Genomic DNA, 45,297 nt, shown 5'->3' with positions numbered 1-45,297 from the left:
CCCCATGTGAGAGTAGGTCATCGTCAAGCGCCTAACACCCAGCACCCCCGCTCAGTTCATTCTGGCGGGGGTGTTGTCTTTGGGGCGGGAAAAGTGTGGCCGGGCATCAGGGCGCTTGGGCGCTTGGAGCAGATAATCGGCTAGCGGGCGCCTGACGCTACGGAGCTGAGGTGGCCCTTACCCTAGCCCTCTCCCGGGGGGGGAGGGGGCCAGAAGCGGTGCGGCGGAGGGTTTGGCGCAGTGCCTGCCAGGCAGGTGCTGCCTGGAATCTGCAAGAGAACAAGAGCCTAAGAGCCACAACAGCCCGGCTGCGCCGGGCTGTTGTGTTTTGAGCGCAAGAGGCGTGATCGTCCGTGAGGACCAGGTCGTAGGTTGGCGCTGAGCGCAGCGAAGCCCAACGATGAGGTCCGCTGCAGGTATCGTGCGAACTGTGGAGGTACACTGGAGGGCCGGGGGTGGCTTGCGGATGTTGGGCTTCGCCAGGCTCCGCCCAGCCTACGACAGCGTTACGCGAGCAAGAAAAAGCCCGGCAGGTGCCGGGCTTTTTGCGTTCTAGAGAGGACTCAAGCGGGTTCGGGCAGGGCCAGGTCGCGTTTGGCGATGTACTTCCAGTCGGCCTCGTCGATGTAGATACCGCCGGGCCCGCTGCCGCCTTCGAGGTCGATGGCGACCTGGGCGCTGACCTGGGGTTTGACGCTGGCCAGGATGGGCACGAAGCCCAGTTGCTGGCTGGTTTCGATCAGCGCCTGCTGGTTGCGTTCGTCGATGTCGGCGGCTTCGTCTAGGTAGTAGGGCAGACGGATCTTGGCGGCCTGCTCCCGGTCCATCAGGTGCAGCAACAGGTACATGTTGGTGAGCGCCTTGATGGTCATGGTGGTGCCGTTGGAGGCGGCGCCGTCGATGTCGGTGTGCAGGATCGGCTGGCCACCCTGCTTGGTGATCTCGAAGGCCAGCTCGAAGAGGTCCTTGAGGCCGAGCTGGTTGCCGTTGGCGGCCACCAGGCGTGCCAGGTACTCCTTGGCGTCTTCGTTCCTCTGGTCCTGGCTGCTGTCCTGGGTGAGATCGAAGACCGACAGGGTTTCGCCTTCCTCGTACTGACCGGCGCTGTGGATGATCTGGTCGATGTGCTTGAGCGCTTCCTTGTTCGGCGCCAGGACGATGCGGAAGCTCTCCAGGTTGGAGACCTGCTTGCGATTGATCTCGCGGTTGAACAGCTGCAGCTGGTGTTCGAGGTTGTCGTAGTCGCTGCGGATGTTTCTTAGCGTCCGGGCGATGTCGGTGACGGCGGCGCGGCGGGCCTTGGCCAGGGTCAGGGCTTCGTCCTGGCGATGAGCGTAGGCATTCACCAGCAGTTGCAGACGGCGCTCGGGATCCTCCTCGTTGTCGAACTTGGCGACGCCCTTGAGGCGGACCTGGGCGTAGAGGGCTTCGATCTGGGTGTCGGCACGCTGCAGGGCCTGCCAGGTGTCCTGGTAGTCGTTGAGCAGCGGCAGCAGGTTTTCCAGGGAATCGTCCACCGCCTCCATGAAGGGCGTGCCCTGCGGCAGGTCGGTGGGCAGCAGCTGCCGGCGGCGCAGGGCATCGGCCAGGGTGCGGTCCTTGGCTTCCAGATCGGCCAGTTGGCGGCCGATCAGCTGCAGCTTGGCGGAGAGTTGCTGGACGCGCTCGGTGAAGGCATCGCCAGCGCGTCTCAGTTCGTCTTGGGCGGCTTCCAGCTGGGCCAGCTGTTCGAGCTTTTCGTTTTCCTCGGCACCGAGGGTCTGGCAGCGACGGAAGTCTTCCAGGGCCTTCTGGGCATCCAGCACCTGCTGGTAGAGCACCTCGGCCTGGGCCTTGCTGGCCTGGCGGTCGACGCTGACGCCCTGCTGGGCCTTGAGTTGCTTGAGCTCGCGCTCCAGACGGTCCTTCTGATCACGCAATGCGGCGCGATCGGCCAGCGCCTGCAGGGTAGGTGGCTCGATGCCCGAAAGGTCGAGGGACAGGCCGGGCAGTTCGAGGCGATCACCCTGGAAACGCGCCAGGATGCCTTCGAAGGTCTTTACCCAACTGCCGTCTTCCGCCAGCTCGACGCCCTTGGGGCCGAGCGGCAGGCTGAACAGCTGGCCGTTGAACAGGCGCATCAGGCGGTCGACGTCGGCCTGGCTGAATTCTTCGCGCAGACGGGCATAGCTATTGTTGTCGGCGTGGTCGAGTTGCTGGCGAATCCCCTTGAGGCGCTGTTCCAGTTCGCGGACGCGCTGGTCGAGGTCTTCGCTGCTGAACTGACTGGCCTGGGACAGGGCGCCGGCCAGTTCGTCGTGGGCGTCCTTGGCGGCCAGCAGCTGGGCTTCGAGGGGGGCGGTGGAGTCCACCAGGGCGAAGCGGTGCTTGAGCTGGACCAGCTCGGCGAGCCAGCGCTGCAGGCTGCTGATCTCGCGCTCGCGGCGCATCAGTTCGCTGGTGCCGTCGCGCTGGCTCTGCTGCAGACCGTCCTGTTCCTGGCGGTAGTGCTCGGTCTGGGCCAGAAGTTCGTCGCGGCGGTCGAGGGCATAGTGCTGCCAGGTGCCGAGCAGACTGTCGAGCAGGGGCGAGAGGCGATGCAGCTTGCCCCTCAGGCGATCGCGCTGTTCGACGCCATTGGCCAGGGCTTCCACCAGCGGGCCGGCGGCGACCAGCGACTGGTAGTCCTGCTCCATGCGGCGGACGTCGCGGAAGGCTTCCTCGCAGGCGGCGATGTAGTCGACGCTGCCGGATCTCAGGCTGTGCTCGAAGGCATCGAGAAACAGCTGCTTGAGCTTGGCCGCGGTGATCTCGCGCATGTGCAGCAGGTTGATGAACAGGGCGCGGAAGGTCTTGAGACTCTGTTCGCTGGTGGATCGCAGCGGAATCAGCGTCAGGTCCAGCGGGATGCTGGTATGGCCGCCGACCAGCAGGCGGCGCAATTCATCGGGCTTGACCTCATAGGCCTTGAGGCCGGCGCGCTCCAGGCTGGCGAACAGCTCGCGCTGGCGTAGGCAGGCGCCGTCGCGCTGGTAGTGGGCCAGGTCCAGTTCGCCGGCATAGGCGAAGAACTGGTGACCGAAGCCGCCCCCCGGGCCGCGACCGGCTACGCCGATGACGTGGGGGCCGTGGGCCAGGCGCAGCTCGATGAGGATGTAGCTGGTGTCGGTGGCGAAGTAGAACTTGCGCGACTGCTCGTTGCTGTACTTGCCGAAGCTCATGTCGGAGAGCCGCGCCAGGATGGGGAATTGCAGGGCGTTGATCGAGGCGCTCTTGCCCAGGTTGTTGGCGCCGTAGACCGACAGCGGCTGCTCCAGCGGAAAGAGGCCGAGGCTGTAGCCGGCGGTGTTGAGCAGGGCGAAGCGGCTGATGCCGTAGCGGATCATAGGTCGAACTCCCGTTCTGCGGCGATGGCGCGGGCCAGGGCGGCCTCTTCGTCATCCTCGTCGGCGCCTTCCTGCTCGCTGCCGTCTTCGTCGCTGGCGAGGGTCGGCGCCGGCAGCGGCAGATCGCTGGCATGCAGGCCGGCGGCCAGGTCGCGATCCTGTTGTACGGTCAGGCAGACATCGAGGAAGCGGTGCATGGGCGGCAGGAAGCGGTAGGTGCCGTTGCTGTCCAGGGCGAAGCCGAGCTGGGTCAGGCGGCGCAGGATCTTTTCCTCCAGCTCCTCCTGGGTGGTGACCTCGGCCTGCAGGAAGAGATCGCGGTACTTGTCCAGCAGCGCCGGCAACTCGTGCCGGCCCAGGGTGCCGCCATCGAGCACGGCCAGCGGATCGCGACCCTGGTCGGCAAGGTGCTCGACCAGGATGAAGGTGAACAGCGCCAGGCGCTGGGCGGTCTTGTTGACCTGGGCGCCCATCTGCTCGGGCACGAAGTAGTAGAAGCCGCGCGGATCGCAGACCAGCTCGAAGCCGAGGGCGCGGAACAGCGCGCGGTACTGGTCCTGCTGCTGGCTGAGCTGGGCGTAGCTCTCGGGCTCGCTGCGGGACAGGTGATAGCCCTTGAACAGCTCGCGGAAGATGGGCGCGAGCTGGGTCATTTCGGTGAGATCAAGTTGCATGGGCGTCGCTCGCGAGAGATCGGGCGGTCAGGGCGTAGGAGCACAGGCTGACGCGGTGTTCGAGGGTGTCGTAGTGGCGGCGGTCCAGGCGCTGGCGCTGGAAGCGCGCATCGCGGGACAGGCGCGAGAACCAGTAGAGCAGCTCGTCGGTGTCGCCGGCCGGCTCCTGCTCCAGCAGCCAGGCCATGAGGTCGGGCAGCGGCAGGGCGTCCTGACAGAGGTCGAGCATCTCGCGGGCGGTGCGGGGCGCCGCCGGGCGCTCGCTGTCGCGCGGCCGACTGGCCTGGCTGGGGAAGCGCGCCGGCTTGGGTTCGAAGCGGGCCAGGGCGTAGACATAGCTTTCCACCTGGGCGGTGGTGCCGAGAAAGACACTCTGCGGCCGGCTGAACAGGGGCAGGGCGGCCTGGGGCACGGCGTCGAGGCCCTTGCGGCGGATGGTGGCCAGGGCCAGGGCGGCGCCCCGGGTCACGGCATTGTGCCGGCGTGCTTCCTCGCGCAGCGGCAGCAGCAATTCGCGGGCGCGTCTGAGCGCCAGCTGGGCGGCGTTGTGCATTTCCAGGATGCGCGCCTGGGTACGCAGCAGCAGGTCGTCGTCGACCAGGTGGCCGAGGCGCTGCTGTTCGCCCAGCAGGTGCAGGAGGACCTGCTCGACGCGGTACACCCCGCGCTCGAAGGCGCCGTCGGCGGCCACCAGCTGGATCATCGGCTCGACGTATTCGTCCCAGGTGGCCAGCACCTCGGCATAGCGCTGGCGCAGGGGGATCTGGCGATCGCTGGTCTTGGCGCGCTCGGCGACGCCCTCCAGGGCATGGCCATCGTTGGCCAGCTTCTTGAGGACATCGCGCACGCGCATGTCGAGCAGGCGCAACTGGCGGACGAGGTCAGGGCCGTCGCGGTTGTCGAAGGCTTCGCGGATGTGGCCGGCGAGGCGTTCCAGGTGGCGCAGGTAGGCTTCGATCTCCAGGCACAGGCCCAGGCGGTGTTCGCGCCTGAGATAGCCGAGGAAGTCGTGGATCTGGCCATTGAGCTCGAAGCGATTGGGGCTCTTGGCCACCGGTACCAGGATGTCCAGGCGGATCCAGGTGTCGAGCAGGGCGGTGAGGTCGGCCGGCGTGCGCTCGGGCAGCTGCTCGGCCAGGCGGGCACGCAACTCGGCCAGGCCCAGGGTGCCGCTGTCGAAGTGGGCGCACAGGGGGTCGATGAGGTGCCAGTGTTCGGCGAGGGTACGCAGGACGCGTTTGGGGTCGATCATGGCGGGGACCGCACCAGACAAAAGCGCCATTGTACTCCAGACGCCAGAGCCTTCGATGTGACCGCGGTGGGACCGATGGGCAGGGCGGCCTTTCGATCCGCGACGATCCGCGCGACAATGCCGCCCCGAATTATCCCGCCGCGTGTCCGAAGGATCCGCCCATGTCCGACCCCGCCCCTTCCACCAGCCCCTCGCTTACCGCCGAGGCGCGTCGTCGCGCCTATCTGCAGGCGTTGCAGCTGGATGTCTGGGTGCCGCGCACGGTGTTGCCCTTCGCCGCGCCTTCGCGACCGGAAGCCCTGTGGGTCGAGGAGCCGGAAGAAGCGCCCGTCGTGGCTCGGGTGGTCCGCCCGGAGCCGGTGGCCAAGGCCGCGCCGGCCGCTGCCGTAGCCGAGGCGCCACCGGCGAATCGGCCACGTATCGAGATCCCGCGACCCGCGGCGCTGAAGCCGGCTGCGCCCCCTGTGGCCGAGCCGGAACCGGAGCGGGCGCCGCCGCCACCACGGGAGCCGGCGCCGCGCTTCGCCCTGCAACTGCTCCAGGCTGGGCGTTGCCTGCTGCTGCTGGAGTTGCCCACCGGCGACACCCTGGGTTCGCGCGATCCCGCCTATCTGCTGCTGCGGGATCTGCTGCGCGCTGCCGGCCTGCCGGACACGCCGCGGATCGTCAGTGACGAGCCCATTCGCTGGCCACTGCTCAACAGCGGTCAACTCGACCAGGGGCCGGCGGCGGCCGGTGAATTCGTGCAGAGCTTCGTCTCGGGGCACCAGGAACGCCTGGGCGAGGGTCTGGGACTCTGGCTAATCGGTGTGGCCGCGCGCCGCTGCAGCGGCGTCGAGGATGCGCAGCTCACGGGTGAGGAGCGGGACACCGCCCTGGGACCGGCCTGGCTGGTGCCGGGACTGGATATCTTGATGGAAGAGCCGGCCGCCAAGGCCGCGCTCTGGCAAGCCATGCGCCCGTTGCGGCGCCGCTGGATGGAACAGCAATGAACGATGCGGTGAGCTTTCGGCGGATGACCGAAGCCGATTTGAACACGGTATTGAAGATCGAATATCAGGCCTTCAGCCATCCCTGGACCCGCGGCATCTTCACCGATGCGCTCAGGTCCTACGACTGCTGGGTGATGACGGCTGGCGAGCAGCAGGTGGGACACGGGGTGATCAACGTCATTCTCGACGAGGCCCATCTGCTCAATATCACCATCAAGCCGGAAAGCCAGGGGCGGGGACTCGGCCTGCGGCTGCTGGAACACCTGCTGCAGGAAGCGCGCAAGGCCAAGGCCAACGAGTGCTTTCTGGAGGTGCGTGCCAGCAATCAGTCGGCCTACCGGCTGTATGAACGCTATGGCTTCAACGAGATCGGCCGCCGGCGGGACTATTATCCCGCGGTCAGCGGCCGAGAAGATGCACTGGTGATGGCCTGTACGCTGCTCGACTAGGCCGTCAGCGGTTTCAGTGATCGGCGCGTTTTTCGTCCAGATCCAGGCTGGTGTCACCGGCGAGGTCTTCGTCGTTCGCATCCAGATCGGCGTAGCGAGCGTCTCGCTGGGCCTCGGCTTCGTTGGGTTCGTCGGCTTCGCCGTCCCAGGCCTCGCCATCCAGCGGATGGCTGCGACCGAGTTCGGCTTCGTCCTGACCGGAGCCACCGCCGATGTCGCTGTCCTCGACGACGCTCAATTCCTTATCGTTCGGCCAGGCATCGCCGTAGTCGGTTGGCGAGCGGGCGCCCGTCTCGTCCAGCAGGGTCTCGGGGCTGGCGTCGTCCATCGTCGGCTGATGATCCAGGGTTTCGCCACCGGTCATGCCGGCCTGGCGCACGCGCTCTTCGGGAAATTGACCTTCGTAGTCGCGCTCGTCCATTTCGTCGCCGATGCGACCACCGCGCTCGTCCTTGCGATCGCTGAAGTCGAGTTCGCGCATGTCGCCCATGCGGTCCTGGATGTCGTCGATCTCTTCGGGGGTCTTGGTGATGTCGGGCTTGTTCATGGTGGTCTCCAAAGGCAGGGCTGCTAGAGCATCTCCCTGAATCCGACTGCGCGCCGGCAAGGGGAATTCCTCGGCACCGCCGGAAGATGTGAACGAACCATACGATGACCCGGCAGTCGTACCTTGCATGATCGACCTCGACAGCCTTACCTCATCGGGCCAGCCGCTGGCCTTCTTCTTCGATCTGGATGGCACCCTGGCAGAACTGCAGCCACGTCCGGAACAGGTTTTCATTCCCGCCGAAACCCTCGCGGCGCTCGACCAGCTGGCGCGACACCATGGCGTCGCCGTGGTCTCCGGGCGGCCGCTGGCGGAGATCGACGGATTCACCAGGCCGCTGCAACTGCCGGCGGCTGGCGTCCATGGCGCCGAATGGCGCGATCCCCGGGGCGAGATCCATCGGGTGACCCTGGACGCCGCGGTGCTGGCGCAGGTCGGCGCCCGCCTGGAAGCGGCTCTGGCGGAACATCCGGACCTGCTGCTGGAGCGCAAGAGCGTGGCCTTCGCCTTGCACTATCGCCAGGCGCCGGACAAGGAGGCCCTGGTACGCGAACTGGCCGAAGGCATCGCGGCCGACCATCCCGAATTCAAGTTGCAGCCGGGCAAGTGCGTCTTCGAACTCAAGCCCGCTGCGGCGAGCAAGGGCGAGGCCATCGCCCGTTTTCTCGAACTGGAACCCTTTGCCGGCTGCCTGCCGGTGTTTCTCGGTGACGATCGTACCGATGAAGAGGGGTTCACTGTCGTCAATGCGCGAGGCGGTCTGACCGTCAAGGTAGGAGAGGGGGAGACGGTCGCCAAGACCCGCCTGCCTTCGGTGGAAGCGGTAGCCCTCTGGCTGCAGCAGCTGAGCCGTGACCTCGCGCCACATTATAAGCAAGGAGATTAGGATGAGCCGTTTAGTGGTGGTATCGAATCGGGTGGCCCCGATCGAGGAAGGCAAGGCGACCGCGGGTGGTCTGGCAGTGGGTGTCCTGGATGCCCTGCGCAAGTCGGGTGGCATCTGGTTCGGCTGGAATGGCGAGACGGTCAAGGAAAACGGGCCGGCCAAGACCCAGACCAAGGACAACATCGACTACGTGACCTTCGGCCTGACCAAGCGCGACTACGACCACTACTACCGAGGCTTTTCCAATGCCACCCTCTGGCCGATCTTCCACTACCGGATCGATCTTGCGCGTTACAACCGTGAAGAGTACGACGGCTATCGGCGCGTCAACATGGCCATGGCCGAACGCCTGAAGCCACTGCTCAAGCCCGATGACATCATCTGGGTGCACGACTACCACCTGATCCCGTTCGCCGAAGCCTGCCGCATGCTGGGCATTCGCAACCGCATCGGCTTCTTCCTGCACATCCCCTTCCCGGCGCCGGAGATCCTCACCGCCATCCCGCCGCACAACGAATTGCTCAAGACCCTGTGCTTCTACGACCTGATTGGCTTCCAGACCGACACCGACCAGTTGGCCTTCCAGGACTACATCACCCGCGAGGTGCGCGGCGTGCTGGAGAAGGACGGCAGCCTGACCGCCTACGGGCATAACTTCCGCGTGGGCGTCTATCCCATCGGCGTGATGCCGGACGTCATCCAGAAGCAGGCCGAATCCTATCGCACGCGGCGCCAGTTCATCTCGCGCAGCATCGAGGGCGTGCCCTACAAGACCATCGTCAGCGTCGACCGCCTCGACTATTCCAAGGGGCTGGTGGAGCGCTTCCAGGCCTTCGAGAAACTGCTGGAGCATTTCCCCGAGCATCACCGGGCGGTGCAGTTCGTGCAGATCGCGCCTTCGTCGCGGGCGGACGTGGTCTCCTACCAGAACATCCGCCGTCAGCTGGAGAGCCATGCCGGCCATATCAACGGCCATTTCTCCGAGCTGGACTGGACACCGATCCGCTACCTGAACAAGAGCTACGACCGGCGCACGGTGATGGGGCTGTTCCGCTCCTCCGACGTTGGCCTGGTGACGCCGCTGCGCGATGGCATGAACCTGGTGGCCAAGGAATACGTGGCGGCCCAGGACCCGGAAAATCCGGGCGTGCTGGTGCTGTCGCGCTTCGCCGGTGCGGCGCGCGAACTCAATTCGGCGCTGATCGTGAATCCCTATGACCATGTCGGCATGGCCGAGGCGCTGGACCGGGCGCTGCGCATGCCGCTGGAAGAGCGCAAGTCGCGCTACGAAGACATGATGCGGGTGATCCGCCAGGCCGACCTGGCCTCCTGGCGCGACAACTTCCTGCGCGACCTGCGTGCCTTCAGCTCCAAGTCGCTGGTGCAGTCCATCGACACCCAGGACGCGGCGGCTGAAGAAGAGGTGGAGAGCAAGCAGAAGGTCGCGCTGTAAGCTTCTCGCGCGGTGATGGAGCCCGGCCTAGGCCGGGCTTTTTCATGGGCGAGGTTGAGGTTTGGCGTGAAGGGCCCCACACCCTGACCCTCTCCCGGGAGAGAGGGGACGAAGAGCGGTGCTATCGGCTGGACTTTTTCGTGGGCAATAAAAAAGGGTCAGCTTACGCTGACCCTTGGAAATAGGTGGTGGCTACGCAGGGACTTGAACCCCGGACCCCAGCATTATGAATGCTATGCTCTAACCAGCTGAGCTACGTAGCCATCCGAGGCGCGCATTATTGGCAAGGCGCCGGTGGCTGTCAAGCCTTCTGCTCAAGAAATTTCTGTTTGTCGATCAAGCGTTTGCGCAGCCCTGCCGGGGCTCGTCCGGCTGCTGTGTCCGGCCGCTGCCGGCTAGTCGTCCTCGTCCAGCGGCAGCTGGATCTCGTCCATCTTCAGCTCCAGGCGATAGCCCAGGGCCAGGAACAGCGCCTGGCACAGGCAGAGGGTGGCGCTCAGCGACCGGAAGGCGAAGGCACTGCCTTCGTTGACCAGCAGCAGGGCATCGGCGCGCTTGGCCAGCGGCGAAAGATTGCTGTCGGTGATGATCAGCGTCTTGGCCTTGTGGTGCTGGGCGATGCGCACGCACTGCTGACTTTCCTTGCCGTAGGGGCTGAAGCTGATGGCGATCAGCAGGTCGCCCTGGGCGATGCTGCGCATCTGCTCGCGATAGCCGCCGCCCAGGCCGGTGATGAGGTGGATGCGCTTGTTGGTGTGCTGCAGGTTGTAGACCAGGTAGTCGGCCACGGCGAAGGAGCGGCGCACCCCCACCACATAGATGTTCTCGGCGTTCACCAGCAGGTCGACGGCCTTGTCGAAGGCGACGTCGTCCAGTTCCTCGGCCAGTCGATCCAGGCCCGAGCGGGTGGCGTTGATGCATTCGCGGGCCAGATCGCCGCTGCTGGCGCGCTGGCTCTTGTTGGCGATCATGCTGCGGATGCGCTGCTGGTAGTTCTGCACCGGCGTGGTCTTGTGGGTGTAGGCCTCGCGAAACAGCGCCTGCATCTCGCTGAAGCCCTTGAAGCCGAAGCGCTGGGAGAAGCGCACGATGGCCGAGGGATGCACCTCGCACTGTCCGGCGATGTCGCTGATGCGATCGACCATGACCCTGTCGCTCTGCTGGCTGACATAGGCGGCCACCCGTTTCAGCTGGCGTGGCAGGGCCTCGTAGTCGCGGGCGATGCAGGCCAGCAACTGCTCGACGTTGCCGGGCGGATCGGCGAGCGGCGCGCTGCTGAGGGGGTCGTCGGCCGGGGAGTCGGAGGACATGGGCTATCTCGCGGTAGGGAGTCTTGTGCCGGCAACTTAACCCATTCGCCGGGCGGCGTCGAAGTGGGGCGGCAGGCGCAGTGTACGCCAGTTATGGAAATTAAATTCCATAAAATCTCATGTGGAAAATTTGTTGATTTGTCCGCGGCGTCGTTCTAGCCTGAGCTCACTCACACGTTCGGCCCCTCGGGTCCGCGCGGTTGGCCGATAACAATAAGCAGGAGCCACCCATGGGTGATCATTTCTTCGCCAGCGGGCGCCAGTTGGACGTCATCTGCCTGGGGCGACTGGGCGTCGACCTCTATGCGCAGCAGATCGGGGCGCCGCTGGAAGACGTCAGCAGCTTCGCCAAGTATCTGGGGGGATCCTCCGCCAACATCGCCTTCGGCACCGCGCGCCTGGGGCTGAAGTCGGCGATGCTGACCCGGGTCGGCGACGACCACATGGGCCGCTTCCTGACTCGGACGCTCGCGCAGGAAGGCTGCGACACCCGCGGCATCCAGGTGGATCGCGAGCGCCTCACTGCCCTGGTGTTGCTGGGCATCAAGGACCGCGAGACCTTTCCCCTGGTGTTCTATCGCGAGAATTGCGCCGACATGGCGCTGGGCGCGGACGACATCGACGAGGCCTTCATCGCCAGCGCCAAGGCGCTGTTGATCACCGGTACCCACTTCTCCACCGAGGGGGTGTTCCAGGCCAGCAGCCGGGCGCTGGACTATGCCGAGCGCAATGGCGTGAAGCGGGTGCTGGACATCGATTACCGCCCGGTGCTCTGGGGGCTGACCGGCAAGGCCGATGGCGAGACCCGCTTCATCGCCAGCGCCGAGGTCAGCGCCCATGTGCAGCGCATCCTGCCGCGCTTCGACCTGGTGGTGGGCACCGAGGAGGAATTCCAGATCGCCGGGGGTAGCGAAGACCTGCTCACCGCCCTGCGCCGGGTGCGCGAGGTGACCGCGGCGACGCTGGTGGTCAAGCTCGGCGCCCAGGGCTGCACGGTGATCCACGGCGCCATTCCGGCGCGTCTCGAGGAAGGCGAGATCCATCGCGGCATCCGCGTCGAGGTACTCAATGTGCTGGGCGCGGGCGATGCCTTCATGTCCGGCTTCCTGCGCGGCTGGCTGACCGGTGGCGACGATGCCGAATGCTGCCGGCTGGCCAATGCCTGCGGCGGGCTGGTGGTGTCGCGCCACGGCTGCGCCCCGGCCATGCCGACCCTGGCCGAGCTGGACTACCTCAACAACAGTCCGGTGCCCATTACCCGGCCGGACCTCGATCCCGTGCTCACTCGGCTGCACCGGGTCAGCGTCCGCCGCCGCACCTGGCAGCCGCTGTTCATCTTCGCCTTCGATCATCGCTACCAGCTGGTGGAAAGTGCCCAACAGGTGGGCGCCGACCCGGCGCGGATTCCGGCGCTCAAGCAGCTGTTCGTGCAGGCCATCGCCGAGGTCGAGCAGGCGCTGGCGGGTCAGGGCGTGGCGGCGGATGTCGGGCTGCTGGCCGACGAGCGCTTCGGCCAGGACGCCCTGAATGCCGCCAGCGGCCGTGGCTGGTGGATCGCCCGGCCGGTGGAGTTGCAGAATTCGCGGCCGCTGGCCTTCGAGCACGGCCGCTCGGTGGGCAGCACCCTGCTGAGCTGGCCGAGCGAGCAGATCATCAAGTGCCTGGTGCAATTCCACCCCGATGACGAGCCGCTGCTGCGGCTGGAGCAGGAAGCCCAGCTCAAGGGGCTGTACCAGGCGGCCCAGGCCAGTGGCCATGAGCTCCTGCTGGAGGTCATCCCACCCAAGAACCATGCCTCCAGCCGGCCGGACGTGCTCTATCGCGCCATCAAGCGGCTGTACAACCTGGGCATCTATCCCGAGTGGTGGAAGATCGAGGCGCAACCGGCCGCCGTCTGGCGGCAACTCGACCAGTTGATCGCCGAACGCGATCCCCATTGCCAGGGCGTGGTGCTGCTGGGCCTCAACGCCCCGGCCGAGGAGCTGGCCGAAGGCTTTCGGCAGGCCAGTGCCAGCCAGCGCTGCCAGGGCTTCGCCGTGGGCCGGACCATCTTCGCCCAGCCGAGTCGGGCCTGGCTGGCCGGCGAGATCGACGACCGCACGCTGGTCGCGCAGATCCGCAGCAACTTCGAATTCCTGATCCAGGCCTGGCGCGACGCCCGCGCCTGATCGCCTCCTGACGAGCAAGGCTGACATGACCGCACAACAACAACTCAAGATCGGCATCAATCCCATCTCCTGGGCCAACGACGACCTGCCGGCCCTGGGCGGCGACACCCCGCTGGAAACCATCCTGCGCGAGGGCAAGGAAATCGGCTTCCAGGGCTTTGAGCTGGGTGGCAAGTTCCCCAGCGAACCCAGGGCGCTGGGCGAGGTGCTCGGCGAGCACGACCTGGAACTGGTGTCCGGCTGGTATTCCAGCGGCCTGGCGCACCGTGAGGTCGAGGCCGAGATCGAGGCGATCCGGCCGCATTGCCGGCTGCTGGCCGAGAACGGCGCCAGGGTGCTGGTCTATGGCGAGGTGGCCGGTTCCATCCAGGGGCAGCGCCGGCCCCTGATCGAACGGCCGCGCTTCCACAGCGACGCCGCCTGGCAGGCCTATGCCGAGAAGCTCGATCGCCTGGCCGCCTTCACCCTCAGCCAGGGCCTGCGCCTGGCCTATCACCACCACATGGGCGCCTACGTCGAGTCGCCCGAAGACATCGCCCGCTTGATGGCGCTGACCTCCCCGGACGTTGGCCTGCTGTTCGATGCCGGCCATTGCTACATGGGCGGTGGCGATCCGCTGAGCGTGCTGCGGCAACATCTCGACCGGGTCTGCCACGTGCACTTCAAGGACGTGCGCAAGGCCGTGGTGCAGCTGGCGCGCAACAACCAGTGGAGCTTTCCGGACTGCATCCTCAACGGCACCTTCACCGTGCCGGGCGACGGCGACATCGATTTCTCGGCGCTGCTCAAGGTGCTGGTGGCCGCCGGCTACTCAGGCTGGCTGGTGGTGGAAGCCGAACAGGACCCGGCGGTGGCGCCGGCCTACGAATACGCCAAGAAGGGCTACGACCATCTGCGCCAACTGGTGGCGCAGGCCACTGCCTGAGGAGACTGCGATGAATCTGCTCGTCAAAGCCGACCGGAGCGCCCGCGACATCGTCAGCGTCCCGGCCGGTGCCCTGGACTACGTCGGCTTCGCCGCCCATCGCCTGCAACCGGGCGAGTCCCTGCCGGTGCTGGCGGGTGATCTGGAGGTCTGCATCGTGCTGCTCAGCGGCGGCGCCAATATCGAAGGCGGGCATCCGCAGCTGGGCGACTTCGCCTGGCGCGGGCTGGTTGGTCGCCAGAGCGTCTTCGAAGACGTCTCGCCCTATGCCGCCTACCTGCCGCCCGGCAGCGAAGCGCGGGTGACCGCCGACAGCATCGCCGAAATCGCCGTCTGCAGCTCGCCCGGCAATCCAGTGGTGGCAGACCGGCTGCCGCCGCGGCTGATCGAGCCGGCGAGCATGCAGAGATCCACTCGCGGCAAGGGCGCCAACACCCGCTATGTCTGCGACATCCTGCCGGACACCGCGGCCGCCCATTCGCTGCTGGTGGTGGAGGTGCGCACCCCGTCCGGGCATTCCTCCAGCTATCCGCCCCATCGCCATGACCGCGACAACCTGCCGGCGGAGAGTCTGCTGGAGGAGTCCTACTACCACCGCATCGATCCGGGGCAGGGCTTCGTCTTCCAGCGCGTCTACACCGACGAGCGTGACCTGGACCAGGCCATGGCGGTGGAGGACCACGACGTGGTGCTGGTGCCGCGCGGCTATCACCCGGTCAGCGTGCCCTATGGCTACGAGTCCTATTACCTCAACGTGATGGCCGGCCCCCGGCGCGTCTGGAAATTCCACAACGATCCGCAGCACGAGTGGCTGCTGACCCGCTAATCCCTTTCGCACGCGCCGCAGCGGCGACCCCAGGACACCAGGAGCCAGGACATGAGCGACACCCCCGTCATCGGGCACTACATTAACGGCGCGGTCTCGACCCAGGCCGAGCGCTTCAGCGACGTCTTCAACCCCGCCGAGGGGGTGGTTCAGGCGCGGGTCGCCCAGGCTACGGTGCAGACCGTGGAGCAGGCTGTCGCCGCGGCCAAGGCGGCCTTTCCCGACTGGGCCGAGCAATCGGCGCTGCGCCGGGCGCGCATCCTGTTCCGCTTCAAGGAGCTGCTCGACCAGCACCACAGGGAACTGGCGGCGCTGATCACCCGCGAGCACGGCAAGGTCTTGTCCGACGCCATGGGCGAGGTGACCCGCGGCATCGAGGTGGTGGAATTCGCCTGCGGCGCGCCGCACCTGGCCAAGACCAGCTACAGCGACAACATCGGCGGCGGCATCGACAACTGGAATCTGCGCCAGCCGCTGGGTGTCTGCGCCGGCATCACCCCCTTCAACTTCCCGGTGATGGTGCCGCTGTGGATGATTCCCATGGCGCTGGCGACCGGCAACACCTTCATCCTCAAGCCCTCCGAGCGCGATCCGTCCGCCAGCCTGCTGCTGGCCGAGTTGCTCAAGCAGGCCGGGCTGCCCGATGGCGTGTTCAACGTGGTCCAGGGTGACAAGGTGGCGGTGGACGCGCTCCTGCAGCATCCGGACGTGGAGGCCATCTCCTTTGTCGGCTCCACCCCCATCGCCGAATACATCCACCAGGAAGGTACCCGCCGCGGCAAGCGCGTCCAGGCCCTGGGCGGCGCCAAGAACCACATGATCGTGATGCCCGACGCCGACCTGGACCAGGCCGCCGACGCCCTGATCGGCGCCGGTTTCGGTTCGGCCGGCGAGCGCTGCATGGCCATTTCCATCGCCGTGGCGGTGGGCGAGGTAGGCGATGCCCTGATCGAGAAACTGCTGCCGCGCATCGACGCCCTGCGGGTGCGCAACGGCGTGGAAGCCGATGCCGACATGGGCCCGCTGGTGACCGGCCAGCACAAGGCCAAGGTCGAGGGCTACATCACCCGGGGGGTGGAGGAGGGCGCCAGGCTGCTGGTGGATGGCCGCAACTTCAAGGTGCCCGGCGCCGAGAACGGCTTCTTCGTTGGCGCCACCCTGTTCGACGGCGTGACCCCGGACATGACCATCTACAAAGAGGAAATCTTCGGCCCGGTGCTGGGCATCGTGCGGGCGCCGGACTTCGCCAGTGCGGTGGCGCTGATCAACGCCCACGAATTCGGCAACGGCGTCTCCTGCTTCACCAGCGATGGCGGCATCGCCCGCGCCTTCGCCCGCACCATCAAGGTGGGCATGGTCGGCATCAACGTGCCCATCCCGGTGCCCATGGCCTGGCATTCCTTCGGCGGCTGGAAGAGATCGCTGTTCGGCGATCACCACGCCTATGGCGAGGAAGGGCTGCGCTTCTACACCCGCTACAAGAGCGTGATGCAGCGCTGGCCCGACAGCATCGCCAAGGGCGCCGAATTCAGCATGCCCACCGCCAAGTGACCGGGGAGAAGCCATGAGCACCCAACGTCTGACCATGGCCCAGGCCCTGGTGAAATTTCTCGACAACCAGTACCTCAGCGTCGATGGCGTCGAGACCAAGTTCGTCGCCGGCGTCTTCACCATCTTCGGCCACGGCAACGTGCTCGGCCTCGGCCAGGCGCTGGAGCAGGAGGCCGGTGACCTGGTGGTGCACCAGGGGCGCAACGAACAGGGCATGGCCCATGCCGCCACCGGCTTCGCCAAGCAGAAGCTGCGTCGGCAGATCTATGCCTGCACCTCCTCGGTGGGTCCGGGCGCGGCCAACATGCTGACCGCCGCGGCCACCGCCACCGCCAACCGCATCCCGCTGCTGCTGTTGCCCGGCGACGTCTATGCCAGTCGCCAGCCCGATCCGGTGCTGCAGCAGATCGAGCAATTCCACGACCTGTCGATCAGCACCAACGATGCCTTCCGCGCGGTGAGCAAGTACTGGGATCGCATCAACCGCCCCGAGCAGCTGATGAGCGCGGCGATCAACGCCATGCGCGTGCTGACCGATCCGGCCGAGACCGGCGCCGTGACCCTGGCGCTGCCCCAGGATGTCCAGGGCGAGGCCTACGACTATCCCGACTACTTCTTCGCCAAGCGGGTGCATCGCCTGGATCGCCGGCCGCCGGTGGCCGCCGCCATCGAAGACGCGGTGCAGCTGCTCGGGCGCAAGCGCAAGCCGCTGCTGATCTGCGGTGGCGGGGTGAAGTATTCCGGTGCCGCCGAGGCTCTGCAGCGCTTCGCCGAACGCTTCGAGATTCCCTTCGCCGAGACCCAGGCCGGCAAGAGCGCCATCGTCTCCAGTCATGAACTCAATGTCGGCGGCCTTGGCGAGACCGGCTGCCTGGCCGCCAACCTGCTGGCCCGGGAAGCGGATCTGATCATCGGCGTGGGCACCCGCTACACCGATTTCACCACCTCCTCGAAGTGGCTCTACCAGCATCCCGAGGTGGAATTCCTCAATCTCAACGTGGCCGCCTTCGACGCCGGCAAGCTCGACGGCCTGGCCGTGGTGGCCGATGCCCGCGAAGCCATCCTGGCCCTGACCGAGGCGCTAGGAGCTACCGACTACCGCGCCGGCTGGGGCGGTCAGGTGGGCGAGGCGCGCGAGCGCTATCGCCAGGAGGTGGAGCGGGTCTATGCGGTCGGCTATACCGGCGCCGACTTCGTCCCGGAGATCGACGACGACCTGCCGCGGGCGGTGCTGGAGGAATTCGTCCGCCTGACCGGTTCGTCCCTGACCCAGAGCCAGGTGCTCGGCCGCCTCAACGCACGGCTGGACGACGACGCCATCATCGTCGCCGCCGCCGGCAGCCTGCCCGGTGACCTGCAGCGCGCCTGGCAGAGCAAGGGCGTCAACACCTACCACCTGGAATACGGCTATTCCTGCATGGGCTACGAGATCAACGCCGCCCTCGGCGTGAAGCTGGCCGAACCGGAGCGCGAGGTCTATGCGCTGGTCGGCGACGGCTCCTACCAGATGCTGCACTCGGAGCTGGCCACCTCCATTCAGGAACGGCGCAAGATCAACGTGGTGCTGCTCGACAACATGACCTTCGGTTGCATCAACAACCTGCAGGTCGGCCATGGCATGGGCAGCTTCGGCACCGAATTCCGCTACCGCAACCCGGAGACCGGTCGGCTCGACGGCGACTTCGTGCCGGTGGACTTCGCCATGAGCGCCGCCGCCTACGGCTGCAAGACCTATAGCGTGCGCACCTTGGAGGAGCTGGAAGCGGCCCTGGCCGATGCCCGGCGGCAAACGGTTTCCACGCTGATCGACATCAAGGTGCTGCCCAAGACCATGCTGCACGGCTACCTGTCCTGGTGGCGGGTCGGCGGCGCCGAGGTCTCCACCAGCGAAAAGATCGCCGCCGTCGCCCGGGTGCTCAGGGAAAAAGCCGCCCAGGCCCGCCAGTACTGAACGCCGCTCACTCCACAACAAGTCCAAATCGGAGAATGAAGTCATGACCTTGAACATCGGTGTCATCGGGACCGGCGCCATCGGCCGCGAACACATCCGCCGCCTGAGCCACACCCTGCTGGGCAGTCGCGTGGTGGCGGTGACCGACATCAACGCCGAACAGGCCGCCCGGGTGGTCCAGGAGCTGGGCATCACCGCGGAGGTCTATGCCGACGGCCATGCGCTGATCGCCGCGGCGGACGTCCAGGCGGTGCTGGTCGCCTCCTGGGGGCCGACCCACGAGGAATACGTGCTGGCCGCCATCGCCGCCGGCAAGCCGGTGTTTTGCGAAAAGCCCCTGGCGACCACCGCCGAGGGCTGCCGGCGCATCGTCGAAGCCGAGCAGGCCCAGGGCAAGCGACTGGTGCAGGTGGGCTTCATGCGACCCTACGACGCCGGCTATCGCCAGCTCAAGGCGGTGGTCGACGCCGATCGCATCGGCGCGCCGCTGATGATTCACGCGGCCCACCGCAACCCCACGGTGAGCGAGCACTACAGCACCGACATGGCCATCACCGACACCCTGATCCACGAGATCAACGTGCTGGCCTGGCTGCTGGACGATCACTATGTGTCCGCCCAGGTGGTCTTTCCGCGCAAGGCGCCGGCGGCGCGCGAGCATCTGCGCGATCCCCAGGTGGTGCTGCTGGAGACGGCCAAGGGCGTGCGCATCGACGTCGAGGTGTTCGTCAATTGCCAGTACGGCTACGACATCCAGTGCGAGATCGTCGGCGAGCGCGGCATCGCCCGCCTGCCGGAGCCGACCTCGGTGCAGCTGCGCAGCGAGGCGCGGCTGTCCAACGAGATCCTCATGGACTGGAAGGACAGATTCATCGCCGCCTACGACGTGGAACTGCAGGCCTTCATCGACGACCTCGCCGCCGGCCAGCTGACCGGGCCGTCGTCCTGGGACGGCTACATCGCCGCGGTCACCGCCGACGCCTGCATCAAGGCGCAGGACAGCGGTGCCATCGAGCCGGTGACCCTGCCCAGCCGACCGGCCTTCTACGACTAGGTCGCCCGCGGGGATGTGTCGCCTGCAGGGGAGGCCTCGGACGTGAGAATCGGACTGGTCGGCTACGACGGCCCTGGGCGCCTGCTGCAGGCGCCGCTGATCGCCAGCACCCCGGGCGCCCAGCTGGTGGGGGTGGTGACCGGCTCGCCGGCGCCAGGCGCCGAGCTGAGCAGGGCCTATCCCGGCGTCACCGGCCATCCCGACATGGCCGGGCTGATCGTCGCCGGGGTGGACAGCCTGGTGATCGTCACGCCTCTCGGCGAACGGGCGGCGCAGGTGCGGGAGGCCTTGCAACAGGGCCTGCCGGTGGTCTGCGCGGCGCCGCTGGCGAGGACCCTGGCAGAGGCCGAGGAGCTGCTGGCGCTGGCCGAACGACGCGGCGTCCCGCTCTGCGTCCATCAACCGCGCCGCTGGGATTCGGATCTGCTCACCCTGGCCCGGCTGCTGCGCGAGAAGCGCCTGGGCCGGGTACGCCTCTTCGAGTCGCGCCTGCAGCTGACGGACCTGGCCGCGGCGGGCCTGGGCACCGAGGCGGGCCTGCTCCTCGAACTGGGCAGCCATCTGGTGGACCAGGCGCTGCTGCTGTTCGGGCCGGTCGAACGGGTCTATGCCGAGGTGCAGTTCCCCCGTGGCGCTCCCGCGCGGGAGCGGGAATTCTTTCTGTCCCTGCGCCATCGCTCGGGGGTGGTCTCGCACCTCTCGGGCAGCGGCCTGCAGCGCTGTCCGCAGCGGCTGCGGGTGGTCGGCGAGTGGGGCGTCTACAGCGTCGATGGCCTGGATGGCCAGGCCGCGGCCCTGCGCCAGGGGCGTACCCCGCGCAGCGAAAAGGCCAGCTGGGGCGCCGAGGAGCATCAGCGCTGGGGCTGGCTGAGCGTGGGCGAGGAGCGCGCGCGGGTGCCCAGCGAACGGGGCCGCTGGGATCTGTTCTACGAGGGCTGGCTGGCGACCCTGACCCAGGGCGCGCCCTTGCCGGTCACGCCGCAGGAAACACTGGCCTGCCAGGCGATCCTGGAGGTGGCGCGGCAGAGTGCCCGTACGGGTGAAAGCCTGGCGGTAGAGGGCCTCGCAGCGGCGGCGGAGCGGTCGCGGGCAGGTACCCAGAGGCGAGCGCGGCGGTCATTCGTGCATGTCGAATGAAATTTCTATTTCGCTCTTGTTGTGGAATTAAATTTCCAATAGAGTCGAGAGCAGTTGCAGAAACGAGTCACCAGGGCCGTACGCCCCGACAACAATAATAGGTGCCGTCACATGAACCACTCCACGCATTCCTTCCGTCTCGTCCTCGCCACCGTGCACCGCCTCGAGGTGCAGCGTCCCTCCCGTCTGCTCGCCTTGCTCGGCCGGCTGTTCTGCCACGAGCGCAGCGGCGCCGTGCTCTGCGCCTCGCCCGGCGCCGCGGTGTTCTACCGCCCGCACTGATTCCCGAGTCTTTCCGGCGTCCGCCCAGGCTCCGCCCGGTTCACGACCGCGCGGCGCCCGAGGTGCGCCTGGACGTTGCGCTCGCCTGATCCCCTCGCTGATCGTCACCCCACGAATGGAGCCTGAACCATGCAGAAAAAAACTCGCTTTGCCACCCTGGCGCTGTCGCTGCTGCTGGGCAGCAGCGCGGCCCTGGCGGACCTCAAGGTCGGGGTGACCATGTCGTCGTTCGACGACAACTACCTCACCTATGTGCGCGAATACATGACCAAGAAGGCCAAGACCGACGGCGTGCAGCTGCAGTTCGAGGACGCCCGCAACGACGTGGTCAAGCAGCTCACTCAGGTGCAGAGTTTCATCAGCCAGAAGGTCGATGCGGTCATCGTCAATCCGGTGGACACCGCCGCGACCCGGACCCTGACCGAGGCCGCCACCAAGGCCGGCGTGCCCATCGTCTATATAAACCGCCGACCCGACGATCCCACCCTGCCGGCGGGCGTGGTAGCGGTGACCTCCGACGACAAGGAAGCCGGCCGCCTGCAGGCGCAGTACGTGGCGGACAAGCTCGGCGGCAAGGGCCAGGTGGCCATCCTGCTGGGTGACCTGGCCAACAACTCCACCCACAACCGCACCGCCGGGGTGAAGGAAGTCCTGGCCAAGTATCCGGGCATCAAGATCGTCGAGGAGCAGACCGCGGCCTGGCAGCGTGACAAGTCCATGGACCTGACCAGCAACTGGCTGCTGGCCGGAAAGGACCTCAACGCCATCTTCGCCAACAACGACGAGATGGCCATCGGCGCGGCCATGGCCCTGCGCCAGGCCGGCAAGAAGGACGTGCTGGTCACCGGCGTCGACGGTACGCCCGACGGCCTGGCCGCGATCAAGCGCGGCCTGGTGACGGTCTCGGTGTTCCAGGACGCCAAGGGCCAAGCGGAAGGCGCCCTCGATGCGGCGCTGAAGATGATCAACAAAACCCCGGGCGAGCAGAACGTGCTGATTCCCTTCCGCCTCATCACCCCGGAAAACGTCGCCGAATTCCAGGCCATGACCAAATGACCTGAGGCGCCTGCGCCGCCCTGGAAGAAGGGCGGGGCGCCGCGCCAGAACGGCTTTCCAGACCAAACGGGCAGTCCGGCAACGGACTGCCCGTTTCGTCTATCCGGGGCCTTTCCACCCGGTGTCGACCGGACCGAAGACCGGTGATCGTTATCACTTAAAAATTCCAAAAAGATGTTGACTGGAATTTATTTTCCAATAGAGTCGAGGGCAAGCCAAGACGTACAGCGGCACGCTTGCCCCGGCGAGTGCGCCCTTCAACAAGAATAAAAGGTGCCGTCATGCCATCCCGCTTCCTGTCCCTGCATGGGTCTCCGATCTCCTGTCCGCCGGGCACCTGCCCGCCCCTGGCGAACGCCGTCGCGGCCAGCCCGTCGCCCCGCACCCCTCACTGACCAGCGGCCCGCGCCGCTCGGTCGGCGCCCGCGAGGAGATCGTGATCATGCTCAGTCCCGCTACCCCTGCCGCTGCTCCCGCCACCGTGGCCACGGCCGCGCCCGGCGAATACCTGCTGGAAATCGTCGACGTCACCAAGGAGTTTCCCGGCGTCAAGGCGTTGTCCCACGTGCAGCTGCGGGTGCGTCCCGGCACCGTGCTGGCGCTGATGGGCGAGAATGGCGCGGGCAAGTCGACGCTGATGAAGATCATCGCCGGCATCTACCAGCCCGATGCCGGCGAGGTGCGGTTGCGCGGCGTGCCGGTGCGCTTCGAGACGCCGCTGCAGGCGCTGCAGTCGGGGATCGCCATGATCCACCAGGAACTCAACCTGATGCCCTTCATGACCATCGCCGAGAACATCTGGCTGGGTCGCGAACCGCTCAATGCCCTGCACCTGGTGGACCACGGCAAGATGCGTCGCCAGACCCAGGCGCTGCTGGACCGACTGCGCATCGCCCTGGACCCGGAAGACAGCGTGGGCAGCCTGTCCATCGCCGGGCGGCAGATGGTGGAGATCGCCAAGGCGGTGTCCTACGACAGCGACGTGCTGATCATGGACGAACCTACCTCGGCCATCACCGAGACCGAGGTGGCGCACCTGTTTTCGATCATCGCCGACCTCAAGGCCCAGGGTAAGGGCATCGTCTACATCACCCACAAGATGGACGAGGTGTTCCAGATCGCCGATGAGGTCGCGGTGTTCCGCGACGGCGAGTACATCGGCCTGCAGCGCGCCGACAGCATGAACGGCGACGGCCTGATCGCCATGATGGTGGGGCGCGAATTGACCCAGCTGTTCCCGGAACGCACGGCGCCGCGTGACGAGGTGCTGCTGTCGGTGCGCGACCTGGGGCTGGACGGGGTGTTCTCCGGCGTCTCCTTCGACCTGCGCGCCGGCGAGGTGCTGGGCATCGCCGGGCTGATGGGCTCGGGCCGCACCAACGTCGCCGAGACCCTGTTCGGGGTTACCCCGGCCACGGCGGGCGAGATCCGCATCGACGGCCGGCCGGTGCGCATGAGCGATCCTCACTTGGCGATCCAGAAAGGCCTGGCGCTGCTTACCGAGGACCGCAAGGACACCGGCATCTTTCCCTGCCTGTCGGTGGGGGAAAACATGGAGGTGGCGGTGCTGAACGGCTTCGCCAGCGGCGGCTTCGTGCAGCAGCAGCGCCTCGACCAGCTCTGCGAGGAGATGCGCCAGCAACTGCGGGTGAAGACCCCCTCGCTGGACCAGTGCATCGCCAACCTCTCCGGCGGCAACCAGCAGAAGGCGCTGATCGCCCGCTGGCTGATGACCCGCCCGCGCATCCTCATCCTCGACGAGCCCACCCGCGGCATCGACGTCGGCGCCAAGGCCGAGATCTACCGGCTGATCGCCAAGCTGGCCGCCGAGGGCCTGGCGGTGATCATGATTTCTTCCGAACTGCCCGAGGTCCTGGGCATGAGCGACCGGGTGATGGTGATGCACGAAGGCACCGTCACCGGCTTTCTCGATCGCGGCGAAGCCACCCAGGAGCGGGTCATGCACCTGGCCTCGGGCAATCCCGTACTGCACTAGCGCATCTTTCGCGCGGTGGGCCCGTACCCATCGCTCCCGGCATACAAGAGGTAGAACAAGATGAGTGCCCTCCTGGACAAGAAAACCGCCGAGCTACCCAGCGCGCGCCCGCGGCGCCGCATCCCCACCGAGCTGGGCATCCTGCTGGTGCTGCTGGGCATCGGCCTGGCCTTCGAAGCCTTTGGCTGGGTCTTGCGCGACCAGAGTTTCCTGATGAATTCCCAGCGCCTGGTGCTGATGATCCTGCAGGTCTCGATCATCGGCCTGCTGGCCATCGCCGTGACCCAGGTGATCATTACCACCGGCATCGACCTCTCCTCCGGCTCGGTGCTGGCGCTGTCGGCCATGGTGGCGGCGAGTCTGGCCCAGGGTTCGGACTTCGGCCGCGCGGTGTTTCCCTCGCTGACCGACCTGCCGGTGTGGGTACCGGTCATGGCCGGCCTCGGGGTGGGGCTGCTGGCCGGCGCCATCAACGGCAGCATCATCGCTGTCACCGGCATCCCGCCCTTCATCGCCACCCTCGGCATGATGGTCTCGGCCCGCGGCCTGGCGCGCTACTACACCGAAGGCCAGCCGATCAGCATGCTGTCCGACAACTACACCGCCATCGGCGCCGGGGCCATGCCGGTGATCATCTTCCTGGTGGTGGCGGTGATCTTCCACATCGCCCTGCGCTACACCAAGTACGGCAAGTACACCTATGCCATCGGCGGCAACATGCAGGCCGCGCGCATCTCCGGCATCAACGTCAAGAAGCACCTGATCATCGTCTACAGCATCGCCGGCCTGCTGGCCGGGCTGGCCGGCGTCGTGGCCTCGGCCCGCGCCGCCACCGGCCAGGCCGGCATGGGCATGTCCTACGAACTGGATGCCATCGCCGCGGCGGTGATCGGCGGCACCAGCCTGGCGGGTGGGGTAGGGCGCATCACCGGCACCGTGATCGGCGCCCTGATCCTCGGCACCATGGCCAGCGGCTTCACCTTCCTCGGGGTGGACGCCTACGTCCAGGACATCATCAAGGGCCTGATCATCGTGATCGCCGTGGTCATCGACCAGTACCGCAACAAGCGCAAGGCCAAGCGCTAGGGCTGGCGCTTTCCCTTTCCCTTTCCCTTTCCCTTTCCCTGGGAGAGGGTCGAGGGTGAGGACTGCGCCTGCACCTGACAGCTCTTCCCCCTCTCCCTTTGGGAGAGGGCCGGGGTGAGGGCCGAGCCTGCACCCACCCTCCCTTTTACCCGGTCGGCTACTGGCTTGGCCGGCCGGGTCTTTCTACAACCTCACGGAGAACGACATGCGCGACATCGGCATCGGTCTGATCGGCACCGGCTTCATGGGTCATGCCCACGCCCAGGCCTTCCATCACGCGGCGAGCAGCTTCGCGCTCCCGGTCCGTCCGCGCCTGGTGGCCCTGGCCGACGCCGATCCGGAGCGCGCCGCTCGCTGCGCCGATGCCTGGGGCTTCGCCCGCAGCTGCGACTGGGAGCGCCTGATCGCCGACCCCGCGGTCGAGCTGGTGGCCATCACCACGCCCAATCTGCTGCACGCACCCATGGCCCTGGCCGCCCTGGCGGCCGGCAAGGCGGTCTATTGCGAAAAACCCCTGGCGGTCAGCCTGGAGGAGGCGACGCGGATGCGCGACGCCGCGCGCCAGGCCGGGGTGGTCAACCGGGTCGGCTACAACTACCTGCAGAATCCCATGCTCAAGCAGGCGCGCGAGTTGATCCAGAGCGGCGAGCTGGGCGAGATCGTCAGCTTCAGTGGCGAATTCAGCGAAGACTTCATGGGCGATCCCCAGGGGCCCTTCACCTGGCGCTGCGAGACCCGCCAGGCCGGCGGCGCCCTGGCCGACCTGGGCAGCCATATCCTGTCGCTGGCGCGCTTCCTGCTCGGCCCGGTCGCGGCGCTCTGCGCCGATCTGCACACCGCCCACGGCCAGCGGCCCCACCAGGGCGGCACCCGCGCGGTGGAGATCGACGACCAGGCCCATCTGCTGCTGCGCTTCGCCAATGGCGCCCGCGGCACCCTGACCACCAGCTGGCTCAAGCACGGGCGCAAGAATCGCCTGGCCTTCGAGGTCTGCGGTACCCGCGGCACCCTTGGCTTCGACCAGGAGCGCCTCAACGAACTGCGTCTCTACCAGGTCGGCGACCGTCCGGGCCTGGGCGGCTTCCGTACCCTGCTGGCCGGTCCGCACCTGCCGGACTACGCCGCCTTTTGCCCGGCACCCGGTCACCAGCTCGGCTACAACGAACTCAAGACCCTGGAGGTCCGCTCGCTGCTGGAGGCCCTGGGCGGCAACCCCGGCCACACCGGCGTCGACTTCCAGGAGGCCTGGGAAGTGGAGCGCCTGGCCCAGGCCGCGCGGCAATCGGCCCAGGAGGAGCGCTGGGTCAGGCTGGATCAGAAGATAGGCGGGTAGTACTAATCTCGTTCCTTAACTGTCTGTCAGGGGATGAGGTATCCAAGGAAGCGATGTAATTAATAAGACTATTCGTCCTGCCTCGCGAACCGTTTGGCGTAAAGTGCTCTGTTTGATAGTCCAGGGGATGCACCCTAGGAGCTCGTTCTTCGAATACTGCTTAAGCTGCAAGTCCTGCAGTGTTTCGAGAGCTAGCTTTGGGTTATCAAGGACGTCCTCATGACATGGCCTGTCACGTTACTGCTAGATCCCACCCTCTATTCGCTGAGCAGCGTCCAACGGGCAATTTATAGCCTCGCAGATCGCCTAGTCATTCAACTCAAGACTAGTGAAGGCGAATGGTGCATTGAGGCGTTACCCGCACCTCAAGACTGCATTTCGCTGCAGCCCTCTCCCGATGTTGCGCGGGCTTTGCTTTTGCAGCAGTTGAACGATTTCGTACTGCGCGAACGTATCCAACAGGAAACAGTCGGTTTGCGCGAGCTGCTGGTAAAGGCGGCGCTGAATGGGTGCGTTCGCTAGATGACCCATCTCATCGCTATGCAGGGTGGTTACCGACTGCTGCCTTTCCGTTTCATGCGACTGGGCGGGCAGTCGTCGCGAGAGATTCTGGTTACGACAGATACTGGGGAATACATCTTTCTTTCCGAAGAGCAGTTGCGAGCCTTGGTAGATCGCCAACTCCGGCCAGGTACGGCGCTGTACAAGGATTTGCTGGCTCGTCATTTCATCTACGAACCCGACGGGCATGATCCTTTGCCAGAGATGGCCGCCCAGTATCTGAGTCGCAAAGATTTCTTGAAGCAGGGGCCTGCTCTGCACCTCTTTGTTACCACGTTGCGTTGCAATCACACGTGTCAGTATTGCCAGGTGTCCCGCGCTCCTTTAGATGGAGCTGGGCATGACATGAGCGAAATGGATGCACGCCATGCGGTATCTAGAATGTTCGAATCCTCTTCGGATGTTTTGACTGTCGAATTTCAAGGAGGTGAGCCGTTACTGGCATTTCCCAGGATTCGACAGATCGTTGAAGAGGTGGTGGAGCGCAACAGCAGCGAAAAGCGCAACGTTCAGTTTGTTATCACCAGCACCCTGCATCATCTGGACGAGTCCATTTTGGACTTCGCTGCCACGCATCGTATTCAGTTCTCAACCTCTCTGGATGGGCCGGCTGCTCTGCACAACGCCAACCGGCCTACACCGACACGGGATGCCTACGAGCGAACCGTGGAGGGTATCCATAGGGTTCGCGCGCGGCTTGGTGCTGATGCGGTGTCCGCCTTGACTACCCTTACTGCCAGAAGTCTCGAGCAACCCGAAGCCATCATTGACGAATACGTTCGCCAAGGTTTATCCAGTATTTCGCTACGGCCCCTTAGTCCGTATGGCTTCGCTACAAAAGGTGCGCAGAGGCTGGCCTATCCCATGGGCCGTTACTTGTCCTTTTACCATCGTGCACTGGACTACCTACTCGCGTTGAATAGCCAGGGCACCTATCTGGTCGAAAGCTACACAGCATTGCTGTTGAACAACGTGCTGACACCCTTCTCCAGTGGCTATGTCGATCTGCGCTCACCTTTAGGCGCCGGCCTGGGCGCCCTAGTCTATAACTACGATGGCGATGTCTATCCGTCCGACGAAGCTAGGATGCTGGTTGAAATGGGCGAGAAGGGGCTGCGTCTAGGGAATGTTCGGCAGCCCTTGCACGAATTATTGGCTTCTCCAGCGATGCAATTACTGCTGGCGTCGGGAATCGCGGAAACCCTTCCAGGCTGCACTGACTGCGCCTTGGTTCCCTACTGCGGCAGCGACCCTATAGAGCATTACGCTCGTCAGGGCGACCCCGTAGGACATCGAGCCTTCAGTGCCTTCTGCCAGAAGAACATGGAGCTGTTGCGACATCTGTTCGTTTTGTTACGAGACGGTAGCGAAGAGACTCAGCGCATCTTGTTGTCTTGGTTCAGTAAACGGTCTCTCGCAGACGTCAGCCTGCCTGGTTACAGGGGGTAATGAGATGCTAGCGAAGGAAACGCAATTCCTCATTCGCAATCTTCATGAGCCCCGTCTGCTGAAGGTGATCACCGCAGCGGAGTTCGTCGAGCATGGCCTCGCCAGATGCGCGGGGCAGGTCGAACTGGCGGATGTACTGCTGTATCTCGACGATAGCGCTGGTCCTCTACATCAAGGGCTGTTGCAGATACCGGTTGCCGGATTCATGTGTGATTCGGTGTTCGACGGCGACATTCCATCAGGCCGCATTCTTTTGAGTGAGTGTAGGAGCCCGGGCGTGGTGCGCTCTGGAGATGTTGTGGCCCTTTCTCCCGCTTCCAATCTGGTAAGGGTGCTTTATCGCCGTGGCGCGAACAGCAACCTGTTGTTCATGACTGATCGTTGTAACAGCCTTTGCCTCATGTGTTCGCAGCCACCCAAGGACATAGATGATCGCTGGCATATCGAGGAAAATCTGCGTCTGCTCGATCTGATGGATGCGGGCGAAGAACATCTTGGAATAAGTGGTGGCGAGCCGACGCTTTATAGAGAGGGCCTGTTGGCTGTCTTAAATAAGGCTAAAAGCGTCATGCCCGACAAGGCCCTGCACCTTCTCAGCAATGGTCGGTTGCTACAGGACCCAACCTGGATTGGCGACCTGCGCGCGCTCGATCATCCCAAACTGAGTTGGGGCATACCCCTCTATGCAGACAATGCTGGCGATCACGATCAGGTGGTACAGGCGCCGGGGGCTTTCAGCGAAACGCTTCGCGGGCTCTACAACTTGGCACGAGCCAATCAGATTGTGGAGATTCGGGTTGTTCTCAACCGACTGACTACTCCACGGCTGCCGCAACTGGCTCTCTTCCTGTTTCGTAATCTGCCTTTTGTCCGCCACGTTGCATTCATGGGAATCGAAAGCACAGGATTGGCGAGGAAGCATCACACTGAGCTTTGGATCGATCCTCTGGATTATCAGCAGGAGTTGAGCGAGGCAGTGTTCTTCCTGCATAACCGTGGAATCCCCGTATCGCTCTACAACCTACCGCTTTGCCTGGTAGCCCCACCCCTGAGGCCTTTTGCCCGGCAGAGTATTTCGGATTGGAAAAATCTCTTCATCGACGCCTGCCAGGACTGTGCAGCGGTCAATCGATGTTCCGGCTTTTTCAAGTCCCACAACGAGCGTTGGCAGAGCCGGGGTATCCGTCCTCTGGCTGTCGAGGCTCTATTGTCTTCGCAAGGAGCGCGTCATGAGTCTGCTTGATCGTTGGAAAATGCTTATCGGTCATGTCACCCTATTGCCGGTCGCCGGAAGTGCTCTGGCCCAGGCCGACCAGATGCCTTTGGCCGATATGACGTGGAGCGCCACTCCAGGGAATCAGGTACCGGTGTTCAGTAATCCACTCAATGCCCTCGATGCGACCAATCTCTATGCTGCTCATCGCTCGCATAGCTCTCATCGATCCCACAGCTCTCATAGTTCGCACTACAGTGGGTCCGGGGGCTACAGCAGTCCGCGCTCCTATACTGCACCGAGCTCATCTGATAGCTATTATCGTGCCCCCAGTAGTGGTGGTAGCGGGGCGTCCGGTTACAGTGGTAGCTCAGGACTTTATGCTCCCTCGAAAAGCAGTGGCACTACCACGACCGAGCCGAACACGACATCTGGCAAAGCACAGCCGACTGGCGAGGCGCTATCCAGCTTGGTCATGCGAGTGCAAACGGCGCTGACACTCAAACAGTACTACCACGGCGCTATCGATGGCGTTCTGGGTAAAAGTACCCGAGGTGCCTTGATGTCCTTCCAAATGGATACCGGTCTGACGATCAATGGGCGTATGGATACCCCAACCTTGAACGCTTTAGGTATCCGCATTCCTTGAGGAACCGGTGAAGGTGCGTGTCTACACGTAGCCTGAAAACGCAATATGTTCGAAGGCACGGCTTGACGCGAGTAAAGAAGAGCGTGCGCTAGGATGGGGTTGGGTTAGTACTACGAACGCGCGTAAGAAACTACGCCCGGGTGCCGTTTTCTACTCAATCACCCCGCTCGACGCAAAAGGACCGTCCCATCGTTATGCCCTCATCTCCTCCCGACGGCCTCACCCTGGTCCGGCGCATGAAGCTCATCGCGCTGCTGCTGCTGTTCCTGGCGGCGGCGCTCTACTGCCTGGCCACCGCCCTCGAAGCCCGCCATCCGGCCTGGGGCTACGCCGCCGCCTTCGCCGAGGCGGCCATGGTCGGGGCCATCGCCGACTGGTTCGCGGTGACCGCGCTGTTCCGCCATCCGCTGGGCCTGCCGATTCCCCACACCGCCATCATCCCGCGCAACAAGGCCGGGGTCGGGCGCAAGCTGTCGGACTTCATCTGCCTGCACTTCCTCGCCACGCCCCAGGTGCTGGCCAAGCTGGAGGAACTGGATGCCGCCGGGCGCCTGGCCGGCTGGTTGCGCCAGCCGGACAACGCCGCCGCGGTAGCCAGCCAGGCCACCGGCGTCGCCCGCTATTCCCTGGAAGCCCTGCGCGAGGTGCGGGTGCAGGCCTTCATCCGCCGGGTGGCGGTGGAGCGGCTGCAGCGCCTGGACGTGGCGGCGCTGTCCGGCGAACTGCTCGACATGCTGACCGCCGACGGCCGCCACCAGGCGGTGCTCGACGAGGTGCTGCAGGAGATCGATCGCCTGCTGCAGGACGAAGACACCCAGGCGCTGATCGCCCGCACCATCGGCGGCGAGCTGCGCACCCTCAAGTATCTGGGGCTGGACGAGCGGGTCGGGCGCTGGTCGGCGATCAAGGTGGTGCAGGCGGTGTCGCGGCTGATCGGCGAGATCAGCCATGACCGCGAGCACGAGTTGCGCCGGCATTTCGATGGCTATCTGGTCGGCTTCATCGAGCGCCTCAAGGAGGACCCGGCCTTTCGCCTGCGCGGCGAACAGTTGCGCGACCGGCTTTTGGAGCACCCGGCGCTGGCGGGTTATCTGCAGGAGTTGTGGGACGAACTGGTGAACTGGCTGCAGGCGGATCTCGCCGCGCCGGATTCGCGCATCCGCCGGCGCCTGGGCCGCCTGCTGGCCGAGCTGGGCGAGACCCTGAGCCGCGACGAAGCCATGCGCCGCTGGATCAACGAGCAGCTGATGGCGGTGGCGCCGCCCTTCATCGATCGCAACCGCCAGCGTATCGGCGACTACATCGCCGCCCGCGTGGCCGCCTGGGACACCGACGAGCTGGTCCAGCAACTGGAGCAGAGCGTCGGCAAGGACCTGCAGTTCATCCGCATCAACGGCACCCTGGTGGGCGGCCTGGTGGGGCTGGTGCTGCATGCCCTGACGGTGTGGTTCGGACCGGGGTAGGAGGCTTGGGCGCAGCGCGGCCATGGCGGCGATAGACCGTAGGTTGGGTTGAGACGGCTCCATCGTCGAAGCGCAACATTGGCGGCCCCAGAGGCGATGTTGGGCTTCGCTGCGCTCAACCCAACCTACGGTGGCCTGGAGGAGCGGCCGCATCGGCGGACCGCCATGGCTGCGATAGCCCTGAGCACCCATAGCCAACCCCCCCTTGCCAGACCACCCCCTCTCCCCCTGGGAGAGGGCCGGGGTGAGGGCGAACCCGGACGCCAAACGCTAAGTCCCCTCCACCCATCACCCCACCCGCACCCAACCGGCGCCGCGCGGACTAATCCCTATAGTCCCTGTCCCGAGCGTCCCATGTATCGAATCGGCTTTGCCTGCATGTACCGTCACCCCGAGCGCAGTCTGACGCTCAAGGCACTGGAGCAGGTCGAGCGGGCCTTCAACACCCGCACCACCACCCTGCGCTGGCTGGGCAGCGTCGAGCGCGCCGCCGCCGAGGCCAAGCTGCTGGACGTCGTTACCCACAACCTCGATGCCCAGCTGAGATTCGTCGAGCACGTCGCCGACCTGCCGGACAATCTGCGCATGCTGCGCCTGAGCAGCGACCTGCTGCCCTTCTACAGCCACGCCGAATTCGCCTACTTCTATCGCTCCCAGGAATTGCAGGCGCTGCTGGAGGATCGCTTCGGGCGGCTGGGCGAGCTGGCGCGCCGCCGCGATGTGCGGCTGTCGCTGCACCCCGGGCAATTCTGCGTGCTGGGCTCGGATCGCCCGGAGGTGGTGGAGAACAGCCTGAAGGAGTTCGAGTACCACGCCGACATGATCCGCCTGATGGGCTACGGCCAGAAATTCCAGGACTTCAAGTGCAATGTGCACATCGCCGGTCGCCTGGGCGTGCCGGGCATCCGCGCGGTCTGGCCACGTCTTTCCAGCGAAGCGCGCAACTGCATCACCTTCGAGAACGATGAAAAGACCTATGGCGTCGACGACTGCCTGCAACTGGCCGACCTCGCCCCGGTGGTGCTGGACATCCACCACTGCTGGATCCACGAGGAGGCCTACATCGATCCCTGGGAGCCGCGGGTGGCGCGCATCATCGACAGCTGGCGCGGGGTGCGCCCGGCCATGCACTACTCCCAGCCGCCGGAGGCCCTGATGGAAATGGGCGTCTCGCCTACTGAGCGCATCGACATCAAGTTCCTGCTGCAGGAGATCAGCAAGCGGCTGCTCTATGCCCACAGCGACATGATGTGGAACGACTGGTGCAACCGCTATGCCGGCCAGTTCCTCGACCGCTTCGACATCATGTTCGAAGCCAAGCACAAGAACGTCACGGTGCGGGATTTCTACGACCGCTACCTGGGCGGCGACGGCACTCTGCCGCCGGCGGATCACGACATCCTTGCGGGCCAGGGTGCCGCCAATCTGTAGCGTGGAAAACCGCGCAGCGTTTTCCACAGGTGTGCGCTAATGCCATTAGTGGACAAGGCTACGCCGTTGTCCACGCTACGGGAGCTAGCCACGTAGGTTGGGCCGATACGGCTTCATCGTCGAAGCCCAACAGGAATGTTCGACCCTAGGACATTGTTGGGCTTCGCTGCGCTCAGCGCCAACCTACGGCCTCGTCACGTAGGTTGGGTTGAGACGGCTGCATCGTCGAAGCCCAACGGGGATGTCGATGTTGGGCTTCGCTGCGCTCAGCCCAACCTACGAGAGCGCCGCAACATGCCGCAATGAGCCCGCTGGGCGATCGGCTGGAAGAACCGCTTAACTCAAGGGTCATCCTTCTGAATCCGATCGTCGCGAGGCCCGCCATGCCGACCCGTCGCCGTTTCCTGCAGACCACCACCGCCCTGGCCGCCGCGGTCACCGCCGCGCCCTGGTTGTGGCAGAGCGCCCAGGCCGCCGAGCCGTTGCTGACCCGCAAGATCCCGCGCAGCGGCGAAGCCCTGCCGGTCATCGGCCTGGGCACCTCGGGCAATCTCGATGTCGACCTGAACGACGCCGCGCTGGCGCCGCTGCAGGAGGTGCTCAAGGCGCTGCTCGACGGCGGCGGCACCCTCATCGACACCGCGCCCAGCTATGGCAACTCCGAACGGGTGGCCGGCGAGCTGGTCAGGCGGGCCCAGGCCCGCGACAAGGTCTTTCTCGCCACCAAGATTTCCTCCACCGGGCGCGAGCGTGGCGCGGCGCAACTGGCCGCCAGCTTCAGGGCCCTGCAGACCGAGCGCCTGGATCTGGTCCAGGTGCACAACCTGCAGGACACCGCCAGCCAGCTGGCCCTGCTGCGCGAACAGCAGCAGGCCGGCAAGGTGCGCTACGTGGGCGTCACCCACTATCGCGAAGCGGCGCTGGACGATCTGCTGGCCACGCTGCAACAGGAGAAGGTCGACTTCGTGCAGTTCAACTACTCGGTGGGCGAGCGCGAAGCCGAAAAACGCCTGCTGCCCTATTGCCGCGACCAGGGTATCGCCGTGCTGATCAATCGGCCGTTCCAGCGTGGCAATCTGCTCTCCGGCACCCGCGGCAAGCCTCTGCCATCCCTGGCCGCCGAACTGGGCGCGACCAGCTGGGCGCAACTGCTGCTCAAGTTCATCCTCGCCGATCCGGCGGTGACCGCGGTGATCCCCGCCACCAGCAATCCGCGCTACATGGTCGACAATCTCCAGGCCGGTCGCGGGCGGCTACCCGATGCGCGCCAGCGCGAGGCCATCGCCGGGCTGTTCGCCTAGATGAAGGACTGGCTCGGTCGCGTCCTCGACGCCCGCGCCGGCGAGTCGTCCGCGGCCCTGGCGGGTTTCGCGCTGTTTCTCTGCCTGTTCGCCGGCTACTTCATGCTGCGGCCGATCCGCGAGGCCATGGGCATCGCTGGCGGGGTGGAGAATCTGCAGTGGCTGTTCACCGGCACCTTCGTGGTGATGCTGCTCGCCGTGCCGCTGTTCGCCTGGCTCAATTCGCGGGTGGCGCGGATCCGCTTCGTCGACTGGGTCTACGGCTTCTTCGCCCTCAATCTGCTGGCCTTCGCCGCCTGCTTCGCCAGCCTGGGTGACAGCGTCTGGCTGGCGCGTACCTTCTATGTCTGGATCTCGGTCTACAACCTCTTCGTGGTCTCGGTGGCCTGGAGCCTGATGGCCGATGTCTTCGACGGCGCCCAGGCGCGGCGGCTGTTCGCCTTCATCGCCGCCGGAGCCAGTGTCGGTGGCCTGCTCGGGCCGGTACTGGCCGCCGCCCTGGCGCCCCGGGTCGGCGAGGCGGGTCTGGCGCTGCTGGCCGCCACGCTGCTGCTCCTGGCGCTCAGGCTCAAGGCCTATCTGATGGGCTGGCGCGAGACCTGGGGCGCCGGGCGCCCGGGTGCGCCGCCGACCGAAAGTCCGCGCCGCCCGGTGGCCGGCAATCCTTTCAGCGGCCTGACCCGGGTACTGGCCTCGCCCTATCTGCTGGCGGTGAGCGCCTTCGTCATCCTGCTGGCCACGGTCAGCACCTTTCTCTACTTCGAGCAGGCGCGCCTGGTGGCCGAGCTGTTTCCCGACCGCGCCCGCCAGGTGCAGGTGTTCGGCCTGCTGGACTTCGTGGTCCAGGCCGGCGCCCTGGCCAGCCAGGTGCTGATCACCGGCCGCCTCGCTCAGCGCCTCGGGGTGCGGGTGCTCTTGGCCGGGGTGCCGCTGCTGATGTGTATCGGCTTCCTGGGCCTCGCGCTGCTGCCCACCTTCGCCATGCTGGCGGGGCTGATGATCGTCAGACGGATCGGCGAATACGCCTTCATCCGCCCCGGCCGCGAGATGCTCTTCGCGCCGCTGGACGCCGAGACCCAGTACAAGGCCAAGAACTTCATCGACACCGTGGTCTATCGCGCCGGCGACGCCGCCAGCGGCTGGGCCAAGAGTCTGCTGGACCTGCTCGGCCACGGCGCCTGGCTGCCGGCGCTGGTGGGTGCCGGTTGCGCGGCGCTCTGGGCCTGGCTCGGCTTCTACCTGGGCCGGCGGGCAGACCAGGCGGCCCAGGCCGACGAGGCGGGGCAGCGCTGAATACCGGCTGAATCGTTGTAGCCGGAAACAACCCGGGGCTCCGAGAGGCGCCCTGCAGGGTGCTAAGGTAAGGCCTTCTCCCTGCCTCAAGGCCCTCCATGTTCCGCTCCCGCGCCATGATGTACCTGGTCCTGTTCGCCCTGCACCTGTTCATCGGCCTCAGCGTCATCGGTGACCTCGGGCTGTCGCCGGCCGCCCAGCTGCCGTTCTGGGCCCTGCTGCTGCTGTCCTTCGTCCTGGTGCCCCTGGGCTTTCGCTCGCGGGACATGCATTCGCGCCTGCTGGCCTGGGCGGCACTGATCGCCATGGGCGTGTTTTCCAGCCTGGCGGTGTTCAGCCTGCTGCGCGGTCTGGTGGTGGCCCTGGCCAGCCTGGTTGGCCACCCGCTGGACACCGCCTGGCGATCCGGTAGCGCCTGGGCGGTGCTCGGCCTGGTGCTGCTGGTGGCGTTGCGCAGCGTCTACAACGCCCGGCGCACGGCCAAGGTCAAGGAAGTGGAGCTGGCCCTTCCGACGCTCCCCGCCGGCCTGGACGGGCTGCTCGTCGTCCAGCTCAGTGACCTGCACATCGGCCCGACCATCAAGGCCGGTTATCTGCAGCGCATCGTCGAGCGGGTCAACGGCCTGGACGCCGATCTGGTGGCCATCACCGGTGACCTGGTGGATGGCAGCGTGGCCGAACTACAGCACGAATTCCTGCCGCTGCAGCAACTCAAGGCGCGCCTGGGTACCTACGCCATCACCGGCAATCACGAATACTATTCCGGCGCCGAAGCCTGGGTACGCACCTGGCGCGAGCAGGGCCTGACCGTGCTGCTCGACGAGCATCGGGTGCTGCAGCACCAGGGCACTCCCTTCGTGCTGGCCGGCATCACCGACTACTCGGCGCCGCTCTATGTGCCCAGCCATCGCAGCGACGCCAACGCCGCCTTCGCCAACGCCCCGGAAGGCTTGTTCCGCCTGCTGCTGGCCCACCAGCCACGCTCGGCACCCAAGGCCGAGGCCGCCGGCGCCGACCTGCAACTCTCCGGCCACACCCACGGCGGCCAGTTCTGGCCCTGGATGCACTTCGTGCGCCTGCAGCAACCCTGGGTGGCCGGCATCCACCGCCTGGACCGGTTGACCGTCTACATCAGCCGCGGCACCGGCTACTGGGGCCCGCCACTGCGTTTCGGCGCTCCGAGCGAAATCACCCTGATCAGGTTGCGGCGGGGGTAGCCCAGGCGAAGCGGCAGTATCCGCATCCGGCACGCCAAGACCACCGATCCAGAGCCCCTGGCTTCATCGAGTCCTGATCTCGCGCAGCAAAAGGCTGATGGATGGCCTTTTGCCACTGCTTGTCCTCGGGGGACAGATCCTTATCCTCGTCCCTACCTTCACCCGGACGCTCCAGCGTTCAAGGACAAACTGCTACACGGATAAGGATGTATCGCCATGACGAGGACAGTGGCTTTCTTGCTGGTCCCCGAGGTGCTGATGCTGGATTTCGCCGGGCCGGTGGAGGTGTTTTCCATTGCCAATCGCTATCTGCCCGCGGTCGACCACTATCGCATCGTGACCATCGCCGCCGGACGGCGGCGGACCCTGCGTTGTTCCAATGGCCTGACGATACGCACGGAGCTCACCACCCAGCAGCCGCCCGCGGCCTATGACCTGCTGCTGGTGCCCGGCGGGCCGGGCGCCTATCTGGAGCCCCATCCGGACGTCGCGGCCTGGCTGCGGCAGGTGCCCGCGCAGTGCGCACGCTACGGGGCGGTCTGCACCGGGACCTTTCTGCTCGGCAGCGCCGGTCTGCTCGATGGGCGGCGGGTGACCACCCACTGGAATTACCGCGAGCGCCTGGCGCGGCGCTATCCCCGCGCCCTGGTGACCGCCGATGACATCTACCTGAGCGATGGCCCGCTGCTGAGTTCGGCCGGGGTCACCGCCGGCATCGACCTGGCGCTGGCGCTGGTGGCCGAGGACCACGGCAAGGCCATCGCCCGGGAGGTGGCCAAGGTGCTGGTGGTGGTGACCCAGCGGCAGGGCAAGCAGGCCCAGTTCAGTCCGCTGTTCGACGAACCTGAGGCGACCACCGCCATCACCCGGGTGCAGCACCACATCGTGGCGAACATCGACCAGGCCTATTCGATCAGCCGGCTCGCCGAACTCGCGACCATGGGCACCCGCAACTTCGCCCGGGTGTTCAAGCGCGACACCGGCATGACGCCGCTGGAGTTCGTCCTGCGGGCGCGCATCGATCACGCCCGTGGATTGCTGGAGACCTCCGAGCTGCCGCTAAAGACCGTGGCCTTTCGCAGCGGCTTCGCCAGCGACCGCTGCATGCGCGCCGCCTTCCAGAGCCATCTGGGGCTGACCCCGGCGCAGTACCGCTATCAATTCAGCTGAAAGCGGCCGCCGATGGCGGTATCACGCCCATCGATGGCAGCTTCTGGCCGTAGATCGTCATACGACCTGCCTGGGTAGCGGCCAGAATGGTATGACCTATCGGCGAAGGAGAGGCGCAGACGCCCGAGGGCGCCGGGACGGAGTACCCCGGACGACCCGTAGCGGCGTGGCGCGGCATGGTCATGCAAGAGCTCAAGTCCCTGGAAGACGCCAGTGCCTTCCGCTTCTGCGGCCTGGTCCTGGATGCGCGACGGCGCCTGTTGCTGGATGGCGAGCGCGCGCTGCCCCTGAGCGGGCGGGCGCTGGACATCCTGCGGGTGCTGCTGGAACACCCTGGTGAGCTGGTCGCCAAGCAGACCCTGATGACGAGGGTCTGGCCCGGGAGCGTCGTCGAGGATATCAATCTGCGGGTGCACATCTCGGCCCTGCGCCGCGTGCTGCGCCCATACAGCGGCGACGATCCCATCCTCAGCGTCCGCCAGCGCGGCTACGGCTTCGCGCCGCCGGTGGAGCGGCTGGGCGAAGGCGATCTCCTGCCGCTGGTCGAGACGCCCCAGCCGCTGACGCCCCTGGAGGGGCGCGCGGCGAGCCTGGCCGAATTGCGCCGGTTGCTCGCCCAGCGGCGGCTGGTGTCGGTGGTCGGTCCGGGCGGCATCGGCAAGTCGCTGTTGGCCCAGCATCTGCTGCCGGCGCTGGCCGAGCGCTTTGCCGACGGCGTGCAGGTCGTCGACCTGGCCGCCCTCGGCCACGTCATGGCACTGGTCGAACGACTCGCGAGCGAGCTGGGGCTGGCCAGTGGCAGCGGTCTGCCGGCACTGCAGGAGGCCCTGGCCAATCGCCGCATGTTGCTGGTGCTGGACAATACCGAGCGTCTGGTCGAGCCCTGCGCCTGGCTGGTGGAGCGCCTGCTGCAAGGCTGTCCGCAGCTCAGGGTGCTGGTCACCAGTCGCGAAGCGCTGCGGGTGGAAGGCGAGGCGGTGTTGCGCCTGGCGCCCCTGGCCGTGGCCGCTCAGCCTGAGCGGCGCCTGCGCGAGGCCATGCGCGAACCGGCCTTTCGCCTGTTCGTCCGCCGGGCGCGGGCGCGCCTGCCGGGATTGCAACTGCGGCCGGCCGACGTGCAGCTGGTCGGCGAGATCTGTCGGCGCAGCGAAGGCGTGCCCCTGGCGCTGGAGATCCTGGCCGAGCAGGTGGCGGCCCAGGGCCTGAACGGGGTGCTGGCGCAACTCGAAGGCGGCTATTACCTCAGCGTCCAGGGCCGGCGGACCGCGGCGCAGCGGCAGCGCAGCCTCGGCGCCATGCTGGACTGGAGTCTGCACAGCCTGAGCGAGTCGGAATTCGCGGTGCTGGCGACCCTGGCCGAGGCCGGCGAATGCTTCAGTCGCAGCGAGGCCCTGGCGCTGGCGGCGCAGCGCGGGCTGGAGGAGGCGCACTTCATCCCCCTGCTGGGGCAACTGGTGGAGAAGTCGCTGATCCTGGTGGAAGGCAGCGGGGCGACCCTAGGCTACCGCCTGCTGGCCATGCTGCGGCTGCATCTGCGGCAATTCCGCCAGCAGCCGTCGCTCCAGGGCCTGCTGCTGCCAGGCCAGTGGCGGCAGGCCGAGGCTGCGGGCGAAGACGCGGCTCAGGTGCGCCTGGTCGAAGAAGCCGCATTCCAGGGCGATCGTCGCCAGGGGTAGCGCCCGCTCGGCCAGCAACCGCTGGGCACGCAGGATGCGCTCCTGGCGCAGCCACTCCAGCGGGGCGAGTCCGGTGCCGAGCTTGAACTGGCGGGTGAAGTGGCTGCGCGACAGGCCGCAGACCGCGGCCACCCGGCTGACGCTGATGCCGCGCTCCAGATGCTGCAGCATCACTTCTTTGGCCAGCCGCTCCTGCCAGGCGGCGAGGCCCTGCAGGCGGGTATCCGTTGGGGTGGCGCGGGTGTTCTGGCAATCGACGATCGTGGACATGGCGCTCTCCCTGACAGGCCGTCGACGCGGCAAGACACCCGGCGCGTCGGTCTGGATGAGAATGATTCCGTGCAGTTGTCTGACGTGCGAGTTGCCTATCGTTAATTAGCGTTAAGGCGGCAACGGCCTAGGCGCAATACTGTCGCGACGGACTGGGTCGAGCGTGCCGGCGGGCCAGCAGGTGCCAGCCCAGCAGGGCGAGGCCGAGCAGTCCGGCGAGCAGCAGGGGCGCTGGGCCATAGGCCTGGAGTCTGTCGAGCAGGGCCAGGATGTGCGCCTCGAACAGTCGGCCCAGGGCCAGGCCGGAGCCGATCCACAGGGTGGCGCCGCCCAGGTCGTAGGCCAGGAAGCGCCGCAGGGGCATGGCGCTGGCCCCGGCGCTGAGGGTGGCGAGGGCCGCGGCGCCGGGGACGAACTTGGCCACCAGCAGCAGGCCGGGCAGGCGGGTGGCGGCCGGGACGTGGCCCGGCAGGTGGCGCAGCAGCCAGGCACCATGCCGGCGGCCGGCCCAGTACCAGAGCAGATCGGCCACGCCGGTGACCGTGACGGTAGCCAGCAACGCCAGGAGCAATTCGGCTTCATCGGCCGCGGCGCCCATCACCACCAGCGACGGATAGGCCGGTACCGGCAGGCCCAGCTGTTCGCCAAAGACGTTCAGCGTCAGCCAGAGGGTGGCGTTACCGGCCACCAGGGAGGTCAGGGCTTGGGTGCTCATGGCGCGTTCTCGGCAAGGGGAGGCCGTGGGAGCGGCCTCCTAGCGCAAACGGGGCCTACGATTTCGCGAGCAAATCGTAGTCAGGGCATTTGCGGCAGTTCGTTGGGCCGCAGATCAAACACCAGCACCTCGGCGTCGGTGCCGTGGGCCAGCTGCAACTCGCGCTCGCCGCGCAGCCTGGCGCCGTCACCGGCCTGCAGCAGGACACCGTTCAGCTCCAGGCTGCCGCGGGCGACGTGCACATAGGCATGGCGCTCGGGGGCCAGTTGCAGACTGGCGCTTTCGCTGCCGTCGAACAGACCGGCATAGACCCGGGCGTCCTGGCGCACTTCCAGCGAACCTTCGCTGCCGTCCGGCGAGATGATCAGGGCCAGGCGACCACGCTTGGCCGCGGCGCTGAAGTGCTGCTGCTGGTAGCGCGGTTCGGCGCGGCGCACATTGGGCACGATCCAGATCTGCAGGAAGTGCACGCTCTCGCTTTCGGAGTGGTTGTACTCGCTGTGGCTGACGCCGCTGCCGGCGCTCATCAGCTGGACGTCACCGGGGCGGATCACCGAGCCGGTACCTAGGCTGTCCTGGTGCTCCAGGGCGCCTTCGAGCACATAGGAGAAGATCTCCATGTCGCGGTGCGGGTGCTCGCCAAAGCCCTGGCCCCCGGTCACGGTGTCGTCGTTGATCACCAGCAGGTCGGAGAAGCCCTGTTCCGCCGGATTGCGATAGCTGGCGAAGGAAAAGGTGTGGAAGGACTTGAGCCAGCCGTGATTGGCGGCGCCGCGATCGGAAGCTTTACGAATGGCCAGCATGATGAGGCTCCTTGTCTGAAGGGGGCGCGGTCTGTTCCGACGCCATGGAAGTCATCCTACTGTGGCGCCCGGCTTTGATTAACGAGCTGGAAGGAGAATGGTCGTCCTGTTCTGGTTGACGATGCCCCTAGCTGGCCGGTGTCACCTCTTGGTCCGCGATCATTGAAGCCGGCGCGGACGGGCCGGCCAGAGCCGTACGCTCAGCGCCAGCAGGGCGGTCGCCAGCGCCAGGCCGGCGACGCCGCTCCAGCCCAGCCGGGCCAGCAGCAGGCTGCCCAGGGCGGCGCCGCTGGCCATGCCGATGAACATGCCGGTGAAGAGCACCGCGTTGAGCCGGCTGCGCGCCTCGGGTTCCAGGCCGTAGACCTGGGCCTGGTGGGCGATCAGGGTGGCCTGGACGCCCAGGTCGAAGACCACCGTCGCCAGCGCCAGCAGTACCAGGCCGGTCACGCCCGGCAGCCAGGGCAGCAGAAGCAGGCTGGCGAAGGCCAGGGCCGCCAGGCCGATGCCCAGGCGTGTCACCCACTCCGAGCCGTGGCGATCCGCCAGGCGGCCGGCCCAGGGCGCGGCCAGGGCACCGGCGGCACCGGCCAGGCCGAAGGCGCCGGCGGCGGCGCTGCCCAGCTGGAAGGGCCCGGCGTGCAGATAGAGGGCGAGGGTCGACCAGAAGGCGCTGAAGCCGACCGACAGCAGTCCTTGCGCCAGGGTCGCCCGGCGCAGCGCGGCATGCCGGCGCCAGAGCGCGCCCAGGGAGCCGAGCAGGGCCGGATAGCTGAGCCGGGTGGTGGCGGCGAAGGCGGGCAGGCCGCGCCACACCGCCACGCCGATGGCGGCGATGCTCAGGGCGGCGAACAGATAAACCGCCCGCCAGCCGAACCACTCGCCTACCAGGCCGCTGACCACCCGGGACAGCAGGATGCCCAGCAGCAGGCCGGTCATCACCGTGCCGACGATGCGCCCGCGCTCGGCCGGCGGCGCCAGGGTCGCGGCGGCCGGCACCAGGTCCTGGGCCACGGTGGCGGCCAGCCCGGTGACCAGGCTGGCCGCCAGCAACCCGTGCAGCCCCGGCGCCAGGCTGGCGCCCAGCAGCGCCAGCAGCAGTACGGCCAGCTTGGCCAGGATGATGCGGCGGCGGTCGAAGCGATCACCCAGGGGCGCCAGCAGCAGCAGGCCCAGGGCATAGCCGAGCTGGGTGAGGGTGGGGATCAGTCCCACGTCGGCAGCGGGCGCGGACAGGGCACTTGCCAGGATGCCCAGCAGCGGCTGGCTGTAATAGAGGTTGGCCACGCTGAGGCCGGCGCCGGTGGCCAGCAGGCCGAGCAGGGCAGGGGACAGGCGGGTGCTGTGAGGTGAGGTCTGGCTATGCGGGAGTGGAATGTCGGTCATGGCGGTTCATCCGGTGGGAAGACGATGAGCGCATTCTTCACCAGAGCCGTCGCCACCTGTAGCCGAGCGCCCGGTACAGGGGGTATACGTAGGCCGTATGAACATCACCTTTACCCATGACCGTCTCGATCTGCTCGAGACCTTCGTCCGTATCGTCGAGGCTGGCAGCCTGTCGGCGGCTGCGCGCCAGCTTGGCACCACCCAGCCCACCGTCAGCCGGCGCCTGCAGGCATTGGAGGCCGCGCTGCAGGTACGTCTGGTGCAGCGCTCGACCCACGCCCTGCGCCTGACCGAGGACGGCCAGCGCTGCTATCGCCAGGCCCAGCAACTGCTCGGCGACTGGCAGGCCTTCGCCGCCGCCCTGCACGGCGCCCATGCCGAGCCCGAGGGACGGCTGCGGGTGGTGATGCCCCATGCCTTCGGCCAGGAGCAGTTGCTCGATCCACTGGAGACCTATCTGCGGCGCTATCCGGGGATGCAGGTGGACTGGGTGCTCAGCGACCGGGCGCCGAATTTCGTCGCCGATGGCGTCGACTGCGCCATCCGGGTGGGGGTGGTGGAGGATCCGGACACCGTGGCGGTACGCCTGGGCGACGTCCAGCGCATCCTGGTGGCGGCGCCGGAGCTGGCGAGCAGGCTGCAGGCACCCGAGGAGCTGACGGCGCTGCCCTGGATCGCCATGACCCAGTTCTACCAGACCGAACTGCGCCTGCAGCTGGGCGCCACGGGCGAAAGCCGGCTGGTCTCCTTGCGGCCGCGGCTGGCCACTGAGAGTCTCTTCGTCGCCCGGCATGCCGCGGTGCGCGGCCTGGGTTGCGCGGCGCTGTCGCACTGGATGGTGCGCGAGGACGTCGCCGCGGGGCGACTGGTGCACCTACTGCCGGAGTGGCAGGCGGCGCCCCTGCCGATCTATCTCATCTATCCCTACGCCCGGGTCTACCCGGCGCGGCTGCGCCTGTTCCTGGAGCTGGTGCGCGAGGCCTGCGCCAGGATGCTGGATGTGACGGCGCCCGCCTGAACTCGAGGATCGGGCGGGCGCTACGAGCGAGAGCGATCAGGCGAGGCGTGCCGATCGCGCCGGCCGCCGGCCATCCACGCTCAGGGCTCCGGCGCCGAAGGCCGCCACCTGCAGCAGGCCCCCGGCGATGGCGACGTTCTTGAGGAAGTGGATCAGCTGGTTCTGGTCGGCGAAGTGGCTGTGGAACACCAGGGCGGTGACCAGGGTGAAGGCGGCCATGGCCAGGGCCACCGGCCGGGTGCGATAGCCGATCAGCAGCAGGCTGGCGAGTCCCAGTTCCACCACCAGGGCGCCCAGGTAGGCGAGGTCCGGAAAGGGCAGGCCCATGGCGGCGATGTAGCCCTTGGTGGCCGCCGGGGCGAGCAGTTTGCCCACGCCGCTGAACAGGAAGAGGCTGGCGAGCAGCAGGCGGCCGGTGGTGGCGGTGAGGGCTTGGGTGTTCATCGTTGACTGTCCTTCGTGAGGTCCGGCATCCGGCGTGGATGCGATGGGGTCAGATTACTGTCCACTTTCGATTCGATTAAGTAGCCGCGCGGCGTTTAATAGTCCCTCAGGAGTTGACCATTCCCCACATGCTGACCTGGACTGTGACCTGAATCCTTTCAGCCACACGCCACAGCACAGGCGTACAAAAATCAGCACAGACGTCCAAGGCCGCCCACCGTCGTCCGGGTGAAAGTCCGCCCATCGACGGCGCGGGGTCCTTCTCGCAGCCGACTCTTTCAGCAGGAGGATGGGCCATGCGCGAGGCGCGGTTGGATCTGGGACTCTTGTTCCTGCGCCTGGGTGGCGCCGGGCTGCTCCTGGCGGTGCACGGCCTGCCCAAGGCGCTGCATTTCCGCCAGCAACTCGGCCTGATTGAGGACCCGTTGCACCTGGGCGCCTGGCCGACCCTGGGTTTCGCCGTCTTCGCCGAGGTGCTCTGCCCGCTGCTGATCGCCCTGGGCTGGGCGACGCGCCTGGCCTGCCTGCCGATCCTCGGCGTGCTGCTGATCGCGCTGCTGGTGGTGCATCCGCAGTGGTCCCTGGAAGAGGGGCAGTTCGGCTGGCTGCTGCTGGTGCTGTTCGGCACCCTGGCGCTCACCGGGCCGGGTCGCTATTCGCTGGAGGCGCGGCTGGCCAGGCGTCACGCCACTCAGGGCGGTTTCGCCAGGGCGCTGTCATGAGCGCCGTACGCGGACAGGACCTGCAGCAGGCGCACGGCCGCATCGTCACCCTGGTGATCCGCCACCAGCCCCTGGCCGGTCAGCAGGCTGCCTACCAGCGCTGGCTGGAGCGCGCCGTCACCGCCGCCCGCGCGGCCTGCGGCCACCTGGGCGTGGATGTCATCCCGCCGGCCGAGGAGGGCGCCGCCTTTACCACCCTGGTGCGCTTCGCCGACGTCGACCA

The 45,297-nt window shown here is 66.5% G+C and carries 38 protein-coding genes, 1 tRNA gene and 2 pseudogenes (1 of these 41 cut by a window edge); 30 read left to right on the top strand and 11 right to left on the bottom strand.

The window, feature by feature from the left end; translation table 11 throughout:
• Positions 1 to 563: 563 nt before the first annotated feature.
• The 3 genes from mksF to mksB are packed head-to-tail and all read right to left on the bottom strand — an operon-like array spanning position 564 to position 5,291.
• The gene (gene mksF, locus FHR73_RS21035; protein ID WP_183633835.1) at positions 564 to 3,365 is read right to left on the bottom strand and encodes an Mks condensin complex protein MksF; all 2,802 of its coding nucleotides are present in this window, start codon (positions 3,363 to 3,365) and stop codon (positions 564 to 566) included.
• The gene (gene mksE, locus FHR73_RS21030) at positions 3,362 to 4,039 is read right to left on the bottom strand and encodes an Mks condensin complex protein MksE (protein WP_183633834.1); all 678 of its coding nucleotides are present in this window, start codon (positions 4,037 to 4,039) and stop codon (positions 3,362 to 3,364) included. The genes mksF and mksE overlap by 4 nt, the downstream gene beginning before the upstream one ends.
• On the bottom strand, positions 4,029 to 5,291 hold the full coding sequence (gene mksB, locus FHR73_RS21025; RefSeq protein ID WP_183633833.1) for an Mks condensin complex protein MksB: 1,263 nt from the start codon (positions 5,289 to 5,291) through the stop codon (positions 4,029 to 4,031). Before mksB ends, mksE begins: the two co-directional genes overlap by 11 nt.
• 161 nt (positions 5,292 to 5,452) lie before the next feature.
• Between mksB and FHR73_RS21020 the strand changes: the two genes are divergently transcribed.
• Both FHR73_RS21020 and rimI read left to right on the top strand, forming a co-directional pair.
• Positions 5,453 to 6,283, top strand: a complete 831-nt coding sequence (locus tag FHR73_RS21020) for an energy transducer TonB (protein WP_183633832.1) — start codon at positions 5,453 to 5,455, stop codon at positions 6,281 to 6,283.
• Positions 6,280 to 6,732 (top strand): ribosomal protein S18-alanine N-acetyltransferase, encoded by a 453-nt coding sequence (gene rimI / locus FHR73_RS21015; RefSeq protein WP_183633831.1) that lies wholly within the window; start codon positions 6,280 to 6,282, stop codon positions 6,730 to 6,732. The genes FHR73_RS21020 and rimI overlap by 4 nt, the downstream gene beginning before the upstream one ends.
• Positions 6,733 to 6,745: 13 nt before the next feature.
• On the opposite strand, the gene FHR73_RS21010 is transcribed toward rimI, so the two are convergent.
• Entirely contained in the window at positions 6,746 to 7,279 is a 534-nt protein-coding gene (locus FHR73_RS21010; protein ID WP_183633830.1) for a hypothetical protein, read from the bottom strand.
• 127 nt (positions 7,280 to 7,406) lie between these two features.
• On the opposite strand from FHR73_RS21010, the gene otsB reads away from it, so the two are divergent.
• Positions 7,407 to 8,165, top strand: coding sequence for a trehalose-phosphatase (gene otsB, locus FHR73_RS21005; RefSeq protein ID WP_183633829.1), 759 nt, complete (start codon positions 7,407 to 7,409; stop codon positions 8,163 to 8,165).
• Position 8,166: 1 nt separating this feature from the next.
• Complete coding sequence (gene otsA / locus FHR73_RS21000) at positions 8,167 to 9,618, top strand: alpha,alpha-trehalose-phosphate synthase (UDP-forming) (protein WP_173150364.1); 1,452 nt, start codon at positions 8,167 to 8,169, stop codon at positions 9,616 to 9,618.
• Between the two features lie 186 nt (positions 9,619 to 9,804).
• Here the strand turns inward: otsA and FHR73_RS20995 are convergent.
• Together FHR73_RS20995 and FHR73_RS20990 are read right to left on the bottom strand one after the other, a co-directional pair.
• A tRNA-Met gene (locus FHR73_RS20995) sits at positions 9,805 to 9,881 on the bottom strand.
• Positions 9,882 to 10,013: 132 nt separating this feature from the next.
• Positions 10,014 to 10,928, bottom strand: a complete 915-nt coding sequence (locus FHR73_RS20990; RefSeq protein ID WP_183633828.1) for a MurR/RpiR family transcriptional regulator — start codon at positions 10,926 to 10,928, stop codon at positions 10,014 to 10,016.
• A 230-nt stretch (positions 10,929 to 11,158) separates the two neighbouring features.
• On the opposite strand from FHR73_RS20990, the gene iolC reads away from it, so the two are divergent.
• From iolC to FHR73_RS20875, 23 genes and pseudogenes are all read left to right on the top strand, one after another.
• The gene (iolC, locus tag FHR73_RS20985; protein WP_183633827.1) at positions 11,159 to 13,096 is read left to right on the top strand and encodes a bifunctional 5-dehydro-2-deoxygluconokinase/5-dehydro-2-deoxyphosphogluconate aldolase; all 1,938 of its coding nucleotides are present in this window, start codon (positions 11,159 to 11,161) and stop codon (positions 13,094 to 13,096) included.
• A 25-nt stretch (positions 13,097 to 13,121) separates the two neighbouring features.
• The gene (gene iolE, locus FHR73_RS20980; protein WP_183633826.1) at positions 13,122 to 14,021 is read left to right on the top strand and encodes a myo-inosose-2 dehydratase; all 900 of its coding nucleotides are present in this window, start codon (positions 13,122 to 13,124) and stop codon (positions 14,019 to 14,021) included.
• A 10-nt stretch (positions 14,022 to 14,031) separates the two neighbouring features.
• Positions 14,032 to 14,847: a 5-deoxy-glucuronate isomerase gene (gene iolB / locus FHR73_RS20975; protein ID WP_183633825.1), complete on the top strand. Its 816-nt coding sequence runs from the start codon at positions 14,032 to 14,034 to the stop codon at positions 14,845 to 14,847.
• Positions 14,848 to 14,898: 51 nt separating this feature from the next.
• Positions 14,899 to 16,398, top strand: a complete 1,500-nt coding sequence (locus FHR73_RS20970; protein ID WP_183633824.1) for a CoA-acylating methylmalonate-semialdehyde dehydrogenase — start codon at positions 14,899 to 14,901, stop codon at positions 16,396 to 16,398.
• 13 nt (positions 16,399 to 16,411) lie between these two features.
• Positions 16,412 to 18,349, top strand: coding sequence for a 3D-(3,5/4)-trihydroxycyclohexane-1,2-dione acylhydrolase (decyclizing) (gene iolD / locus FHR73_RS20965; RefSeq protein WP_183633823.1), 1,938 nt, complete (start codon positions 16,412 to 16,414; stop codon positions 18,347 to 18,349).
• A gap of 43 nt (positions 18,350 to 18,392) precedes the next feature.
• Entirely contained in the window at positions 18,393 to 19,403 is a 1,011-nt protein-coding gene (locus FHR73_RS20960; RefSeq protein ID WP_183633822.1) for a Gfo/Idh/MocA family protein, read from the top strand.
• Positions 19,404 to 19,445: 42 nt separating this feature from the next.
• The gene (locus tag FHR73_RS20955; protein ID WP_183633821.1) at positions 19,446 to 20,540 is read left to right on the top strand and encodes a Gfo/Idh/MocA family protein; all 1,095 of its coding nucleotides are present in this window, start codon (positions 19,446 to 19,448) and stop codon (positions 20,538 to 20,540) included.
• Positions 20,541 to 20,651: 111 nt separating this feature from the next.
• On the top strand, positions 20,652 to 20,822 hold the full coding sequence (locus FHR73_RS20950; protein ID WP_156930152.1) for a hypothetical protein: 171 nt from the start codon (positions 20,652 to 20,654) through the stop codon (positions 20,820 to 20,822).
• Between the two features lie 129 nt (positions 20,823 to 20,951).
• Positions 20,952 to 21,878 (top strand): sugar ABC transporter substrate-binding protein, encoded by a 927-nt coding sequence (locus FHR73_RS20945; protein WP_183633820.1) that lies wholly within the window; start codon positions 20,952 to 20,954, stop codon positions 21,876 to 21,878.
• Positions 21,879 to 22,320: 442 nt separating this feature from the next.
• Positions 22,321 to 23,874 (top strand): sugar ABC transporter ATP-binding protein, encoded by a 1,554-nt coding sequence (locus tag FHR73_RS20940; RefSeq protein WP_183633819.1) that lies wholly within the window; start codon positions 22,321 to 22,323, stop codon positions 23,872 to 23,874.
• Between the two features lie 60 nt (positions 23,875 to 23,934).
• A complete protein-coding gene (locus FHR73_RS20935) occupies positions 23,935 to 24,960 on the top strand; it encodes an ABC transporter permease (RefSeq protein ID WP_183633818.1) in 1,026 nt (341 codons plus the stop codon).
• A 205-nt stretch (positions 24,961 to 25,165) separates the two neighbouring features.
• Positions 25,166 to 26,293, top strand: a complete 1,128-nt coding sequence (locus FHR73_RS20930; protein ID WP_183633817.1) for a Gfo/Idh/MocA family protein — start codon at positions 25,166 to 25,168, stop codon at positions 26,291 to 26,293.
• A 219-nt stretch (positions 26,294 to 26,512) separates the two neighbouring features.
• Positions 26,513 to 26,815 (top strand): His-Xaa-Ser system protein HxsD, encoded by a 303-nt coding sequence (gene hxsD, locus FHR73_RS20925; RefSeq protein ID WP_183633816.1) that lies wholly within the window; start codon positions 26,513 to 26,515, stop codon positions 26,813 to 26,815.
• Positions 26,816 to 28,303, top strand: a complete 1,488-nt coding sequence (hxsB, locus tag FHR73_RS20920; protein ID WP_183633815.1) for a His-Xaa-Ser system radical SAM maturase HxsB — start codon at positions 26,816 to 26,818, stop codon at positions 28,301 to 28,303. It abuts the gene before it with no gap.
• A gap of 4 nt (positions 28,304 to 28,307) precedes the next feature.
• Positions 28,308 to 29,536, top strand: a pseudogene (hxsC, locus tag FHR73_RS20915) (His-Xaa-Ser system radical SAM maturase HxsC).
• Positions 29,533 to 30,165 carry a His-Xaa-Ser repeat protein HxsA gene (gene hxsA / locus FHR73_RS20910; protein WP_183633813.1) on the top strand — a complete coding sequence of 211 codons (633 nt, stop codon included), beginning with the start codon at positions 29,533 to 29,535 and terminating at the stop codon, positions 30,163 to 30,165. The pseudogene hxsC and the gene hxsA overlap by 4 nt, the downstream one beginning before the upstream one ends.
• Positions 30,166 to 30,359: 194 nt before the next feature.
• On the top strand, positions 30,360 to 31,628 hold the full coding sequence (locus FHR73_RS20905) for a DUF445 domain-containing protein (protein WP_183633812.1): 1,269 nt from the start codon (positions 30,360 to 30,362) through the stop codon (positions 31,626 to 31,628).
• A gap of 354 nt (positions 31,629 to 31,982) precedes the next feature.
• Positions 31,983 to 33,059 (top strand): UV DNA damage repair endonuclease UvsE, encoded by a 1,077-nt coding sequence (uvsE, locus tag FHR73_RS20900; RefSeq protein WP_183633811.1) that lies wholly within the window; start codon positions 31,983 to 31,985, stop codon positions 33,057 to 33,059.
• 383 nt (positions 33,060 to 33,442) lie between these two features.
• Positions 33,443 to 34,360: an aldo/keto reductase gene (locus FHR73_RS20895; protein WP_183633810.1), complete on the top strand. Its 918-nt coding sequence runs from the start codon at positions 33,443 to 33,445 to the stop codon at positions 34,358 to 34,360.
• Positions 34,361 to 35,653 carry an NTP/NDP exchange transporter gene (locus FHR73_RS20890; RefSeq protein WP_183633809.1) on the top strand — a complete coding sequence of 431 codons (1,293 nt, stop codon included), beginning with the start codon at positions 34,361 to 34,363 and terminating at the stop codon, positions 35,651 to 35,653. It begins immediately after the preceding gene.
• 98 nt (positions 35,654 to 35,751) lie between these two features.
• Positions 35,752 to 36,870: a metallophosphoesterase gene (locus FHR73_RS20885; protein WP_183633808.1), complete on the top strand. Its 1,119-nt coding sequence runs from the start codon at positions 35,752 to 35,754 to the stop codon at positions 36,868 to 36,870.
• Positions 36,871 to 37,086: 216 nt separating this feature from the next.
• Positions 37,087 to 38,040 (top strand): GlxA family transcriptional regulator, encoded by a 954-nt coding sequence (locus FHR73_RS20880; RefSeq protein ID WP_183633807.1) that lies wholly within the window; start codon positions 37,087 to 37,089, stop codon positions 38,038 to 38,040.
• A gap of 176 nt (positions 38,041 to 38,216) precedes the next feature.
• Positions 38,217 to 39,224, top strand: a pseudogene (locus FHR73_RS20875) (ATP-binding protein); the annotation flags it as partial.
• 312 nt (positions 39,225 to 39,536) lie between these two features.
• Here FHR73_RS20875 and FHR73_RS22645 read toward each other — a convergent pair.
• The 4 genes from FHR73_RS22645 to FHR73_RS20855 all read right to left on the bottom strand — a co-directional run bounded on the left by FHR73_RS22645 (position 39,537) and on the right by FHR73_RS20855 (position 42,890).
• Positions 39,537 to 39,986, bottom strand: coding sequence for an AraC family transcriptional regulator (locus FHR73_RS22645; protein WP_311630654.1), 450 nt, complete (start codon positions 39,984 to 39,986; stop codon positions 39,537 to 39,539).
• Between the two features lie 127 nt (positions 39,987 to 40,113).
• On the bottom strand, positions 40,114 to 40,701 hold the full coding sequence (locus FHR73_RS20865; protein WP_183633805.1) for a DedA family protein: 588 nt from the start codon (positions 40,699 to 40,701) through the stop codon (positions 40,114 to 40,116).
• A gap of 80 nt (positions 40,702 to 40,781) precedes the next feature.
• The gene (locus FHR73_RS20860) at positions 40,782 to 41,504 is read right to left on the bottom strand and encodes a pirin family protein (protein ID WP_183633804.1); all 723 of its coding nucleotides are present in this window, start codon (positions 41,502 to 41,504) and stop codon (positions 40,782 to 40,784) included.
• Positions 41,505 to 41,663: 159 nt separating this feature from the next.
• Positions 41,664 to 42,890 carry an MFS transporter gene (locus tag FHR73_RS20855; RefSeq protein WP_183633803.1) on the bottom strand — a complete coding sequence of 409 codons (1,227 nt, stop codon included), beginning with the start codon at positions 42,888 to 42,890 and terminating at the stop codon, positions 41,664 to 41,666.
• 97 nt (positions 42,891 to 42,987) lie between these two features.
• Here FHR73_RS20855 and FHR73_RS20850 point away from each other — a divergent pair, with 97 nt between their 5' ends.
• Positions 42,988 to 43,908, top strand: a complete 921-nt coding sequence (locus FHR73_RS20850) for a LysR family transcriptional regulator (protein ID WP_183633802.1) — start codon at positions 42,988 to 42,990, stop codon at positions 43,906 to 43,908.
• A gap of 36 nt (positions 43,909 to 43,944) precedes the next feature.
• On the opposite strand, the gene FHR73_RS20845 is transcribed toward FHR73_RS20850, so the two are convergent.
• Entirely contained in the window at positions 43,945 to 44,352 is a 408-nt protein-coding gene (locus FHR73_RS20845; protein WP_183633801.1) for a DoxX family protein, read from the bottom strand.
• Between the two features lie 296 nt (positions 44,353 to 44,648).
• On the opposite strand from FHR73_RS20845, the gene FHR73_RS20840 reads away from it, so the two are divergent.
• Positions 44,649 to 45,074, top strand: coding sequence for a DoxX family protein (locus FHR73_RS20840; protein WP_183633800.1), 426 nt, complete (start codon positions 44,649 to 44,651; stop codon positions 45,072 to 45,074).
• A protein-coding gene (locus FHR73_RS20835) for an antibiotic biosynthesis monooxygenase (protein WP_183633799.1) crosses the window boundary here: on the top strand, positions 45,071 to 45,297 show its beginning. It continues 403 nt past the right edge of the window; the window shows 227 of its 630 coding nt (coding positions 1-227); its start codon is at positions 45,071 to 45,073; its stop codon lies beyond the right edge, outside the window. The genes FHR73_RS20840 and FHR73_RS20835 overlap by 4 nt, the downstream gene beginning before the upstream one ends.

It is taken from the genome of Pseudomonas sp. AS2.8 (genome assembly GCF_014190935.1).
GTDB lineage: Bacteria > Pseudomonadota > Gammaproteobacteria > Pseudomonadales > Pseudomonadaceae > Chryseomonas.
Note: the sequence above shows the minus strand (reverse complement) of the source record. Positions and strands in the feature narration are given on the sequence as shown.

Bases quoted from the DNA above. Each gene is read 5' to 3' on its own strand.
- mksF (WP_183633835.1), bottom strand. From the start codon at position 3,365: ATGATCCGCTACGGCATCAGCCGCTTCGCCCTGCTCAACACCGCCGGC.
- mksE (WP_183633834.1), bottom strand. From the start codon at position 4,039: ATGCAACTTGATCTCACCGAAATGACCCAGCTCGCGCCCATCTTCCGC.
- mksB (WP_183633833.1), bottom strand. From the start codon at position 5,291: ATGATCGACCCCAAACGCGTCCTGCGTACCCTCGCCGAACACTGGCAC.
- FHR73_RS21020 (WP_183633832.1), top strand. From the start codon at position 5,453: ATGTCCGACCCCGCCCCTTCCACCAGCCCCTCGCTTACCGCCGAGGCG.
- rimI (WP_183633831.1), top strand. From the start codon at position 6,280: ATGAACGATGCGGTGAGCTTTCGGCGGATGACCGAAGCCGATTTGAAC.
- FHR73_RS21010 (WP_183633830.1), bottom strand. From the start codon at position 7,279: ATGAACAAGCCCGACATCACCAAGACCCCCGAAGAGATCGACGACATC.
- otsB (WP_183633829.1), top strand. From the start codon at position 7,407: ATGATCGACCTCGACAGCCTTACCTCATCGGGCCAGCCGCTGGCCTTC.
- otsA (WP_173150364.1), top strand. From the start codon at position 8,167: ATGAGCCGTTTAGTGGTGGTATCGAATCGGGTGGCCCCGATCGAGGAA.
- FHR73_RS20990 (WP_183633828.1), bottom strand. From the start codon at position 10,928: ATGTCCTCCGACTCCCCGGCCGACGACCCCCTCAGCAGCGCGCCGCTC.
- iolC (WP_183633827.1), top strand. From the start codon at position 11,159: ATGGGTGATCATTTCTTCGCCAGCGGGCGCCAGTTGGACGTCATCTGC.
- iolE (WP_183633826.1), top strand. From the start codon at position 13,122: ATGACCGCACAACAACAACTCAAGATCGGCATCAATCCCATCTCCTGG.
- iolB (WP_183633825.1), top strand. From the start codon at position 14,032: ATGAATCTGCTCGTCAAAGCCGACCGGAGCGCCCGCGACATCGTCAGC.
- FHR73_RS20970 (WP_183633824.1), top strand. From the start codon at position 14,899: ATGAGCGACACCCCCGTCATCGGGCACTACATTAACGGCGCGGTCTCG.
- iolD (WP_183633823.1), top strand. From the start codon at position 16,412: ATGAGCACCCAACGTCTGACCATGGCCCAGGCCCTGGTGAAATTTCTC.
- FHR73_RS20960 (WP_183633822.1), top strand. From the start codon at position 18,393: ATGACCTTGAACATCGGTGTCATCGGGACCGGCGCCATCGGCCGCGAA.
- FHR73_RS20950 (WP_156930152.1), top strand. From the start codon at position 20,652: ATGAACCACTCCACGCATTCCTTCCGTCTCGTCCTCGCCACCGTGCAC.
- FHR73_RS20945 (WP_183633820.1), top strand. From the start codon at position 20,952: ATGCAGAAAAAAACTCGCTTTGCCACCCTGGCGCTGTCGCTGCTGCTG.
- FHR73_RS20940 (WP_183633819.1), top strand. From the start codon at position 22,321: ATGCTCAGTCCCGCTACCCCTGCCGCTGCTCCCGCCACCGTGGCCACG.
- FHR73_RS20935 (WP_183633818.1), top strand. From the start codon at position 23,935: ATGAGTGCCCTCCTGGACAAGAAAACCGCCGAGCTACCCAGCGCGCGC.
- FHR73_RS20930 (WP_183633817.1), top strand. From the start codon at position 25,166: ATGCGCGACATCGGCATCGGTCTGATCGGCACCGGCTTCATGGGTCAT.
- hxsD (WP_183633816.1), top strand. From the start codon at position 26,513: ATGACATGGCCTGTCACGTTACTGCTAGATCCCACCCTCTATTCGCTG.
- hxsB (WP_183633815.1), top strand. From the start codon at position 26,816: ATGACCCATCTCATCGCTATGCAGGGTGGTTACCGACTGCTGCCTTTC.
- hxsA (WP_183633813.1), top strand. From the start codon at position 29,533: ATGAGTCTGCTTGATCGTTGGAAAATGCTTATCGGTCATGTCACCCTA.
- FHR73_RS20905 (WP_183633812.1), top strand. From the start codon at position 30,360: ATGCCCTCATCTCCTCCCGACGGCCTCACCCTGGTCCGGCGCATGAAG.
- uvsE (WP_183633811.1), top strand. From the start codon at position 31,983: ATGTATCGAATCGGCTTTGCCTGCATGTACCGTCACCCCGAGCGCAGT.
- FHR73_RS20895 (WP_183633810.1), top strand. From the start codon at position 33,443: ATGCCGACCCGTCGCCGTTTCCTGCAGACCACCACCGCCCTGGCCGCC.
- FHR73_RS20890 (WP_183633809.1), top strand. From the start codon at position 34,361: ATGAAGGACTGGCTCGGTCGCGTCCTCGACGCCCGCGCCGGCGAGTCG.
- FHR73_RS20885 (WP_183633808.1), top strand. From the start codon at position 35,752: ATGTTCCGCTCCCGCGCCATGATGTACCTGGTCCTGTTCGCCCTGCAC.
- FHR73_RS20880 (WP_183633807.1), top strand. From the start codon at position 37,087: ATGACGAGGACAGTGGCTTTCTTGCTGGTCCCCGAGGTGCTGATGCTG.
- FHR73_RS22645 (WP_311630654.1), bottom strand. From the start codon at position 39,986: ATGTCCACGATCGTCGATTGCCAGAACACCCGCGCCACCCCAACGGAT.
- FHR73_RS20865 (WP_183633805.1), bottom strand. From the start codon at position 40,701: ATGAGCACCCAAGCCCTGACCTCCCTGGTGGCCGGTAACGCCACCCTC.
- FHR73_RS20860 (WP_183633804.1), bottom strand. From the start codon at position 41,504: ATGCTGGCCATTCGTAAAGCTTCCGATCGCGGCGCCGCCAATCACGGC.
- FHR73_RS20855 (WP_183633803.1), bottom strand. From the start codon at position 42,890: ATGACCGACATTCCACTCCCGCATAGCCAGACCTCACCTCACAGCACC.
- FHR73_RS20850 (WP_183633802.1), top strand. From the start codon at position 42,988: ATGAACATCACCTTTACCCATGACCGTCTCGATCTGCTCGAGACCTTC.
- FHR73_RS20845 (WP_183633801.1), bottom strand. From the start codon at position 44,352: ATGAACACCCAAGCCCTCACCGCCACCACCGGCCGCCTGCTGCTCGCC.
- FHR73_RS20840 (WP_183633800.1), top strand. From the start codon at position 44,649: ATGCGCGAGGCGCGGTTGGATCTGGGACTCTTGTTCCTGCGCCTGGGT.